The organism is Halopseudomonas pertucinogena (genome assembly GCF_014646575.1).
Classification (GTDB): domain Bacteria; phylum Pseudomonadota; class Gammaproteobacteria; order Pseudomonadales; family Pseudomonadaceae; genus Halopseudomonas; species Halopseudomonas pertucinogena.
The window spans coordinates 113546-169349 of record NZ_BMNN01000001.1 but is presented as its reverse complement, the minus strand read 5'-3'; the positions used below and the strand labels follow the sequence as shown (position 1 = coordinate 169349).

Genomic DNA, 55804 nt, shown 5'->3' with positions numbered 1-55804 from the left:
GTGGCACCTTCATCACGGATCTCACCACCGGAGCCGGTGGAAGCGCCGGAGAACGGCGAAATGGCCGTCGGGTGGTTGTGCGTCTCGACCTTCATCAGGATATGAATCGGCTCCTGATGGGCGCGGTATTCTTCAGTGCCCGGCTCGGGGAAGAAGCGACCGCCGACAAAGCCTTCGATGACTGCGGCGTTGTCCTTGTACGCGGACAGCACGCCTTCGCTGTGCATCTGGTAGGTGTTCTTGATCATGCCGAACAGGCTTTTCTCCTGCGCTTCGCCATCAATGTCCCAGCTGGCGTTGAAGATCTTGTGGCGGCAGTGCTCGGAGTTGGCCTGGGCGAACATCATCAGTTCGACGTCGCTGGGGTTGCGGCCCAGCCCCTTGAAGCTGTCGACCAGGTAGTCGATTTCGTCATCGGCCAGCGCCAGGCCCAGCTCGCTGTTGGCCTGCTCCAGCGCGGCACGGCCACCTTCCAGGATATCCACACGGCTGAACGGCTTGGGCTCGGTGTGGTGGAACAGCTGGGCAGCGGCTTCCAGGTTGTCCAGCGCCTGCTCGGTCATGCGGTCGTGCAGCAATGCGGTGACCAGCTGCAGATCGGCAGCACTCAGCTCCCCGCTCACATAGTAGGCAATCCCGCGCTCCAGCCGCTCGATCATCCGCAGGCCGCAGTTGTGGGCGATGTCGGTGGCCTTGCTCGACCACGGAGAAATGGTGCCGAAACGGGGCACCACCAGCACCAGGCTGCCGCTGGGCTCTTCCACGGCTACCGACGGGCCGTACTGCAGCAGACGATCCAGCACGGCCTGATCCTGTTCGGTCAGCTCGCCGGTGAGGTCTGCGAAATGCATGAACTCTGCGTACACGGCACTGACACTCGGAACCTGCTGCTGCAGGCGGGTCAGCAACTTGTTGCGGCGGAAATCGGAAAGGACAGGGGCTCCACGCAGGATATGCATGTCGGTATCGGCCTCGGAGACGTGGGAATGGGTAAAAGAAGGCGCATAGGATACCCCAGGTTGCGCCCCGGAGCCATCATGCCGGACCGAACGGTCAGGACCGCCGACTTTACAGAGGCTGACAATGGCGCCCTATTGCCGGTGAAGGTATTTACATATACTGCGCCCATGACCCGGACCATTCGTCACTCAATCCCTGCCACCGCCCTGGCGCTGCTTTGCTCGGTACTGCTGGCCGCCTGCGAGCAGCCCAGCCGCCTCGAACAATTGCGCGAGGAGGGCACCCTGCGCGTCATCACCCGCAACACGCCCACCACCTACTATCAGGGCAGGCACGGCGATACCGGTCTGGAGTACGAGCTGAGCAAGCGCTTTGCCAACAGCCTGGATGTGGAACTGGAGATGATCACCAGCCCGACGCTGGATGATCTGTACCGTCAGCTGATCGACGGCAAGGGGCCACACATTGCCGCCGCCGGGCTGACCGCCAACCCCAATCGCGCCGAGCAGGTGCACTTTGCCCAGGCCTACCTGCAGGTGACGCCGCAGGTGGTGTATCGTCGGGGCGATCGTCAGCCGCGGGGTATCGAAGATCTTTACGATCGGCGCATCACCGTGCTGAAGGGCAGCGCACTGGCCGACCAGCTGCGCCAGTTGCAGATCGAACATCCGCAGCTGGTATTCGAAGAATCCGACAGTCTTGAAACGGTCGATCTGCTGCGCATGGTCAATGACGGTGAGATCGATTACACCGTGGTGTATTCCAACGAGCTGGTAGTGAACCAGGGTTTCTACCCTGCCCTGCATGTCGGCTTCGATCTGGGCCCGGCGCAGCCCATGGCATGGGCTTTGACCGGTGGTGAGGACCAGAGCCTGCTGCAGGAAGTGAACAGGTTCTTCGACCGGATCCGCGCTGACGGCACCCTTGATCAGCTGCTGGAGCGGTTCTATGGGCACGCGGACGTGCTCGATTATGTCGGCGCCCGCGCCTTTGCCCGACACATGCAGCAGCGACTGCCGCGCTTCGAGCAACTGTTCCGCCAGTCGGCAGACCAGCACGGCATGGACTGGCGTCTGCTGGCGGCGATGGGCTACCAGGAGTCGCTCTGGGACCCGGACGCCCGCTCCCCCACCGGGGTGCGCGGATTGATGATGCTCACCCTGCCGACCGCCAGATTCGTCGGCGTGACCAACCGGGTCGATCCGGCGCAGAGCATTGCCGGGGGCGCGCGTTATCTGGTGTGGGTGCGCGACCAGCTGTCCACCGATATCCCGGAGCCGGACCGCACCTGGTTTGCGCTGGCGGCCTATAACGTCGGCCTGGGGCATCTGGATGATGCACGCATTCTCACCCGCAACAATGGTCGTGATCCGAACCGCTGGATCGATGTAAAGGACCATCTGCCGCTGCTGTCGAAGAAACAGTGGTACAGCCAGACGCGCTACGGCTATGCACGCGGAGCTGAGCCGGTGCATTACGTGCAGAACATTCGCCGTTATTACGAGATCCTCACCTGGGTGACCCAACCCCAGGCGGAAACGCCGCAGGTGCCGCAGGAGCAGTATCATGCGCCGGGGATTCTGGAGCAGTTGCCGCAGGGGATTTGAGGATTGGGTATTGGAGCAGGCTTCGCTCCCCCCTCGCGGGAAAGGGGTTGGGGGGAGAGGGGGAGGTCCTATCTTCGAGCTCTGAAAAACTCCGTCAATATCTCCCCACACTCCTGCGCCAGCACCCCACCCTCCACCTGCACACGGTGGTTCAGCCAAGGCTGATCCAGCACCTGACTTCGACTGAGCACCGCCCCCGAGCGCGGTTCACTTGCGCCGTACACCAGCCGAGTGATGCGGCTGTGCACCAGCAAGCCGGCGCACATGGTGCAGGGCTCGAGGGTGACATAGAGGGTGGTTCCCGGCAGCCGGTAGTTGGCATCGGCAGCAGCGGCTTCACGCAACGCAACCATTTCGGCATGTGCACTGGGGTCGTGGCTGGTGATGGGGCGGTTGAAGCCGCGGCCGATGATCTTGCCGTCGCGTACCAGTACAGCGCCCACGGGCACTTCGCCAAGCTCGGCGCCCTGGCGGGCAAGGGCGATGGCTTCGCGCATGTAGTCGATATCAGCGGGTTTCATCAGGAGTCTCCGGTGCCGCATCAGAACAGAGGCGGCACAGGATACACAATTTGGTGGAGTGACGCGGCGGGCATGTCTGCCTGGGAGGGCCGGGGTCCACCCCGGCCCGGCGGCGTTTCAGCTTGCCGGGCTGGTCGAGATGGAACTCGACCCAGGGAGAGATCAGATAACTGAACGCTCACGCAGCAGATCCAGCACCTTGTCGACGCAGGCAGCCAGATCCAGCTCGGCCGTATTCAACACCAGGTCAGCGTCGGTCGGTACCTCGTAGGGGTAGGACACACCGGGAATGGTGCCCTCTTCCCCTGCGGCGTACAGGCCGGACGGGTCGCGCTTCTGGCAGACTTCCAGCGGCGCATCCAGATACACCATCAGGCAGCGGTCGCCGAGGATATGCCGAGCGTTGGCGCGGCTCTCCTCGGTGGGGGCAACGAAGGCTGCCAGAGCGATCAGACCGGCGTGATTCATCTGGCGAGCTACGCGGGCGCCCTTGTGCAGGTTCTCCGCACGGCCGGCGGCATCGCGGCCAATGCCCTTGCTGAGATCTTGACGCAGCACCTTGCCGTCCAGCACGTAGCAGGCGCGGCCGCGGTCGAACAGGCGGCGCTCCACGGCGTAGGCCAGCGAGCTCTTGCCGGCGCCGGACAGACCGGTAAACAGCACGGTGACCGGCTCCTGCCCGAAACGCTCGGCGCGCTCGGCCGGCGTCACGTGGGCCAGCTCACCGGCCTGGGTGACGCCGCAGCTCTGTCCTTCAGCCCCTTCGGCCACGATCATGCCGGCGCCGACGGTGGCGTTGCTCAGGCGGTCGATGACGATGAAGGAACCGGTGGTGCGGTTGGCACGGTAGTCGTCGAAGGCGATGGGCTGCTCGATGGACAGCTCCACCCGGGCAATCTCGTTCAGCTCCAGCGCGGAGGCGCCTTCCTTCTCCAGGGTGTTGACGTCCTGGCGATAGACGATGCGGCTGAAGGAGCCGGGCGTATAACTGGTGGCGCGCTTGATGTCGTAGCGGCGTCCCGGCTGCATGGGCTGCTCGGACAACCACACCAGGTTGGCCTGGAACTGGTCGCCCAGACGCGGGCGGTTATCCACGTGGGTCAGCATGTCGCCACGGGAGATATCGATCTCGTCTTCCAGCGTCAGGGTCACGGCCTGGCCCTGACCGGCGACTTCCAGCTCTCCATCAAAGGTGACGATGGACTTCACCCGGCTGGTCTTGCCCGAGGGCAGTACCACCAGTTCGTCACCCTTGTTCACGGTGCCGGAGGCGATGGTGCCGGCAAAGCCGCGGAAGTTGAGGTTCGGCCGGGTGACCAGCTGCACCGGGAAGCGCAGATCCTCCAGATTGCGGTCGGCGGATATCTCGACGGTCTCGAGAATTTCCATCAGCGAGGGTCCCTTGTACCAGGGGCTGCGCTCGCTGCGGTTGACCACGTTGTCGCCCTTGAGGGCGGACATCGGCACGAAATGCACGCTGCTGTTGACCAGCGTATCCAGCCCCTTGGCAAATTCGCTGTAGTCGGCGCAGATGCGGTTGAACACCTCCTGGTCGAAGTCCAGCAGGTCCATCTTGTTCACTGCCACCACGATGTGCTTGATGCCCAGCAGTGAGGCGATGAAGCTGTGCCGGCGGGTCTGGCTCTGCACGCCGTAGCGGGCATCGATGAGGATGATCGCCAGATCACAGGTGGAGGCACCGGTGGCCATGTTGCGGGTGTACTGCTCGTGGCCGGGGGTATCGGCGATGATGAACTTGCGCTTGGCGGTGGAAAAGTAGCGGTAGGCCACATCGATGGTGATGCCCTGCTCGCGCTCGGCCTGCAGGCCGTCGACCAGCAGTGCCAGGTCCACTTCCTCGCCGGTGGTGCCGGACTTCTTCGAGTCGCGGGTGATGGCTTCCATGTGATCTTCGTAGATCATCTTGGAGTCGTGCAGCAGGCGCCCGATCAGGGTGCTCTTGCCGTCGTCGACGTTGCCGCAGGTGAGGAACCGCAGCAGCTCCTTGCGCTCGTGCTGTCCCAGATAGGCCAGAATGTCCTGGCTGATCAGATCAGATTGGTGACTCATTGCAAAAATTCTCCGGGCTGGGCGCTTAGAAGTAGCCTTGGCGTTTCTTTTCTTCCATCGATCCGGCCTGATCGTGATCGATCACGCGGCCCTGGCGCTCGGAAGTACGGGTCAGCAGCATCTCCTGGATGATCTCCGGCAGCGTGGCGGCAGTGGATTCCACCGCGCCGGTCAGCGGGTAGCAGCCCAGGGTGCGGAAGCGCACCATCTTCATTTCCGGGGTTTCGCCGGGGTTCAGCGGCATGCGCTCGTCGTCGACCATGATCAGCGAGCCATCACGGTTGACTACCGGGCGCTCGGTGGCGAAGTACAGCGGCACGATCGGGATGCTTTCCAGGTAGATGTACTGCCAGATGTCCAGCTCGGTCCAGTTGGACAGCGGGAACACACGAATGCTTTCGCCCTTGTGCACCTTGCCGTTGTAGATGTTCCACAGCTCGGGGCGCTGGTTCTTCGGGTCCCAGCGGTGATGCTTGTCACGGAAGGAATAGACGCGCTCCTTGGCGCGGGACTTTTCCTCGTCACGCCGGGCCCCACCGAAGGCCGCATCGAAGCCGTACTTGTCCAGCGCCTGCTTCAGGCCCTGGGTCTTCATCACGTCGGTATGCACGGCGCTCCCGTGGGTGAAGGGGCCGATGCCCTGCTCCACCCCTTCGGGGTTCATGTGCACCAGCAGGTCCAGATCCATCTCCTCGACCATGCGCTCGCGGAAGCTGTACATCTCGCGGAATTTCCAGCCGGTGTCCACGTGCAATACGGGGAATGGCAGGCGGCCGGGGTAGAAGGCCTTGCGAGCGAGGTGCAGCATGACCGCGGAATCCTTGCCGATGGAGTACAGCATCACCGGATTCTGGAACTCCGCGGCGACCTCACGGATGATATGGATGCTTTCAGCTTCCAGCTGTTTGAGATGGGTCAGTTTTTCCAGCATGGGGCACTCACGATGAACGAAGGACGTTTCCAGAGGCCCGCATTGTAGCAAGGCAGACGCCTTATAATAAATGGTCCATCAATACCTTTAGGTTATAAGCATATTCGGTGAGCACCGGAGCCTCCCTTCAGACCGGGTTATCGATATCGATGAACCGGTGTTCAAGGGAGAAATGCTCGGCCAGGTGTTCGCCCAGCGCCTGAACCCCGTAGCGCTCCGTTGCATGGTGGCCTGCGGCGTAGAAATGGATGCCGCATTCACGGGCAATATGGAAGGTCTGCTCGGACACCTCACCGGTGATGAAGGCATCCACCCCCAGCGCCACGGCCTTTTCGATATAACCCTGCGCACCACCGGTGCACCAGGCAAGACGCTTTACTGGCCGGTCATGGCCGGCAATGAACATCGGCTTGCGCCTGAGGCGGGTCTCCAGCTCCCGGGCCAGCTGCTCGCCGCTGAGCTCTTCTTCCAGCTCACCCTGCAGGCCGATGGAACGGGGGTTGTTCACTTCCAGCCCACCGGTCACGCGCCACCCCATCAGCTCGGCAAGCTGCACGTTATTGCCGTAACGGATGTGGGCATCCAGCGGCAGGTGGTAGGCAACCAGGTTGATGTCGTGCTCGAGCAGGGCGCGAATCCGGCGCTGCTTGAGCCCGGTGACGGGCGCAGCCTCGCCCCGCCAGAAATAGCCGTGGTGGACCAGCAGCATGTCCGCCTGGGCCTCGATGGCCGCCTCGATCATGGCCTGGCTGGCAGTGACGCCAGTGATGACGCGCCTGATGTCCCGGCGCCCTTCGACCTGCAGACCGTTGGGACAATAATCCTGAAATGCGGTGCTCTCAAGCAGGTTATTGCAATACGCTACCAGTTCGCCACACTCAATCATGAATTCCCTACCTTTTTGAAATAAAACACTTTTTCCGAAATGGGCGCCGCTTCGCAGTTGATCTTACACATATTCGCCGGAATGTCCTTATAATGACATTGCGCTGCTCCTCCGGCAGCCCGGATAAAGGTAATTCTATTGAAAGGTCTACTGCGCGATCTCGGCTGGCCGGCCGTCTGCGGTGTGCTTTTTGCCCTGCTCATACTGCAACAGTTTCCTCAGCTGGTCGGGCTGCCCGCCCCTGCTTCGAGCTACCCGTCAGCGCAGGCCATAGCCCCTTCCGGCGTCATCGGCGTGGTGTCCTACAGCGATGCGGTCAGCAAGGCTGCCCCTGCGGTTGCCAACATTTTCACCACCAAACAGATTGTCAACCTGGCAAATGGTTCAGGTCTCAACGGCCAGATTCTCGGAGATTACGGCAGCCCCCTGCCCGCCCCCTGCCCGCTCCCGGCCGGCGCCAGTCCAGCCTCGGCTCGGCTGTCATCCTGCGGGAAGATGGCTACCTGCTGACCAACAACCATGTGGTCGCCGGCGCCGATGGCATTCTGGTAGCGCTCCAGGACGGCCGCGAGGCCATGGCCGAGCTGATCGGTACCGACCCGGAGACCGACCTGGCCGTCCTCAAGATCGACCTGCCGGACCTGCCGGTGGCGACCATCAGCGAGGAGGAACAGCTGCGCACCGGTGATGTGGTCATGGCCATCGGCAACCCCTTTGGCCTCGGCCAGACAGTGACCAAGGGCATCATCAGCGCCACCGGACGCAGTCAGCTGGGCCTCAACACCTATGAGGACTTCATCCAGACCGACGCCGCCATCAACCAGGGCAACTCCGGCGGTGCGCTGATCAACGCCTACGGCCGGCTGATCGGCATCAACACGGCGATCTTTTCCCAGTCCGGCGGATCGCAGGGTATCGGCTTCGCCATTCCTGCCCCTCTGGCGCTCAACGTAATGGAGCAGATCATCGAGAAGGGCCGCGTCATTCGTGGCTGGCTGGGGGTCGAAGTCCAGCCGCTGACCGATGAGCTGGCCGAATCCTTCGGTCTGATCCAGGCCAGGGGGATCGTGGTATCCGGGCTCTATCGCAACGGCCCGGCCTGGAATGCCGGGCTGCGGCCGGGCGACGTGATCATGACCATCGACGGTGAGCCCGCCTCCAGCGGCCGCCAGGCCATGAACCTGGTGGCACGTACACGCCCCGGCCAGACGGTGGAGCTCGAAGTGTTGCGCGATGGTCAGCCGATGATCTTCGCCGCCGAGGTCAGCGTCAGGCCGACCTTCGGCTCCTGACCCTTCGCTCAGCCCTTGAGCAGTTCGCCCAGGGCTGTCAGCAACTGCCGGTTCTGCTCCGGCGTGCCGACCGTGATACGCAGATGCTGGTCGATGCGCGGTTGACGGAAGTGCCGCACGATCACGCGGCGCTCGCGCAGCCCGGCCGCCAGCTCCGCCGCATCGCGCTGCGGATGGCGGGCCATCACGAAGTTGGCGGCTGATGGCAGTACCTCGAACCCCAGCCCGGCCAGCGACTCGCTGAGCGCCCTGCGGCTGTCAATTACCCTGTTGCAGCACTCCTCGAACCAGGCCTGGTCCTCGAAGGCCGCCACCGCGCCGGCAATCGCCAGACGGTCCAGCGGATAGGAGTTGAAGCTGTTCTTGATGCGCTCGAGCGCCTCGATCAGGTCCGCATGACCTACCGCCAGCCCGACCCGCAGACCGGCCAGCGAGCGCGACTTGGACAGTGTCTGGGTCACCAGCAGATTGGGGTAGCGGTCCACCAGCGTAATGGCGGTCTCGCCGCCGAAATCGATATAGGCCTCGTCCACCACCACCACCGAATCCGGGTTGGCCTGAAGGATCTGCTCGATGCCATCCAGCGGCAGCAGGATGCCGGTCGGCGCGTTGGGGTTGGGGAAGATGATACCGCCGTTCTCGCCCCGGTAATCCTCGGGGCGGATGCGGAAGTCCTCGTCCAGCGGCAGCGGCTTCGCCTCAATGCCATACAGACCGCAGTACACCGGATAGAAGCTGTAACTGATATCCGGCATCAGCACCGGCTTGCCGTGCTGGAACAGGGCGTTGAACAGATGGGCCAGTACCTCGTCGGAGCCGTTGCCGACAAACACCTGGGCGGTGTTCACGCCGTAGCGGGCGGCAATAGCCTGCTTGAGATCATCGGCGTTGGGCGCGGGGTACAGCCGCAGGCTGTCATCCAGCTGGGCGCGAATGGCCTCGATCACCTTCGGCGAAGGGCCGTAGGGGTTCTCGTTGGTGTTCAGCTTGACCAGGTTGTCCAGCTTCGGCTGCTCGCCCGGCACGTAGGGCACCAGATCCTTTACAAAGGGGCTCCAGAAACGACTCACTGTAATGCTCCAGAAGAAGTAGGGGCTCAACAGCCGTGAGCCCGGTCATCGCGAGCCGCGCGGAGCGCGGCAGTCCAGGGGGCGGATCAGTCCGGCAGGATACGGTACTCGGCGCTGCGCGCATGGGCGGTGAGACTTTCCCCACGTGCCAGCACCGAGGCGACCTTGCCCAGCTCCGAGGCGCCCTGCGGCGAACAGTAGATCACCGAGGAGCGCTTCTGGAAGTCATACACGCCCAGCGGCGAGGAGAAGCGCGCGGTGCCGGAGGTCGGCAGCACGTGGTTCGGGCCGGCGCAGTAATCACCCAGCGCCTCCGGGGTGTGGCGCCCCATGAAGATGGCGCCGGCATGGCGGATCTTCGGCAGCAGCGCATCCGGGTCCGCTACCGACAACTCCAGGTGTTCGGGAGCGATGCGGTTGGATACCTCGCAGGCCTGTTCCAGGCTGTCCACCCTGATCAGGGCGCCGCGATTCTCCAGCGAGATACGCACCATGTCGCTGCGCTCCAGGCTGTCCAGCAGGCGATTCAGGCTGGCCTCAACCGCATCGAGAAAGGCGGCATCCGGTGACAGCAGGATGGACTGGGCATCTTCGTCGTGCTCGGCCTGGGAGAACAGGTCCATGGCGATCCAGTCCGGGTCGGTCTGACCGTCGCAGACCACCAGGATCTCCGACGGACCGGCGATCATGTCGATGCCCACCTTGCCGAATACCGCACGCTTGGCCGTTGCCACATAGATGTTGCCCGGACCGACGATCTTGTCCACCGGCGGCACGGTCTCGGTGCCATAGGCCAGCGCGGCTACCGCCTGGGCACCGCCGATGGTGAATACCCGGTCGACACCCGCCAGGCAGGCGGCAGCCAGCACCAGTTCGTTGATCTCGCCCCGCGGCGTCGGCACTACCATCACCACTTCGGGCACCCCGGCCACCTTGGCAGGGATCGCGTTCATCAGCACGGATGACGGGTAGGAGGCCTTGCCACCCGGCACGTAGAGGCCTACCCGGTCCAGCGGGGTCACCTGCTGGCCCAGCACCGTGCCGTCGGCCTCGGTATAGCGCCAGGATTCCTGCCGCTGGTGTTCGTGGTAGCTGCGCACCCGCTCTGCAGCCACTTCCAGCGCCTGGCGCTGCTCGGCAGTGATCCGCTCCAGCGCCTGTTCCAGCCGGGCGCGATCAAGCGTCAGCGCGGCCATGTCGGCTACGTCCAGCCCGTCGAAGCGGCCGGTGTATTCAACCACCGCGGCGTCGCCGCGCTCGCGCACGGCAGCGATGATTTCATCGACCCGCTCGTTCACCGCCCTGTCGGACACGCCTTCCCACGCCAGCAGGCCATCGAGATGATGGTTGAAATCGGCCTGGTTGGCGTCCAGACGGGTGATTTTCAACGGCGTGCTCATGGTGTGTTCCTCAATGGGGATGGTCGGAGGTGCAATCAGCCGGCCCGGCGCTCGACGGCGGCGGCCAGCAGTTCGATCAGGGACTGGATGCGGGCATGCTTCATCTTCATGGCCGCCTTGTTGACGATCAGCCGCGAACTGATGTCAGCGATCAGCTCCTGGGGTTCCAGGCCGTTGGCCCGCAGGGTATTGCCGGTGTCGACCACGTCGATGATCTTGTCAGCCAGACCCACCAGCGGCGCCAGCTCCATCGAGCCGTACAGCTTGATCACCTCGACCTGACGGCCCTGGGCAGCGTAGTAGCGTTTGGCGACGTTGACGAACTTGGTCGCCACCCGCAGCCGACCCTTCGGCTCGGGGGTGTTTACCGGACCGGCGGTCATCAGCTTGCAGTTGGCGATCTTCAGGTCCAGTGGTTCGTACAGGCCCTGGCTGCCGTACTCCATCAGCACGTCCTTGCCGGCCACGCCCAGATCGGCGGCGCCCTGCTCCACGTAGGTCGGCACGTCGGTGGCGCGGACGATCAGCAGCCGTACGTCCGGATCGGTCGTACCGAAGATCAGCTTGCGGCTCTTGTCCAGGTCCTCGACCGGCTCGATCCCCGCCAGCTTCAGCAGCGGCAGGGTGTCATCCAGGATGCGGCCCTTGGACAGGGCGATGGTCAGACTCTTGCTCATGGGCTCTCTCTCAGGCGGATACGCGACGGATACTGGCACCCAGCATCTGCAGCTTTTCCTCGATGCATTCGTAACCGCGGTCGATATGGTAGATGCGGTCCACCAGGGTATCGCCCTCGGCCCACAGCCCGGCGATCACCAGACTGGCGGAGGCGCGCAGGTCGGTAGCCATTACCGGTGCTCCCTTGAGCACCTCGACCCCGGTGACGATGGCAGTGTTGCCCTCGACCTGGATCTGCGCACCCATGCGGCGCATTTCCTGCACGTGCATGAATCGGTTCTCGAATACGGTCTCGATCACCGTGCCGGTGCCCTCGGCCACCGCGTTCATCGCCATGAACTGTGCCTGCATGTCGGTCGGGAAGGCCGGATAGGGGGCCGTTCTCAGGCTGACCGCCCGCGGACGGTTGCCCTTCATGTCCAGGCTGACCCAGTTCTTGCCGGTGTCGATCTGCGCGCCGGCTTCTTCCAGCTTCAGCAGCACGGCTTCCAGCGTGCCGGGGTCGGTATCCTTGAGCCGGACCCGGCCACGGGTGGCGGCTCCGGCCACCAGGAAGGTACCGGTCTCGATACGGTCGGGCATCACCGAATAACGGGCGCCGTGCAGGCGTTCGACGCCTTCAATGGTGATGGTATCGGTGCCGTGGCCGCGGATCTGCGCACCCATGGCGATCAGGCACTCGGCCAGATCGACCACCTCCGGCTCCCGCGCGGCATTGGAGATGACCGTCTGCCCCCTGGCCAGGGTGGCGGCCATGAGGATGTTCTCGGTGCCGGTCACACTGATGGTGTCGAACGAGTAGTGCGCGCCGCGCAGGCCGCCTTCAGGGGCACGGGCCTTGATATAACCGCCTTCCACGGTGATCGCGGCACCCATCGCTTCCAGACCGCGGATATGCAGATCCACCGGCCGCGAGCCGATGGCGCAGCCGCCGGGCAGCGCCACTTCGGCATAACCGAAGTGCGCGACCATCGGGCCCAGCACCAGGATCGAGGCGCGCATGGTCTTGACCAGCTCGTAGGGCGCCACCAGGGTGGTGATGCTGGTCGGATTGACCTCCACGTTGAGCTTGTCACCGACCACCGGCTGCACGCCCATCCGGCCGAACAGCTCGATCATGGTGGTGATGTCATGCAGGTGCGGCAGGTTGCAGATCGTTACCGCCTCATCGGCCAGCAGGGTGGCAGCGAGGATCGGCAGGGCGGAGTTTTTCGCCCCGGAGATGCGGATTTCACCATCCAGGCGATTACCGCCGGTGATCATCAGTTTGTCCATACGGATTCTCTTGTGCGGGACCGCTTCAGGAGCGGCTGTCCCAGGCTTCGCGGGTAAAGAATTTCATGGTGACCGCATGGATGCGACCATCTGCAATGGGCTCGTTGAGTACGGCGTAGATCTGTTGCTGACGCTTGACCGGCGACATCGCGGCCAGCTCGTCACTGATCAGCAGCAGCTGGAAGTTGCAGCCTTCGCCGTCCACTTCCACCTGCACGTCGGGCAACTGCTGCTCGATCAGATTCTTTACTTCATGGGGTTGCATTGAGTATCTCCCTGTCGCCGGCTTCATCGGCGGAAAGTGTTCCCAGCCAGTCATCGAGGCCACACACCTGGGCCATGCTGAGCAGTCCGGCGGGCAGTCCGGCCAGCTGGAGGGCAACCTGGTATTGCTGCGCGGTACGCGCCGCTGACAGCAGCAGGGACAGGCCCACGCTGTTGCTGCGCACTACCTCGCTGAAGTCCAGGGTCACCGCCTTGCCGCTGCGGGAGGCAATGGCCCGCTGCAGGTCAGTGCGCAGCGCCGCGGCGCCGGTGAAGTCCAGCGCGCCTCGCAGCGAAAGCCTTGACCCGTCAGGATGCAGTGTCGCTGTAGCGCTCACTCCTCGACCTCTTTTTCCACGGCCTCGCGGGACTCGGCCACCACGCTGCCCCAGTTGTCGATGACCGCATCCAGATCATTGCGGTGGGTCTGCATGGCCTGGGCGAACTGGTCGCGGAACAGCAGACCGATGTTGATGCCCTCGACGATCACGTTGCGCACCTTCCACTGGCCGTCGATGTTGGCCATGGTGTAGGTCACCGGATAGACGTTGCCGTTGTTGGCCCGGACTTCCATGTTGACGCTGGCGCGCTCGTCGGTCTGCTGCGAGCCCCTGGCCGGCGGCAGGACGTTGATGCTGCCGCTGTCGAACTCGAGCAGCGCATTGCCGTAGAACTCGACCATGCTGCGCTTGAAGGTTTCGATGAAGCGCTCCATCTGTTCCGGCGTGGCGCTGCGGCTGTAACGTACGGTCATCACGCTGCGGGCAATGCCTTGAAAGTCCACCACCGGCTCCATGATCTCGTTCAGGCCGTTGTAGAAGGCGTCGGTATCCTGCCTGTACAGCTCACGATTGGCATTGAGGTTCTCCATGACCCGCACGGAGGTGTCTTCAACCACCTGATGGGGCGTCCTGGCAGCGGCCTGGGTCAGCAGTGGAACGCTGATCAGCAGCGCCAGAAACCCTGTCATGAGTTTACGCATAATCTTCTCCTGTTAATCGTCTTTGCTGACGGTGTTGAGCAGAAAACGACCGATCAGTTCTTCAAGCACCAGCGCCGACTGGGTGTCATGGATCTCGTCCCCATCGCGCAGCACCATGTCGTCGCCGCCCACGGAAATGCCGATGTACTTCTCACCGAGCAGACCCGCCGTGACGATGGACGCCGTGCTGTCGGACGGCAGGGTGTTCACATCCGAGTTGATCGCCATTTCCACCAGCCCGGTATAGCGGTTCTTGTCAAAGGTGATGCTCTTCACCTGGCCTATGGTCACACCCGCCATGGTGACCTTGGAGCGCGAGGTCAGACCGGACACGTTGTCGAAGTGGGCATAGACCGTATAGGTGCTGCCGTTGGGGCTGAGCGTCAGGCCGCTGACCCGCAGCGCCAGTATCAGCAGGGCAAGCAAACCAGCCAGGATGAACAGGCCGACAGTCAGTTCCAGGTTACGGGTGCGCATGGCTAATTCCTTGGCGATCAAAACATCAGAGCAGTGAGGATGAAGTCCAGGCCGAGCACGGCCAGGGACGCATAGACAACAGTGCGGGTGGTGGCCCGGCTGATACCTTCGGAGGTCGGATCGCAATCATACCCCTGGAATACGGCGATCCAGGTGACCACCACGGCGAATACGACGGCCTTGATCAGGCCATTGAGCACGTCGGCGCCGAACTGTACCGAGTTCTCCATATTGCCCCAGTAGGAACCGCCGTAGACACCCAGCCAGTCGACCGCGACCATCGCGCCGCCCCAGATGCCTACCACGCAGAAGATCATCGCCAGCAACGGCATGGCGATGAAGCCGGCCCACAACCGCGGCGCAATGATGTACTTGAGCGGGTCCACGCCGATCATTTCCAGGCTGGACAGCTGCTCGGTGGCCTTCATCAGGCCGATCTCGGCAGTCAGCGCCGATCCGGCCCGGCCGGCGAACAGCAGCGCCGTCACCACCGGCCCCAGTTCACGCAGCAGGGTCAGGGCAACCATCTGCCCGACCGCCTGCTCGGAACCGTAGTCCTTGAGAATGTTATAGCCCTGCAACGCCAGCACCATGCCGATAAAGATGCCGGAGACGATGATGATCGCCAGCGACAGCACACCCACCGAATACAGCTGCTTGAGCAGCAGGCTGAAGCCGTTGCCATAGCGCGAGCGCCCGGCCAGCGCCTGGAACAGGAAAATGCCTGAGCGCCCAATGGCCTCGACCACGCCGAGCCCGCTCCGGCCCAGCCCTGCCACACGATCGAGAATACTGCTCACGGCTGGCGCTCCTTCTGCAACAGGTCATCCACATAATTGCCGGCCGGGAAATGGAACGGCACCGGACCATCCGGCTCGCCCTGCATGAACTGGCGGATGCGCGGGTTCTCCGAATTCATCAGCTCGTCCGGCCTGCCATGGCCCAGCACCTGGCCGTCGCCCAGCACATACAGGTAGTCGGCGATGCTGGCGGTTTCACTCAGGTCATGGGAGACCACGATGCTGGTCACGCCCAGGGCGTCGTTGAGCAGCCGTATCAGCCTGACCAGCACCCCCATGGAGATCGGATCCTGCCCCACGAACGGCTCGTCATACATCATCAGCTCGGGGTCCAGCGCGATGGCCCTGGCCAGCGCCACGCGACGCTTCATGCCGCCGGACAGCTCGTCGGGCATCAGATCGATGGCGCCGCGCAGACCCACCGCCTGCAGCTTCAGCAGCACGATGTCGCGGATCATGTCCTCCGGCAGGTGGGTATGCACCCGCAGTGGAAAGGCGACGTTCTCGAACACGTTCAGGTCGGTGAACAGTGCACCACTCTGGAACAGCATGCCCATGTGCTGGCGGGCATCGAACAGCTCCTCGCGGCCGAGTCGGGGGATGTCCTGGCCGTTGACCAGAATCCTGCCGCTGTCCGGCTTCAGCTGCGCGCCGATCAGCCGCAGCAGCGTCGTCTTGCCACAGCCGGACGGACCCATGATGCCGGTAATCTTGCCCCGGGGAATACGGATGTCTACATTGTTGAGGATGGTCCGCTCACCGCGGGTAAAGGTTACCTGCTGCAAGTCGACAATCAAATCCGCTGTTTCGAGCATGGTTATGGGTGGCCCTACCTGGTGACCGGCATCACGACGGAAAAAATGAACGGGCTAATATAACAGTTCTGCCAGGGCAGCCCAAGCAGCGCGGATTTCATTCAATGCCGGCATCTTGCTGATGAGTTGGCACGCGCATGGCGTTATACTTGCTCGCTTGACCGCTACAGAACCCAGGAACATGCCAGATTTCGATTACACCGCTTCTGCCCGGCGCACCATCGCCCTTGAACGTGACGCCGTCGACAGCCTGCTCACCCGGCTCGAAGGCCATTTCGATACCGCCTGCGCAACCCTGATCCAGTGCCCCGGCCGCATCGTGGTGACCGGCATGGGCAAGTCCGGGCATATCGGCAGAAAGATCGCGGCAACCCTGGCCAGCACCGGATCACCGGCCTTCTTCGTGCACCCCGGCGAAGCCAGCCACGGCGACATGGGCATGATCACCGCCCAGGACGTGGTGATCGCCCTGTCCAACTCCGGCAATACCGCGGAGGTGGTGACCCTGCTGCCGCTGATCAAGCGGCTCGGCATCCCGTTGATCAGCATTACCGGCAACCCGGACTCCACCCTTGCCCGGGCGGCGGTGGCCAATCTGCATACCGGCGTGGAGCAGGAGGCCTGCCCGCTGAACCTGGCGCCCACCTCCAGTACTACTACCGCCCTGGTAATGGGCGACGCCCTGGCCATTGCCCTACTGGAAGCCCGCGGCTTCAGCGCCGAGGACTTCGCCTTCTCCCATCCCGGCGGCAGCCTGGGCCGTCGCCTGCTCCTGCTGGTGGACGACATCATGCACAGCGGTGAACAGATGCCACTGGTATCACCGGAAACCCCGCTGCGCGACGCGCTGCTGGAGATGACCCGCAAGGGTCTGGGTCTGACCGGGGTGACCGACGGGCGCGGCGCGCTGGCCGGCATCTTCACCGACGGCGACCTGCGCCGTACCCTGGACCAGGAAATCGACATCCGCGAGGCCCGCATCGAACAGGTGATGACACCCCGCTGCAAGACCGTTCGCCGGGGCGTGCTGGCAGCCGAAGCCCTGAAGGTCATGGAAGACAGCAAGATCAGCGGGCTGTTCGTGGTCGACGAGTCGGGACTGCCGGTAGGCGCCCTGAACATGCATGACCTGCTGCGGGCGGGGGTGGTATGAACAACGATCAGACACTACTCGAGCGGGCCCGCCACATTCGCCTGGCAATCTTCGATGTGGATGGCGTGCTCACCGACGGCCGCCTCTATTTCATGCCCGATGGCACCGAGTTCAAGTCCTTCAACACCCTGGACGGCCACGGCATCAAGATGCTCATCGCCTCGGGCGTGGAGACTGCCATCATCAGCGGGCGCAGCTCGCCGCTGGTGGAACGTCGCGCCGCCAACCTCGGCATCCAGCACCTGATTCAGGGCCGCGAAGACAAGCTCACCGCACTGGCCGAACTGCGCGAGAAGGTGCCGGTGGAGCTGGCGCAGATCGCCTTCCTCGGTGACGATCTGCCGGACCTGCCGGTCATGCGCCGGGTCGGTCTGGGCATTGCCGTGGCAACCGCCGATGGCTTTGTCCGCCAGCACGCCCACGGCGTCACCCGCAACGCCGGTGGTGCCGGCGCCGCGCGGGAATTCTGTGAACTGATCATGCGCGCCCAGGGCACCCTGGACGCCGCCCAGGCGGCCTACCTGTGAGGATTCCACGCTACCTGATCACCGGGCTGGTACTGCTGCTGGCAGTGGTACTGGCGCTGGCGGTCGGTTACTGGAACATCCACCCCAGCGCCTTCGCGCCGCAGACCGTGCAGCCGCCGCTGCAACCGGACTTCTTCATGGACAACCCGCGGATACGCCAGCTCAACGAGCAAGGCCAGCCGGTGTATGACATGACCAGCGACCGCGCCACCCACCAGGTTGGCCGGGACGTCACCGAACTCGACGAGCCGCGCCTGCGGTACTACCGTGAGGGGGAACAGCAACCCTGGGATCTGCGTGCCCGTTACGGTGAGGTGAGCGCCGACGGCGAACTGGTCGAGCTGCGCCAGAACGTGATCATCGAGCAGCAGCTCGGCCAGACCACCCGCCGCCTCTCGACCCCCGAACTGAACGTGTATCCCAAACGCGACTATGCCGAAACCGAGAGCAGCGTCCGAATCGAAGCCGGCGGCGTCACCACCGCCACCGGCATGAAGGCTTATTTCAACGACGGCCGCGTCGAGCTGCTGTCCAATGTACGAGGCGAACATGAGGCGCATTAGAATTCTATGTCTTGCCCTGCTGACCAGCGTGGCCACACCGCTGGCTGCCCAGTCGGACGACGCCAGTCAGCCGATCCGCATCCAGGCCAACGCCGCCACGCTGGATGACAACAAGAACCTCGCGGTCTACACCGGCAACGTCATCATCACCCAGGGCAGCATGCGCCTGACCGGCTCCCGGGTGACCCTGACCCTGGACAACAACGGTGAAGCGCAGAAACTGGTGTCCACCGGCTCCCCGGCCACCTTCCGGCAGACGCCGCCGGACGGCAAGCGGGTGGACGCGCGGGCACTGACCATCGAATACCACGCCGATACCGAACGGGTCATCCTGATCCAGGACGCCTTTCTCGAGCAGGCCGGCAACACCTTTCAGGGGCAACGAGTGAACTACGACATCCAGCGCCAGATCGTCGATGCCGGTCGCGCCACCAGTGATGACGGCGATGCCGCCGAGCGCATCGAGATCGTGATCCAGCCCCGCAAGCGCACCGAGCCGGCGAACAATGACGACGAAACTTGAAGCACGCCACCTGGCAAAATCCTACAAGGCCCGCCGCGTCGTCGAGGACGTGTCGCTGTCGATCAACAGCGGCGAGGTGGTTGGCCTGCTGGGCCCCAACGGCGCCGGCAAGACCACCTGCTTCTACATGATCGTCGGCCTGGTGAAGGCGGATCGCGGCAGCATCCTGATCAATGACCGGGACGTGACGCGCCTGCCGATGCATGGCCGCGCCCGGGGCGGCATCGGCTATCTGCCACAGGAGGCATCGATCTTCCGCAAGCTCAGCGTGGCCGACAACATCATGGCCATCCTGCAGACCCGCAAGGACCTCAACCGCCAAGGCCGCGAGGGCAAGCTGGACTCGCTGCTGCGCGAGTTTCACATTCACCATCTGCGTGACAGTCTGGGCATGAGCCTGTCCGGCGGCGAGCGTCGCCGCGCCGAGATTGCCCGTGCGCTGGCCACCGACCCCAAGTTCATCCTGCTGGACGAACCCTTTGCCGGCGTCGACCCGATTTCGGTCAATGACATCAAGCAGATCATCCAGCATCTCAAGGACAAGGGCATCGGCGTGCTGATCACCGATCACAACGTGCGCGAGACGCTGGATATCTGCGACAAGGCCTACATTGTCAACGATGGACACATCATTGCCGAAGGCGATGCCGAGGAGGTGCTCGCCAACCAGACGGTGCGTGATGTATATCTGGGCCATGCCTTCCGCCTGTGAAAGCCCGCCGATTTAGGGCATGCTAAGGGGGAATTCTGTTTGTTCATCAATGGTTTGAGCAGCATATAAGGTAACCCGCACGCCAATGAAACCGACGCTCGTCCTCAAGATGGGGCAGCAGCTGACGATGACCCCGCAGCTGCAGCAGGCCATCCGGTTGCTCCAGCTTTCCAGCCTCGACCTCCAGCAGGAGGTGCAGGAAGCGCTGGAGGCCAATCCCATGCTGGAGATGGCAGACGACGGCGATGACGACTACACCCCCGATACGGCCGACAGCAACGGCGGCGATGATGATATCCAGGCCACCAGCCTGCCCGAGCCGGCCACGCTCGATGCCATCGACCAGTCTTCCTTGGCGGAAGAGGAAGGCAGCTGGAAGGAACAGATTCCCAGCGAGCTGTCGGTCGACACCAACTGGGAAGATATCTACCAGACCTCCGCCAGCTCGCTGCCCAGCAGCAACGATGACGAATGGGACTTCACCTCCCGTACCAGCACCGACGAAACCCTGCAGAGCCATCTGGAATGGCAGGTGAACCTGCTGCCGCTGTCGGAAGTGGACCACCAGATCGCCGTGGCGCTGATCGATGGCATCAATGCCGATGGTTACCTAGAGGAATCACTTGAGGATATCCAGAGCTCGCTTGATCCCGAACTGGGCGTGGAGCTGGACGAGATCGAGATGGTGCTGCACCGCATCCAGCAGCTCGAGCCGCTGGGCGTAGGTGCCCGCAACCTCAGCGAGTGCCTGCATCTGCAGCTGTGCCAGCTGCCGGAGGACACCCCCCTGCTCGAGGCAGCCAAGCGTGTGGTGCGAGACTATCTCGAACTGCTCGGCAGCCGGGACTTCACTCAGCTCATGCGCCGCACACGGCTCAAGGAAGACCAGCTGCGCCAGGTCATCGAGCTGATCCAGACACTGAATCCGCGTCCGGGTGGCGAGATCGCCTCGGGCGAGGCGGAATACGTGATTCCCGACGTCATCGTGCGCCGCGACCAGAACCGCTGGATTGTCGAGCTCAACCAGGAAGCGGCGCCGCGGGTGCGGGTCAACAGCCATTACGCCTCCATGGTCCGGCGCGCCGATACCAGTGATGACAACACCTACCTGCGCAACCATCTGCAGGAGGCACGCTGGTTCATCAAGAGCCTGCAGAGCCGCAACGAAACCCTGCTCAAGGTGGCAACACAAATCGTCGAGCACCAGCGCGGCTTTCTCGAGCATGGCGAGGAAGCGATGAAGCCCCTGGTGCTGGCCGAGATTGCCGAAGCGGTCGGCATGCACGAGTCGACCATCTCCCGGGTGACCACGCAGAAGTTCATGCATACGCCGCGGGGCATCTACGAACTCAAGTATTTCTTTTCCAGTCATGTCAGCGGTGACGGCGGCGAGGTCTCATCCACCGCGATCCGCGCGCTGATCAGGAAACTGGTCGCCGCGGAAAACCCCAGGAAACCATTGAGTGACAGCAAGATCGCTGGTTTACTTGAGGAGCAAGGCATACAGGTGGCACGACGTACCATAGCGAAGTACCGCGAGTCGCTGAACATCGCCTCCTCCAGCGAGCGGAAAAGGCTGGTCTGAAGCGACAGGGATCAAGGAAAGCGGATAAGGGAAGTGGCACCATTGGGGCCAGCGGGACAGAAGGCCCCGGTTTACAAAGCCAATCAGGAGAAGTGTTATGCAACTGAAGATTACTGGTCTCCAACTTGATGTAACCGATGCTCTGCGCGACTACGTAACCGAAAAGATGAGCCGCCTGGAGCGCCACTTCGACAAGATCATCAGCGCCCAGGTAACCCTTGAGGTGGACAAACTCCAGCAAAAGGCCGAAGGTACGCTGCACGTCGCCGGCACCGACCTGGTTGCCGAAGCGCAACACACCGATATGTATGCCGCCATCGACCAGCTGGTCGATCGCCTCGATCGCCAGTTGATCAAACACAAGGAAAAGACCATTGGCCGCCAACAGGGCGTCAATGACCGATAACTCAAGCAGCGAACCATGCAGATAAGTCAGATACTCTCCCCCGAACTCACCTTTGCGGCAGTAGAGGGAGGCTCGAAGAAACGTGTGCTGGAGCTGATCGGCAAGCTGATCGCCCAGCACACCCAGCTGGATGCCGATGCCATTTACGAAAGCCTGATCGCCCGGGAAAAACTCGGTTCGACAGGCTTCGGCAATGGCATCGCCATTCCCCATTGCCGTCTCGAGCAGTGCACCGAGCCCGTGGGTGCACTTCTGCAACTGGAAAGCCGTATCGACTTCGATTCACTGGATGGGGAGCCGGTCGACCTCATCTTCGTGCTGCTGGTGCCCCACGAGGCGACCGAGCAGCACCTGCTGATTCTCAAGACGCTGGCTGAAAGGCTCGATCGCGAGGAAGTGCGTGCCGAGCTGCGCCAGGCGTCCGATGCACAGACCCTGTACCGGGTCATGGTCGACGACAGCGGAGCCTGACGGATGCGTCTGGTCGTCGTCAGTGGCCGCTCCGGATCAGGCAAGAGTACCGCGCTGCATCTTCTGGAAGACAGCGGGTTCTTCTGCATCGACAACCTGCCGGCCGGCCTGTTGCCCGAGCTGGCCCGCCAGGCCAACAACACCGATCTGAGCCTGCCCAAGGTGGCCATCAGCATCGACGCGCGCAACCTGCCCAGTGATCTGGCGCGTTTTCCCGAGCTGCTTGCGCAGGTTCGCGACGCGGGTATTCACTGCGACGTGCTGTTTCTTGCCGCCACCGACGAGGTGCTGATCAAGCGCTTCTCGGAAACCCGGCGCAAGCACCCGCTCACCGACGGCAACATGTCGCTGGCCGAAGCCATTGCCGCCGAGCTGAAGCTGCTGGAGCCGATCATCGATCTGGCCAGTCTGAAGATCGATACCAGCCACCTGACCCTGTACCAGCTGCGCGACCAGCTCAAGCTGCGTCTGCTGAGCAACCAGGGCAGCGGTCCTTCGATCCTCATCCAGTCCTTCGGTTTCAAGCGCGGCGTGCCGGTGGATGCCGACCTGGTGTTTGACGTGCGCTGCCTGCCCAACCCCTACTGGAAGCCTGATCTGCGGCCGTTCTCCGGCAAGGACCGGCAGATCTGCGATTATCTGGACGCCCAGCCTGATGTACAGGAAATGTATCAGGACATCTACCAGTTCCTGCACAAGTGGCTGCCGCGTTACGCCGCAGGCGAGCGCAGTTACATGAGCATCGCCATCGGCTGTACCGGAGGCCATCACCGCTCGGTCTACATGACCGAGCGTCTGGTCCGGGAGCTGAGCAGCAGCTTCTCCAACCTCCTGATCCGCCACCGCGACCTGCCATGAGCCAGGTCACCAGACGCGTGCGCATCATCAACAAGCTCGGCCTGCACGCCCGGGCCGCGGCCAAGTTCGTCAATGTTGCCAAGCAGCACAACTGCAGTGTCAGGGTCGGTGGCAGCGAACAGAAGATGGTGGATGGCACCAACATCATGCAGGTGATGATGCTCGCCGCCAGCAAGGGCACCGAGCTGTCCATCACCTGTGAAGGAGAGCAGGCCGAACAGGCGATGGAGGAGCTGGTCAGCCTGATCGACAACTACTTCGAGGAAGGCGAGTAGCGGCCCCCTCAGGCGCCGCCCACTGTCATGCCATCCACCAGCCAGCTGCCAGTCAGGTAGTTGCCGCGACGCTCGACATCCGCCCCCACGTACCGCAGGTTGCGGAACATGTCACGCAGGTTGCCGGCAATGGTCACCTCACGGACCGGATGGGCAATCACGCCGTTTTCCACCCAGAACCCGCCCGCACCCCGGGAATAGTCACCGGTCACCCCGTTGACGCCCTGCCCCATCAGTTCGGTCACCAGCAGGCCGGTACCCATCTCCGCCAGCAGTGCGTTCAGATCACCGGCGTTGGAGTTGATGTGCAGATTGTGCACTCCGCCGGCATTGGCGGTACTCGGCAGGTTCAGCCGTCGCCCGGAATAGGTGCTCAGCACCCAGCTGCGCAGCATGCCGTTCTCGACAAAGGCCTGAGCCCGGGTGGCCAGACCATCCCCGTCGAAGGCAGCACTGCCCAGGGCCCCGGGAATGTGGGGGCGCTCGTCGATGCTTACCCATTCCGGGAACACCTGCTTGCCCATGGAATCCAGCAGGAAGGTCGACTGGCGATAGACCGCGCCGCCGGAAATGGAACCGATCAGCTGCGCCAGCAGGCCAGCGGCCTGGTCGGCGGCGAACAGCACCGGCACCCTGGCCGTCTTCACCGGCCGGGCTCCGAGCCGGGCCAGGGTGCGCTCGGCCGCCCTGCGGCCAAGCGCCTCGGCGCCCATCAGCCGATCGGCGCGACGATCAATGGTATACCAGTAATCCCGCTGCATGCCGTCCTCGACACTGGCGATCATGACCGCCGAGGCACTGTGCCGCGAGCCCAGCGAGCTGCCGATGAAGCCATGGCTGTTACCGTAGACGCGGCAGCCCTGCTGGCTGCTGATGCTGGCGCTGTCGCTGCTCAGCCTCTGATCAAGCTCCAGGGCCGCTGCTTCGCAGGCCAGCGCCTGCTCTATGGCCTCATCCGCGGTAAGGGCCCAGGGGTGATACAGGTCGAGATCCGGCAGGTCGCGGGCCATCAACGCGGCGTCCGCCAGGCCGGAGCAGGGATCGGCGGAGGTATTGCGGGCAATGGCCAGTGCCGCCTCGACGGTAGAGCGTATGGCCTGGTCCGACGTGTCCGAGGTGCTTGCCGAGCCCTTGCGCTGGCCGAGATACAGGGTGATGCCAAACCCCTGATCGCGGTTGAGCTCGACCGTTTCCACCTCGCCCTGACGCACTCCTACAGACAGCCCGGTGTTCTGGCTGACGGCTACTTCACAGGCGTCCGCGCCCTGGCGCCGGGCCTCGTCGAGTATGAATGCCACCCGCTGTTCGAGCATGGCGCAGAGGGCCTGGGGGTCGTCGTGCTGCTGTTCGGATAACGTTTGGGTCATGTGATCTCCTCGTAGCGGGCCATTGTACCGCGGACATGTTACCTGTGAACGGGTATCATGGCGCATCCACAGAACCGGCGCGCGGGCAGCAACCATGACAGAATTTCCCGAAGAACACGAAGACCAGCAGGATGACGAGAAGAGCAAGAGTCAGGTCAAGCGCGAGATGCATGCCTATCAGGAGCTTGGCCGCCGCCTCATCGGACTCAAGCCTGCACAGCTGGACAAGCTGGAGCTGACCGACAAGTTGCGTGCCGCGCTGGAAGAGGCCCACCGTCACACCGCCCGTGGTGCGCTCAAACGCCATCTGAGCTATGTCGGCAAGCTGGTCCGCGAGCAGCCGGATATCGAGTCCATCCAGAATCTGGTCGACCGCCTGGACAGCAACAGCCAGGCCCATGCCCAGTACTTCCATCAGCTCGAACGCTGGCGCGACCGGCTGCTGACCGGCAAGCCCGGCGAGCAGGAGGCCTTCCTCGAGGCCTACCCCAGCGCCGACCGCCAGACCGTCCGTCAGCTGGTGCGCCAGGCCACCAGGGAGGCTGCCGAGGAGAAACCGCCGGCCGCGGCCCGCAAGCTGTTCAAGCTGATCCGCGAAGCGGCGGAGAACAGCTGAGCCGACGGTCCCCGTCGACAATGGACATGGCGTTCGCGGCTGGCTGTGCCAGACTCAGATGGAGTCTCAAGCGCCGGAGTCGCAGTGAATACCGCCACACCCATTCCCCGTCTGGAAAATCTCCTGTCGCCGGACCCGACCGGCGACCGGCAGAACCTCCTCGAAGGCCTGCTGCAGCCTCAGGCCAGTATCAATCCGAAATTCTTCTACGATGACCGCGGCTGCGAACTGTTCACCCGCATCTGCGAGCTGGACGAGTACTACCCCACCCGAACCGAGGCCGGCATCTTCGACCGGCACGCCGAGGATATAAGTCGTGCCCTGAGAGCGGACCCGCAGTGGGTCGACCTGGGCTGCGGCGACTGCAGCAAGACCCGGCAATGGCTGGAATATGTGTCCCCGGCCAGGGTCATCGGCGTCGACATCGCCGGGGACTTTCTGCATGCCTGCCTGGCCAACATCGCCGATGGCTACCCCGAACTGGAATGTGTCGGCGTCATCAGCGACTTCACCCGCCAGCTGGATCTGCAGGCTCTGCTGGCAGAACAACCGGACAACCCGCCGGTATTCTTCTATCCGGGATCGTCCATCGGCAATTTTGCCCGCCCCGAGGCCGTGCGGCTCCTGCGCCGCATTCGCCAGCATTGCGGCACCCGCGGGCAGCTGCTGATCGGGGTTGACCTGGTCAAGCCGCTGGCGATCGTGGAAGCCGCCTACAACGACGCCGAGGGCGTCACCGCAGCGTTCAATCTGAATGTGCTGGCGGTGGCCAACCGGCTGCTCGATGCCAATTTCGACGCCTCCGCGTTCAGCCACAGCGCTGTCTACGACCCGCGCAACAGCCGCATCGAGATGCGCCTGACTGCCAGGCGGACCCATACGGTCAGGTTCGGTACCTCGGCGGTACGCCAGTTCCAGCGCGGCGAGCACATCATCACCGAGCACTCGCACAAGTACACGCCGGCCGGCTTCAGCCTGCTGCTGGAGGAGGCCGGCTTTACCCAGCGACAGATGTGGACCGACCCGGAGTACTGGTTCGGTGTCTTCCTCGCGGAGCCCAGAGCATGACCGCCCGGCCGCCCATCCCCACCACTGACGACCTGCTCACACGCTATCAGCAGATACGGGATCACAGCCTGAAGCTGGCCGACGGGCTCACCGCCGAAGACTGCCAGCTGCAGTCCATGCCCGAAGCCAGTCCGATCAAATGGCACCTGGCGCATACCAGCTGGTTCTTCGAGACCTTCATCCTGGCCGGGTTGCCCAGCCCGCCTGCGCCCTTCGATCCGGCCTTCGCGGTGCTGTTCAACTCCTACTACGTCGGCATCGGTCCGCGCCATGCCCGGCCGGAACGCGGAATGCTGTCACGCCCGTCGCTGGACCAGGTGTTCGCCTACCGGGAACACGTGGACAGACTCATGGCCGATGCCCTGTCCAACGATGCCCTGTCCGCTTCACTGCGGCAGCTTGTCGAGCTGGGCCTGAATCATGAACAGCAGCACCAGGAGCTGATGCTCACCGACCTCAAGCATCATTTTTCCTGCAACCCGCTGAAACCTGCCTGGCGCCCCGCCGGGGCTGATCAGGCCGAGCCCCCACACAACCATGGACCGCTGCAACGGATTGCCGTTGAAGGTGGCCTGACCAGTATCGGCTTCCCGGGCAATGGTTTCTGCTACGACAATGAGCAGCCCCGGCATAAGGTATGGCTTGCGCCCTACCGGCTGGCCTCGCGCAATGTCACCAATGGCGAGTTTCTCGCCTTCATTCGCGACGGGGGTTATCAGCGCCCGGAGCTGTGGCTGTCCGATGGCTGGGACTGGGTGGTCGCCCGCCAGCAGCGCGCACCGCTGTACTGGCAGGTTCCGGAGGACAACGGCTGGCAGGTGTTCACGCTGCATGGCCTGCAACCACTGAAGGACCATGCCACCCTCAGTCACGTCAGCTTCTACGAAGCGGATGCCTACGCCCGCTGGGCCGGCGCTAGGCTCCCCACCGAAGCGGAATGGGAACATGCTGCCACTACGCAGCTGCATCTGCACGGGCTGGCGGATGAGGTCTGGCAATGGTGCAACAGCGCCTATCTGGCTTATCCCGGGTTCAGGCCCGCCAGCGGCGCGGTGGGTGAGTACAACGGAAAATTCATGATCAACCAGATGGTGCTGCGCGGCGGCTCGCTCGCCACCCCGGCCGGGCACAGCCGGCCGAGCTACCGCAACTTCTTCCCGCCGTCGGCGCAGTGGCAGTTCAGCGGAGTGCGGCTGGCCTGGGATGATTGAAAGCGGACGGTGCGGGGGCCATCAGTCCTGCAGCGCGATATAACCGTCCTGGTCCCGCACCAGCGCCTGAAACTCAGCCGTTGACACCGCCTGCAAGCAACCGGCAACGGCATTGGCGCCGCCCTGCTTCATGATCGCCGGCTCAGCGGTGACCGCCTGCAGGATATATTCCTTCACCGTGGCATAGGGGTCATGCACCACGTCGAGGGTGTCCTCGTCCTGCACAATGCGGTGGGCGCCCCGTCCCATGAAGTGATAGGCGCCGGCGGCGCGCCTCGCATCATCGGTGAAGCGGGGCTCTTCCGGGTAGGCCTCGGCCAGGCAGGTTGCCAGGGCGTAATGGCTCAGCTTCTGCCGGGCCTGAAGTACCTCCTCGGATGCCGCGGCGCAGGCGCTCGTGGCAGAGGCCAGCGCGAGAAGAAAGAGCAGGTGTCTCATTTCAGCTCCCAGTAGAGAATGCGCGTCAGCGACACCCTGCCACCATAGTTGTTGCTGTTCGGATCATGATAGGTGCTGCCATCACCGCTCTGCGTTCCGTCCCAGAGCGTGACATGCCCGGTGGCATCGGTCCAGCCGGCCACTTCCATCACGATCAGTCCCCTGCGCCCCGCGAGCCTGCCCGCTTCTGACGGTGACAGGGTCAGATCGGCATTGCCCCAGTTGTGCTTCACGTACTGGATCAGGTCGTTCACCCGCAGGATGTAGGCCTTCTCGTCACCGCCCCGGACCCGGTAGATGTTCCGATCGGGGATGATGGTGCCACTGGGTATCGCATAGCCGCCGTAGTTGAACCCGCGGCTCATTCGCAGGGCGCAGGCGTTGGCGTAGTCGGTGGGGTTTTCCCGGTAGAGGTCGGCCACCCGGCCGCCGACACGTTCGTAGACATCGGCGGCTCCCAGCCTGCCCACTTCGGCGTAGGCATCCCACAGATCACCGAAGGCAGGTCGCCGGACGGTCAGCCGGACGGAGGTAGTGCCTGCTGTTGCAACAAGGGTCGTCATCAGAGCACTCCCTCCAGTTCCAGCCGGCGGTTCTTGAATACCTCGGGTATGAACACGGTGCCGTCCTCCTCCACCGTACCGGTGACCACCCGATTGATCGGGCCTTCAAGCTGGATTTCCACCTCTTCACCTGGCTCGTAGCCGGTGGTCTCGGCGTGCAGATTGAGGTCCACATAGAAGCGCGAGGTGTCGTTCACCGGGGCGCGGGATTCGCTGTACGACCAGTAGATGCGGTCTATGGTCTTTTTCGGTTCGGCCACCTTCAAGCCGCCGGTCAGCATCACCGCACCGGCTGCCCTGCCCTGACTGCCGATATGTATGGTGCCGTCCGCCAGCAGGGTATTGGAGCCGCTCGGACAGCCGCAGGCCACATAGTCACCGGCGCGGGCGGCGGGCCCTGCGGGCAGCATCACCGTGCGTGGTCCGACCGCCACGATCGGCCCTTCACCCTTCTTGCACTTCGGACAGGTCGCCCTGTGACCAACCGAGCTGGCCACCAGACCGTCGAACTGAATACCCGGATTGCCTTCGATCACCGCGCCGCCGGTAGACGTCCTTGAACCGATACCTATCTTGATCATTGCCGTTTTCACATCCTGAAAAACCGGTGAGTCCCGGGTGACAATGATCCCGGTGAATCGGCAGCGGAGCAAAACCTTTGTCCCGCCATTGGGATGTGGTTCACAGCGCATGAAAAAAGCCGCCCCGGTCTCCCGGGGCGGCTTTCAATGGATCACCTGACGCTGGCTGTCAGTAGCCCAGCGAGAAGTTCTCTTCGTCCATGGCCATCAGGTTGTCGGAACCGGACAGCATGGCTTCCACGTGGGCGCGGGTGCGCGGCAGGATGCGCTGGTAGTAGAACTGCGCAGTCTGCAGCTTGGCCTTGTAGAAGCCTTCCTCACTGGTGCCGGCCGCGAGCTTCTCGGCCGCGACGCGAGCCATGTCGGCCCAGAAATACGCCAGGCAGACGTAACCGGAGTACATCAGATAGTCCACCGATGCGGCACCGACCATCTCGCGGTCCTTCATAGCGGACATGCCGATCTTCATGGTCAGGTCGGCCCATTCCTTGTTCAGGGTGGCCAGCGGACCGACGAACTCCTGAATGGCTTCGTTGCCTTCCTGGGCCTTGATGAACTTGTGCACGATCTTGGTGAAATTCTGCAGGGTGGCGCCCTGGGTCATCAGTACCTTGCGGCCCAGCAGGTCCAGCGCCTGGATGCCGGTGGTGCCTTCGTACAGCATCGAGATGCGCGCATCCCGCACGTTCTGCTCCATGCCCCACTCGGAGATGAAGCCGTGGCCGCCATAGATCTGCACGCCGTGGTTGGCCGCCTCGAAGCCGACCTCGGTCATGAACGCCTTGGCGATCGGGGTCAGGAAGGCCAGCAGCGAATCGGCCAGCTTCTTCTGCTCTTCATCCTGGCTGCGCTTGATGATGTCGACCTGCTTGGCAGCGAAGTACACCATGGCACGGTTGCCTTCGGCGAACGCCTTCATGGTCAGCAGCATGCGACGCACGTCGGGGTGCACGATGATCGGATCGGCCGGCTTGTCCGGCGCCTTGGGGCCGCTCAGGGCACGCATCTGCAGGCGGTCACGGGCATACTGGATGCCGCCCTGGAAGGCGACTTCCGCGTGGGCCAGACCCTGCAGCGCAGTACCCAGACGGGCAGTGTTCATGAAGGTGAACATGCAGTTCAGACCCTTGTTCGGGGGCCCGATCAGGAAACCGGTGGCGTTGTCGAAGTTCATCACGCAAGTGGCATTACCGTGGATGCCCATCTTGTGCTCCAGGGAGCCACAGTTCACGCCGTTACGCTCGCCCAGCTCGCCTTCGGCGTTGGGCAGGAACTTGGGCACGATGAACAGCGAGATACCCTTGGTGCCGGCCGGCGCATCGGGCAGGCGGGCCAGAACGATATGGACGATGTTCTCGGCCATGTCGTGCTCACCGGAGGAGATGAAGATCTTGGTGCCGGAAATCCTGTAGCTGCCATCCTCGGCCGGCTCGGCCTTGGTGCGCAGCATGCCCAGATCGGTGCCGCAGTGGGCTTCGGTCAGGCACATGGTGCCGGTCCACTGGCCGGATACCAGCTTGGTCAGGTAGACCTGCTTCTGCTCGTCTGTGCCGTGGGCTTCAATGGTGTTCATGGCACCATGGGACAGGCCGGGATACATGCCCCAGGACCAGTTGGCCTGGCCAACCATCTCGCTGATGGCCAGCCCCAGGGAGTCGGGCAGGCCCTGGCCGCCGTACTCGGGATCCAGCGACAGGCTCGGCCAGCCACCTTCCACAAACTGTTCGTAGGCTTCCTTGAAGCCGGTCGGGGTCTTCACGCCTTCCGGGGACCAGGTGCAGCCTTCGGTATCGCCGACACGGTTCAGCGGAGCGATGACCTGCTCACAGAACTTGGCGCCCTCTTCAAGGATGGCGTTGACCATATCGGGGGTCGCGTCTTCGCAACCCGGCACGCTTTGATAGTGCTCTTCGTAACCCAGTACTTCGTCGCGTACGAAACGAATGTCGCGCAAGGGAGCCTTGTAATCGGGCATGTGTACTGACCTCAATATTTAATCTGGAATAGGGACGGCAACGAGCCGGAGGGCCCATTCAAACACGCGTTTGAAACTTACGTTTTAGCCTGCTCCATGTCAAGCCCCCCGGTGATGGGCGGCAACAACGCGCAGACGCTTTCATCTTAAGACACCCTGGACGATCGCGCGTGCGATGCCCCAGCGCGGGAGCATGAATCCGATGCGGGAGCGTCAGGGAATGGGGAGGAAAAGCCCCCGCCGGCGCGGGAGCGCAATGGGACTAGGCGCGGGTGTCGATCAACGTGCCGAGCATTTCGTCAGCAGAGTCGATCACCGCGGCTCCCGCTTCGACTTCGCGCTGGGCCTGTTGCAGCGCGACCATGCTGTCGACCAGATTCACGGGGCGGTTGGTATCGACTCGGGTGGTGGCTGCCGGCTGGCCGGTGGCGGGCTGCAGCGGAACGGCGCCAGGCGCAGCGGGATTGGCAGGCGCACCGGCGCGTGCGATTTCCCCTGCGGCGGTATTCGCGCGGTACTGGCCCTGACGTATGGTATCGAAACCGGAGGACAACAGATCCATGGAAGCCATATATGCCCCTCTCAGGAGTAGTGGCGATGTGCCAATTCAAGCACAGAACCACTCGGAAGGACAGCCCGCCGTCACCCCAACAACCCGTCCAGCCTCAGATGCTCTGCCACGCCGCCGACGGTGAGCGGCGCAAGGCGCGGGACCACGCCAAGCAGCGGGGCCGGCATCAAGGCTCTGAGGGTATCCAGATTGTGTTGCTGGCGATCCATATGCGGGTCGACCTGGTTGGCCACCCAGCCGGCCAGGCAGAGGCCGTCGGCGGCTATGGCCTCAGCCGTGAGCAAGGCATGATTGATACAACCGAGACGCAATCCGACCACCATGATCACCGGCATGTCCAGCTCCCTGGCCAGATCCGCCAGGGTCTCACTGCCATTCAGCGGCACGCGCCAGCCGCCCGCCCCCTCCACCAGCGTCAGGTCGGCGCCCCGCGTCAGCACCTTCCGACAGTCGACGGCCAGCGAAGCGGCGTTCAGCGCCAGCCCTGCTTCGGTAGCGGCGATATGAGGTGCGATCGCCGGCTCCAGTGCCACCGGGTTGAGCAGCGCGTAGTCCAGTGGCGGGAAGCATTCGGCCTGCAGGGTCAGCGCATCCTCATTGCGCAGGCCGGCGGCGGTGCGCTCACAGCCGGCTGCCACCGGCTTCACCGCCGCCGTAGTCAGCCCGCGCAGCCGTGCGGCGTGCAGCAGGCCGGCGGCAATGGTGGTCTTGCCGATCTCGGTATCGGTGCCGGTGATGAAGTAGCAGTGCTTCACGAGCGCTCCCCCGCTGCAGTCTTGACCATGACGACCTGTGCGACCTGCCAGGTGGCCGGCAGCCCCTGAGCGGTACGAAATTGCTCGTAGCCGGCGGTAAGCCTGCGCAGGCGGGCGGCGCCACCGAGTCCGGCAGGCCGTCCGGGGTTATGGTTGGTAGCACCGAGGGCCCTGAGTTCGCGGGTCAGCTCGCCGAGTTGAGGGTAATGCAGCACATGCGTCTCCGGCTCGCAGCGCCAGTGGCCGAAACCGGTCCCGGCCAGCATGGACTCCAGCTCCGCGGCAGGGGTGAAGCGGTTCACGTGTACGTGGTCATCCACTGCCCGCCAGGCATCGCGCAGCTCGTGGAGACTGCCCTCCAGCAAGGTGTTGAAGGCCAGCAGGCCGCTCGGGCGCAGCACCCGGAACGCCTCCTTCAGCGCCAGCGGCAGCTGGGGACACCACTGCAGCGCCAGGCTGGAGAAGATCAGGTCCCGGGACTCGCTGCGCAGCGGCAGCAGTTCCGCATCCGCCACTACCCAGCCGCCCTGCCCCGGGCTGTGCCGGCGGGCGTGCCGCAGCATCCCCTCTGCCAGATCCAGGCCGAGCACCGGTTGCCGGTAAAGCGTGGACAACGCCCGGGTGAAATGACCGGTGCCGCAACCCAGATCGACGATCCCCGACGGTGCAAACCCGGCGGGCAGACGGGCCAGCAGGTTGGAACCCACCGTGCGCTGGAACGCCGCCGCCTGGTCATAGGTGCTCGCCGCGCGGCTGAAGGAGTCGGCAATCAGCCGCTTGTCCGGAACGGACTCAATCATGCTGCTGCTCCAGCCAGCTGTCGATCTCGTCAGCCAGCCAATCAGGCTGCTCGAGCGGCAGGGCATGGCTGGCCTGTGCGTGCACTCGCACCCTTGAGGCCCCATGCAAAGCGTTCAGAGCCTGCGCGGCGGCGGCTGGCACCAGTGCATCCTGCCCGCCCAGGCAGTGCAGCATCGGCTGTACCGGGCTGCGCAGTGCCACCCGGTTGTCGAGCATGCCGAGGACCGCCAGGCCGTGCTGGCGCTGCTCCGGCGTCAGTGCGTCCCATACCAGCGACCGGGACAGCAGTCTGGCCTGCGGACTGCCCTGACAGACCAGCAGGGCGAAGCGCTTCAGGGTCTTTTCCGGATGCTCCCGGTAATCCTGATAGAAGCGCTTGAAGGTGTCAGTGGCCATGGCACTGGTCCAGTCCCTGCGCTCGACGAAGCAGGCATTGCTGGCCAGGGTCACCACCCGGGGAAAATGTTCGGGAAAGCGGCGGTGCAACTGCACCGCCAGCATGCCGCCCAGCGACCAGCCGACCAGAACGCCCGGCCTGAGCTGCTGGGCCAGACTGCTCAGGTCGGTCTCCAGGCTGGAAAGCTGGATAGCCGGCAGCGGCTGGGTGGCCACCGCTACCCCGGGCAGGCGCTGCTGCAGGGCATCGCCCAGCGGCTGCAGGCTCTCTGGGGCCAGGGCCCAGCCGGGCAGCAGGGTAATATTCTTCATCCATCGTTCTCCGGCAGTTCGGCAAGGGCTTGTTGCAAGGCCTCCAGCAGGCGGTCCACGTCCGCCTCGCTGTGTGAGGCAGACAGGGTAACACGCAGCCGCGCCGTGCCCTGGGGCACCGTAGGCGGGCGGATCGCCGTGATCATGATGCCGCGTCGGCGCAGACCGGCGGACAGCTGCAGCGCCCGCTCGCTGTCGCCGATCATCAGCGGCTGGATGGGCGTGGGACTGTCCATCAGCTGCAGGCCCAGAGCGCCGACCCCGGCACGGAACCGGCGGATCAGCGCCGCCAGGTGCTCCCGACGCCAACCCTCGTCACGCAGCAGCTGCAGACTCCTCAGGGTGGCCCAAGCTACCGCCGGCGGCTGGCTGGTGGTATAGATGTAGGGCCGTGCGAACTGGATCAGCGTTTCGATCAGCTCCTCGCTGCCGGCAATGAAGGCGCCGGCGGTACCGAAGGCCTTGCCGAGGGTGCCGACCAGCACCGGCACATCCTCCAGACCCAGCCCGTGATGTTCGACCAGCCCGGCGCCCCTGGGGCCGAGACAGCCGAAGCCATGGGCATCGTCCACCATGACCCAGGCGCCATGCCGGCGCGCCGTAGCACAGAGTTCCGGCAGCCGTGCCAGATCCCCATCCATGCTGAACACCCCATCGGTCACCACCAGGGTGTTGCCGGACGCCTTGTCCAGACGCTGTTCGAGACTGTGCGGGTCGTTATGCAGATAGCGGGAAAAACGCGCCCCGCTGAGCAACCCGGCATCCAGCAGCGAAGCGTGGTTGAGGCGGTCCTGCAGCACGGTATCGCCCTGCCCGACCAGCGCGGTGATCGCGCCCATGTTGGCCATGTAGCCGCTGGACATCAGCAACGCCCGGGGCCGGCCGGTGAGCTCGGCCAGCGCCTCTTCCAGCTGGTGATGCGCACCGCTGTGGCCGACCACCAGATGCGAAGCGCCCCCGCCGCAGCCCCAGCGGCGCACCCCCTCGATCATGGCCTCGGCCACCTGCGGATGGTTGGCCAGTCCGAGATAGTCGTTGCTGCAGAACGCCAGCAGTGGCTGTCCGTCGACAGTCAGCTGCACATCCTGCGGCGATTCAAGCAGCGGGCGCTGGCGATAGAGATGGGCGGCGCGGCGCGCGGCCAGACGGCTGGAAAGGTCGAAGCCCACCCGCGATCAGACCGCTGCGGCGTTGGTGAACATCGCGCTGTCGCGCTGCTCGATCAGCGCCTGCTCGATGGCCGCCTGGTGCACCTCGTCGTCGTGCTCTTCGCGCTCTTCGGGCTTGATGCCCAGGCGCTCGAACAGACGCATGTCCTTTTCCGCCTGGGGGTTGCCGGTGGTCAGCAGACGGTCGCCGTAGAAAATCGAGTTGGCGCCCGCGAGAAACGCCAGGGCCTGGGTTTGCTCGTTCATCTGCTCACGGCCGGCGGACAGCCGCACGTGGGATGTCGGCATCATGATCCGCGCTACCGCCAGCATGCGAATGAAATCGAAGGGGTCGATATCCTCGGCGTTCTCCAGCGGCGTGCCGGCCACCTTCACCAGCATGTTGATCGGCACACTCTCGGGATGCTCCGGCAGATTAGCCAGCTGAATCAGCAGACCGGCGCGATCCTCCAGCGATTCACCCATGCCGAGAATGCCACCGGAACAGATCTTCATGCCCGCATCACGCACATAGGAGAGTGTCTGCAGACGGTCGCTGTAGGTACGGGTGGTGATGATGTTGCCGTAGAACTCGGGGGAGGTATCCAGGTTGTGGTTGTAGTAGTCCAGTCCGGCCTCGGCCAGCGCAGCGGTCTGCTCCTTCGTCAGCTTGCCCAGGGTCATGCAGGTTTCGAGACCCAGTTCACGCACACCGCGCACCATCTGCAGCACATAGGGCATATCCTTCTCGGAAGGATGCTTCCACGCCGCTCCCATGCAGAAACGGGTCGCGCCGATGGCCTTGGCGGCGGCCGCTTCGTCCAGCACCTTCTGCACCTCAAGCAGCTTCTCCTTGTCCAGGCCGGTGTTGTAGTGGCCGGATTGGGGGCAGTATTTGCAATCCTCGGGGCAGGCGCCGGTCTTGATCGACAGCAGGGTGGATACCTGCACGCGGTTGGCGTCGAAGTGCTGGCGGTGCACTGTCTGCGCCTGGAACAGCAGGTCATTGAAGGGCTGGCGCAGCAGGGCCAGGACTTCTGCCTGGGTCCAGTCGTGGCGGGTAACAGGCGCGGTCATCGTGAAATTATCCTTGGTATCTGCAGGGGTGATGCAAGGCATGATAATCCGGACAGGGAGACTGTCAACCAATGATTCAGAACCGGGTTTACAACTGGCTATCTTTTAACCAGATCAACCGTTGCCTGCTGTGTCTGGGCAATGCTGCCGGGATCGCGGAATGCATCTGCACTCCCTGCCTGAATGATCTGCCGTGGCTGGGCAGCGCCTGCCGGCAGTGCGCTCTGCCGCTGCCGGAGGAGAACATGCTCTGCGGCCAGTGCCAGCAGAATCCACCCGCCTTCAGCCAGGTGATCGCCCCCTTTCGCTATGGCTTCCCGCTGGACAGTCTGATCCCTGCATTCAAGTATCAGCACAAGCTCACCTATGGCCGGCTCATGGCCAGGCTGATGCTGCAGGCCATCGTCCATCATTACGAGGAGCGCAATCAGGCGCTGCCGGACCGGGTGATTCCGCTGCCACTGCACCGCGCCCGTCAGGCCCAGCGCGGTTACAATCAGGCCCTTGAACTGGCCCGCCCCATCGCCCGGCAGCTGGCGGTGCCGCTGGATCGACGCAACCTGATACGCCAGCGCGCCACCACCGCCCAGCAAGGGCTGGATGCACAGCAGCGCAGGGTCAATCTTCAGGGAGCCTTTATCTGCCGTGACCCGGCAGCGCTGGAAGGTCGGCATATAGCTCTGGTTGACGACGTGGTCACTACCGGCACCACGGTCAATGAAGCCAGCCGCACGCTGATGGCAGCCGGCGCGGCCAGCGTGAGCATCTGGTGCATAGCACGCACGCCCTGAGCACGCAGCCCGGGCGGCCTGCGGCCGCCAATCGCCGCGGGGTCGCGGCCCCTACCGTCTGGTGCGGAGGATCATCATCTGGGCGCCGACCTTTGCTCGGCGCAATCGCTGGCTGGGTGGTACGGACCGTCATGCGAAGACAACCAATATTGGATGCGGAGACCCGAAGTGGGTCATCAATAGGCGCGGACCAACCCGGGTACGCCTCACCATCGGATACAACTGCCATCCGGCATGGATCATGTTGGACGCGGCACCTCTTCGGGATATGGATCATCGCCCGGCGCCACCTCCACCCGTAGGAGCCGCGACCCCGCGGCGATGGCGTGCAAAGCACGCCCGCCCTTTACGCCACCTTGCAATCCCGATACCACGCGCAATCTGCGCACTATTCCAGGGGCTTTTCCCCTGCTTCCGCCGATTCCCTGTAAGCTCTCACCAATTACCTTGCATGGAGCCAGCAATGAGCCACCCTTATGCCCTGCTGACCCCTGATACCGTTCTGGATGCGGTCGAGTCGCTCGGTTTTGTCAGCGACGCCCGCACCCTGACGCTGAACAGTTACGAGAACCGCGTCTACCAGATCGGCATCGAGGGCGGTCAGCCGCTGATCGCGAAGTTCTACCGTCCCGAGCGCTGGTCCGACGAGGCCATCCTGGAAGAGCACCAGTTCTCCCTTGAGCTGGCCGAAAGAGACATCCCCGTCATCCCGCCCATGCAGATCGACGGCCGCACGCTGTTCGAATTCGGCGGGTTCCGCTTCAGCCTGTTCAAACGCTTCGGCGGCCGCGCCCCGGAGTTCGACAACCCCGACCACCTGCTGATGCTCGGCCGGCTGCTGGGTCGTCTGCATGCCGTCGGCGCCATGCAGCCCTTCGCTCACCGACCGGCCCTGACCCCGCAGAATTTCGGCCACGACAGCATCGCCTGGCTGCGTGAGCACGACAGCGTTCCGCAGAGCCTGCGCGCGGCCTACTTCTCGGTCGCCGATGACCTGCTGGCCCGGATCGACGAGATCTATCGCGAACATCCGCCCCAGACCATCCGCCTGCACGGTGACCTGCACGTGGGCAACCTGCTGTGGCGCGACGAGAGCCTGTACATGGTCGATATGGACGACTGCCGGCAGGGCCCGGCGATTCAGGACCTGTGGATGATGCTCTCCGGCGAGCGCGACCAGCGCCAGGCCCAGCTGGCCGAGCTGGCCGAAGGCTACAACGAATTCCATGACTTCGACCCGCGCCAGCTGCCGCTGATCGAGTCCCTGCGCAGTCTGCGACTGATGCACTACAGCGCCTGGCTGGCCCGGCGCTGGGATGACCCGGCGTTCCCCAGGCATTTCCCCTGGTTCGCCAGCGAGCGTTACTGGGCCGAACAGATCCTGACCCTGCGCGAGCAGCGCGCCGCACTGGATGAACCACCGCTGCGGCTGTTCTGAGACATACTCCGCATCTGATTCGCCCCCATCAATCCCATCAATGGCTGTTCCCCGACACCGCATGGGCCGCATACACTGCGGCCCATCGTTTTATCTACCCGGGATGCAAACATGACCGATACCCTGCTCGACTCACGCAACCTGGCCTTCGAGCTGTATGAAGTGCTCAACGCCGAAGAACTGACCCAGCGCGAGCGTTTCGCCGACCACAACCGCGAGACCTTCGATGCCGCCCTGGACACTGCCCGCCAGCTGGCGGAGAAATACTTCGCCCCGCACAACCGCAAGAGCGACGAGAACGAACCGGAATACGTCAATGGCAGCGCGGTGCTGATTCCCGACGTCAAGCCGGCTGTCGACGCCTTTATCGAGGCCGGCTTCCAGAACGCCGGGCGCAGCTTCGAGCAGGGCGGCATGCAGCTGCCGAACCTGCTGGCCCGCGCCTGCTTTGCGCACTTCCAGTCGGCCAACATCGCCACCTCGTCCTACCCGATGCTCACCATGGGCGCCAGCAACCTGATCGGCACCTTCGGCACCGAGGATCAGAAGAAGCGCTTCTTCGAACCGATGATCGAAGGCCGCTTCTTCGGCACCATGGCGCTGACCGAGCCCCATGCCGGCTCCTCCCTGTCCGACCTGCGCACCCGCGCCGAGCCGGCCGGTGACGGCACCTACCGCATCAAGGGCAACAAGATCTTCATCTCCGGCGGCGATCACGACCTGTCGGAAAACATCGTGCACATGGTCCTGGCCAAGCTGCCCGATGCGCCGCCCGGGGTGAAGGGCATTTCCCTGTTCATCGTGCCCAAGTTCCTGGTCAACGATGACGGCAGCCTGGGCGAGCGCAACGACGTGGTCCTGGCCGGCCTGTTCCACAAGATGGGCTGGCGCGGCACCACCTCCACTGCACTGAACTTCGGCGACAACGGCAACTGCGTCGGCTACCTGGTGGGCGAGCCGCACAAGGGGCTGAGCTACATGTTCCAGATGATGAACGAGGCGCGCATCGGTGTCGGCATGGGCGCGATCATGCTCGGCTACGCCGGTTACCTGTACTCGCTGAACTATGCCCGCGAGCGCCCGCAGGGCCGTCACCCGGATGGCAAGGACCCGACCAGCCCGCAGGTCCCGATCATTGAACACTCCGACGTGCGCCGCATGTTGCTGACTCAGAAAGCCTATGTGGAAGGTGCCTTCGACCTCGGTCTGTTCTGCGCCCGCCTGGTCGATGACGGCAAGACCGGCACCAGCGATGAGCAACGCCAGCTGGCCCATGAACTGCTCGATCTGCTGACCCCCATCGTCAAGTCCTGGCCGTCGGAGTTCTGTCTGAAGGCCAACGAACTGGCGATCCAGATTCTCGGCGGCCACGGCTACACCCGGGAATATCCGGTCGAGCAGTACTATCGCGACAACCGGCTGAACCCGATCCACGAAGGCACCCACGGCATCCAGTCGCTGGATCTGCTGGCCCGCAAGCTGACCCAGAACAAGGGCGCAGGCCTGCGCCAGCTGACCGGCCTGATGCGCAGCTGCATCGAGCGCGCCGCAGCCCACCCGTCGCTGGAAGAGCTGCGCCTGCCGCTGGAACAGCTGCTGAACCGCCTGCAGACCACCACCCAGGCCCTGCTGGGCGATCTGGGCGCCGGCAAGGTCAACGAGACCCTGGCCAACTCCGCGCTGTACATGCGCGTGTTCGGTCATGCGGTGATCGGCTGGCGCTGGCTGGAGCAGGCCATCCGCGCCGAGGAAGGCCTGGCCCGTGGTAACAGCGCCGACGGGGACTTCTACCGCGGCAAGCTGCAGGCCGCGCGCTACTTCCTGACCTGGGAAGTGCCGGCATGTCACCACGAGCTGAACCTGCTGGATGCCAAGGACCAGACCTGCATGGAGATGCAGGACAGCTGGTTCTGAGGAGCCAGCCTTCCCCCTCTCCCCCGGCCCTCTCCGGCAAGGGGCGAGGGGTGTCTCGCGCCGGGTACTCCGAGTTCAGTAGACAACGCGGCGCAGTTGAGACATTGATCAAGCAAACGTGCTCGCATTACTCCCCTCCCCTCGTGGGAGAGGGTTGGGGAGAGGGGGCGCCCACCCGCCTCCCATCTTCCTTTCCCCCGCCCTCAGGACTAACCTAGCAATCCGCTCCTTACGGATTGTTGTCTCATGTCACGCCTGCCCTTTTTCCTGTACCTGCTGATCACCTGCCAGGTGCTGTTCATCCCGGCCGCCCACGCCCAGGACGAGGCCGAAGCGCTCAGCCCGATCGAGCAGCTGCAGGCCGACATTGCCGCCCTGCCCGACAGCGGCCGTTCCGCCGCCGAACAGCAGCAGTTCCAGGAAGCCTGGCAGAAAACCCTCACCGCCTTGCAGCAGACCGAATCCCTGCGTGAGCAACAGGCCGACCTCCAGGCGCGGCTGGACCAGGCACCCGAGGAGGTGCGCCGCCTGAATCAGCAGCTGGACTCGCTGCAGCCGGTCAGCGAAGAACGCCTGCGCCAGCGCTATGCCGCAGGCACCATGCAGACCCTGGATGCCACACTCGGCGAACAGGTCGCCCGCATGTACGACTGGCAGAACGAGCTGACTGCGGTCAACAGCGAGCTGATAGCCGCCGAGACGCGGCCGGAGAAGACCCAGAGCCGTATCTCAGCCAACCAGTCCCGGGCCAACGAGCTGAACGAACAGCTCCGCCAGCTGCAGCGCCAGCCCGGCAGCGAGCTGAACCGGGCCCGGGAGCGGGCCATTCAGGCTGAACTGTCGCAACTGGAACTGGCCAACTCGCTGCTGCGCCAGCAGCTCTCGGCCAACAATACCCTGCTGGAGCTGGCCCAGGCCAGGCGGCGCCTGCTGCTGGCGGAACTGGCCAGGATCGAGGAGGAAATCAACATCCTCCAGGACGTCATCGACGAGAAACGCCGCAGCCTGTCCGAGCAGGTGATCAGCGACACCACTGCCGAATCCACCGAAATCAGCAATCACCAGCTGCTGCACAGGCAGAGCCTGATTAACCAGCGCATCAGTGAGGAGCTGCTGTCCTCTTCCAATCAGATCAGCACTCTGTCCCGGCGCAACATCCAGACAACACAGCAGCTGGACCACCTTACCCAGCTGGAAAGCGCCCTCGACCAGCAGATAAGCGTGCTGGAGGGCAGCCTGCTGCTGTCGCGCATCCTGCATCAGGAGCGGCTGGCCCTGCCTTCGGTGCGGATTGACCGATCGTTGACCGAGTCGGTGGCCGACATGCGCCTGCGCCAGTTCGAGATCAATCAGTTGCGCGAACAGCTGCGCAACCAGGAGGCCTACCTCAACCGCCTGCTCAACCAGTTGCCGGAGGAGCAACGCGAGCCGCTGCGCGACGACCTGCAGCAACTGATCCGCAGCCGGGCGATTCTGGTGGACCAGCTCAGCAGCCATATCAATACGCTGCTGGGCGAAGCGGTCGCCCTGCAGATCAATCAGGATCAGCTGCAGCAGCTGAGCACCAAGCTGCGCCAGACCATCGACGACCAGCTTTTCTGGGTCGCCAGCAACCCGCCGATAAACCGCAGCTGGATCACCAGCCTGCCTGCCCAGCTGGTGTCTCAGATTCACGACCTGCAACCCCTGGAACAGACTCGGCGACTGCTGTCGACGCTGGCCTCCAATGCCGGCTGGCTGGTCCTGCTCCTGGCGCTGGCAGCCATCCCCCTGCTGCTGCGCAAGCGCCTGGCCGCGCGGCTGCACCAGCTGCACGACGAGGTCGGCCATTACCGTCTCGATAACCAGCGCACCACGCCCCGTGCACTGTTGCTGACCGCCGTCTGGGTGTTGCCGATCCCGGTTCTGCTGGGCGGCGCGGGAGTTGGCCTGAGCTACGGCGAAACGCCGGCCATGCCGACCCTCGGCCGGGCACTCTCGCACCTGTCGGTCGGCTGGTTCGTGCTGCATCTGCTGTATCGGCTGTTCGACCCGCAGGGCATCACCCGCCGGCATTTCCGCTGGCCGGAGGCCAAGGTCGCCCGCCTGCGCCGACTGATCCGCCAGCTGGCCTGGGTGCTGCTGCCGATGGTGCTGATCATCAGCCTGGGCACCACCAACCCGGAACATCTGGACAAGGACGTGATCGGCCGGCTGGTGATGATCACCACGCTGTGCCTGTTCAGCCTGCTGGTGGGCCGCTTCATGCAGCGCAGCGAGCCGCTGAACAATTCCCGGGTGTTTCATGTCGGCGCCATGCTGGCGCTGTGTCTGACGCCGCTGGTACTGGCCGGGATGACCATCCTCGGCTACCACTACACCTCGATCCGCCTGGCAGACCGGATGATAGATACGCTGTACCTGATCACCGCCTGGATGCTGTTGCAGGGCATAGTGGTACGCAACCTCCGGGTGGCCGGCCGGCACCTGGCCTATCAGCGTGCGATCAACAAGCGTCAGACCGAAGAGGCCAACGGCACGCAGAGCGACGCTCCGCTGGAAATACCCGAGCTCAGGCTTGAGCAGATCAACCAGCAGTCCCTGCGTCTGGGCCGGCTGGCACTGCTGATCCTGTTCAGCGTGCTGGTGTACCTGGTGTGGTCGGACCTGATCAGCGCGGCCTCCTATCTTGAGTCCATTACGCTGTGGGAATACAACAGCGGCACCGCCGATAACCCGCTGATGAAACCGCTCAGCGCCGGTGATCTGGTCAGCGCCCTGATCATCGTGGTGTTGACCGTCACCCTGGCGCGCAACCTGCCTGGGCTGCTGGAAATACTGGTGCTGTCGCGCATGAGTCTGCGCCAGGGCAGCAGCTATGCCATCACTACCCTGCTCAGCTATGTCATTGTCAGCATCGGCATCATCGGCTTTCTGGCCAGCCTGGGAGTCAGCTGGAACAAGCTGCAGTGGCTGGTGGCAGCGCTGGGTGTGGGGCTGGGCTTCGGTCTGCAGGAAATCTTCGCCAACTTCGTGTCCGGTCTGATCATCCTGTTCGAGCGGCCGGTACGCATCGGCGACGTGGTGACCATCGGCAACCTCTCGGGGACGGTCAACCGCATCCGCATCCGCGCCACCACCATCACCGACTTCGACCGCAAGGAAATCATTGTCCCCAACAAGACCTTCGTCACCGAGCACCTGATCAACTGGTCACTGTCCGATACCGTGACCCGGGTCACGGTCAAGGTGGCGGTGGCCAACGGCTCGGATGTGGAGCTGGTGCGCAAGCTGCTGCTGCAGATCGCCGAGAACAATCCCCGGGTGCTGGACGATCCCGAGCCGCTTGTCTTCTTCCTCGCCTACAACGATCACCGCCTGGAGCACGAGCTGCGCATGCACGTGCGCCAGCTTGCCGACCGCAACCCGGCGATCGATGAAACCAACCGCGAGATCGACCGGCTGTTCGCCGAACACGGCATCGAGATTGCCGCCCGCCAGATGGACGTCAACCTGATCAACAGCAACGGGCAGCAACAGCTCATTAGCAGCCATTCAGAGAGCAACGCGCCACTTGCGCCGCCAGAGGGTGAAAAAGCACAATAACGCCCCTTTCAGCCCTTACCGAGCCAGCGCCATGCCCAAAGCCGCCGAACTGAAAAAAGGCCAGATCGTCCAGATCAACAACCAGCCCTACATCGTGTCGCAGATCGATGTGAAGAGTCCGTCCTCGCGCAGCGGCACCACGCTGTACAAGGTGCGCTTCAACCACGTGCAGAGCGGCCAGAAGCTGGAGCAGAGCCTGACCGGTGACGACATGCTGGCCACCATCGACTTCCAGAAGCGCGCCATCCAGTTCCTGTATCAGGACGCCGACGGCTACACCTTCATGGATAACGAGGACTACTCCCAGTTCACCCTGACAGCCAGCGCGCTGGAAGAACAGATCCCCTACCTGTACGACGGCATCCAGGGCCTGTATGGTCTGGTAGTGGAAGGCAACCTGATTGGCGTGGAGCTGCCTCCCGTGGTGGAAATGCCGATTGCCGAAACGCCCCCGGCGATCAAGGGCTCTTCCGCCAGCGCCCGCACCAAGACCGCCCGTTTTGCCACCGGTCTGGAAGTCCAGATCCCCGAATACCTGGAAACCGGTGAGGTGCTGCGCATCAACACCGAAACCGGAAAATACATGTCCCGAGCATGAGGCCTGATAATGTCCACCGAACCCCTGATCATCGAATCCCCCGGCACCGCTGACGCCTGCGTCATCTGGCTGCACGGCCTGGGTGCCGACCGTTACGACTTCGTCCCGGTGGTCAGAGCACTGGAGCTGAGCGCGGACCACGGTGTCCGCTTCATTTTCCCCCAGGCGCCCACCCGGCCGGTCACCATCAACGGCGGCTTTCCGATGCCGAGCTGGTTCGACATCCTGGCAATCAGCCCCCAGCGGGTGATGAACGAGGAGCAGCTGGACGAGTCGGTGGCCATGGTCCGCGGCCTGGTCGAGCAGCAGATGGCCGAGGGCATCCAGCCCGAACGCATCGTGCTCGCAGGCTTCTCCCAGGGTGGCGCCATCGTCATGCGCGCCGCCATCGACAGCGAGCTGCCGCTGGCCGGTGTGATGTCGCTTTCCACCTACGGTCCGACCCTGGAGCGGGCGCTGGCCGCTCATCAGGGGCCGAAGCTTGACGTGTTCTTCGCCCATGGCGACTACGACGACATTCTTCAGCCGGCCCTGGGCCGCCATGCCCAGGACCTGCTGCAGGCGGCGGGGCACCACACCCGCTGGCATGCCTACCCGATGGCCCATGAGGTCTGCCCGCAGGAGATTGCCGATATCCGCAGCTGGCTGGCCGACAGGCTGGGTCTTCGCTAACCGGTTGGGTTGCTTTACACTGCTCGGTGGATCCCATATCACATCGAGAGACTATTGTGCTCAAGGCACTGAAAAAATTGTTCAAACCGGGCAAGACGCCGGCTCCTCATCACGAGACCCATATCGAGCCGGCAGCCGCCCCGGTTGCCCCCGCTGCCGTCGCCGCTCCGGCGCCCGCCGAGGCGCCCCGTCAGCTCCGTGAAGAGCAGACCTCGCACGGCCCGCAGAACCGCAAGGAACCCCGCCCACGACGCGAGCGCAAACCCCGCGCGCCCAAGCCGCCGGCCAAGCCCTGGAGCATTGACGATTTCGTCGTCGAGCCCGCCGAGGGCAAGACCCGGTTCCACGACTTCCCGCTGCCGGACAGTCTGATGCGCGGTATTCAGGACGCCGGCTTCAGTTACTGCACGCCGATCCAGGCGCAGGTACTGGGCAGCACCCTGCTGGGTCACGACGCCATCGGGCGAGCCCAGACCGGAACGGGCAAGACCGCTGCTTTCCTGATCTCGACCATCACCCAGCTGCTGGAAACCCCGCCGCCGGACGAGCGTTTCATGGGCGAGCCCCGCGCATTGATCATCGCGCCGACCCGGGAATTGGTGATGCAGATCGCCAGCGACGCCGAAGGCCTGACCCGCCATACCGGCCTGAACGTCATGGGTTTTGTTGGCGGCATGGATTACGACAAGCAGCTCAAACAGCTGGAGCGCAAGTACTGCGACATCCTGGTGGCCACGCCGGGCCGGCTGCTGGATTTCTGCAACCGCGGCGAGGTGCACCTGGATCTGGTCGAGGTGCTGATCCTCGACGAGGCGGACCGCATGCTGGACATGGGCTTCATCCCCCAGGTCCGCCAGATCATCCGCCAGACCCCGCGCAAGGGCGACCGCCAGACCCTGCTGTTCTCCGCCACCTTCAGTGATGATGTGATGAACCTGGCCCGGCAGTGGACCGTCGAGCCCGCCATCGTCGAGATCGAGCCAGAGCGCCCGGCCTCGGAAAATATCACCCAGAAGGTCTATGCGGTCAGCAGCAGCGACAAGTACAAGCTGCTGTACAACCTGGTCACCCAGCTGGAGCTGGACCGGGTCATGGTGTTTGCCAACCGCAAGGACGAGGTGCGCCGCATCCAGGAACGCCTGATGCGCGACGGCATCGACGCCGCCCAGCTGTCCGGTGACGTGCCGCAGAACAAGCGGGTACGCACCCTGGAGAACTTCCGCGAAGGCAAGCTGCGGGTGCTGGTCGCCACCGATGTGGCCGGACGCGGCATCCATATCGATGGCATCAGCCACGTGATCAACTATACGCTGCCGGATGACCCGGAGGATTACGTGCACCGCATCGGCCGTACCGGCCGTGCCGGTGCCAAGGGCACCTCGATCAGCTTTGCCGGCGAGGACGATGCCTTCCAGCTGCCGCCGATCGAGGAGCTGCTGGGCGCCAAGCTCGAGTGCATTCCGCCGGAGGAGGAGTACCTGCGCGCGGTGCCCAAGCGTCAGCGCAGTGCCGAGGAGAAGGCCGCCGGCGACGCCATGGAAGCCGAGCAGGCAGCAGCCGCGGCAGCCAAGCGCAAGCGCTCCGGTGATCGCCGGGACGGCCGCCGCCCGCGCCGCTGAGTGCCCGGCAACTCCGTTCTCATGGGAGTGTCGAGTTCCATCTCGACACAGGTGCAGTCGGAAACACCGCTGGCCGAGGTGGAACTCGGCCCTCCATGGCTGGGAGTGTCGAGTTCCATCTCGACACAGGTGTAGTCCGAGACACCGCTGGCCGAGGTGGAACTCGGCCTCCCAGGGCTTGGAGTCTCGAGTTCCAGCTCGACACAGGTGCAGTCCGAGACACCGCTGGCCGAGATGGAACTCGGCCTTCCAGGGGTGGGAGTGTCGAGTTCCATCTCGACACAAGGGCAGTCGGAGACCTCGTCGGCCGAGGTGGAACTCGGCCCTCCATGGCGCGCGGGCGGAAAATGTCTGAGAAATCGCACAGCGCGCTTGAAGCTGTCACATTCTTTGCGCTATACATCAAGCAACCGACCGATGCCTGTCAGTGATCCTTTGATACCGTCAGGCAATGTGAGTCGGCCCCGCAGACTGCCAGGCGCAGGTCCGCGCCAGCTGCAGTCGTGCATATGGCCATTGCGAGGTACAGCCCATGGAAGCGTGCGGAGCGACCCGACACACCTTCTACGTTCTTGATACCAACGTCCTGATTCACGATCCCAACGCCCTGCTCAATTTTGAAGAACACCACGTCATCATCCCGATGACCGTCCTCGAAGAACTCGACAAGCTCAAATCCGGCAAGACCAGTACCGCCGCCGACTGCCGTCAGGCCATCCGCCTGATCGACCACACCCTCGCCGACGCCCCACCGGAACTGGTCGAATCCGGCGTACCCATCCTGCGCGGCAAGCTCGGCCCCAATGGCACCCTCGCCATCCTCATGGACAAGGCCCCGCTACCCGCCCACTGTCTGCCCAACGACCTGAACGACAACCGGATCATCAACCAGCTGTGTCAGCTGCAGATGCGCCATCCGGATGACCGCATCGTGCTGGTGTCCAAGGACATCAACATGCGTCTCAAGGCACGGGCGTGCGGCATCGATGCGGAGGACTACCATACCGATCAGCTGCTGGACGACATCAGCCTGCTCGCCCGCGGTTACCACGAAATCGAAGGGTCGTTCTGGGACCGTGCCGAGAAGGTGGAGACCAGCCAGCTGACCGGCAAGACCGTCCATGACGTGCAGTTGAGCGACAACCTTCCATCGCTGCATATCAACGATTTCATCCTCGACGAACAGGGTTTCGTCGGACAGATCAAGGCAGTGGACGGCCGCCATATCAAGGTGCTGGACATGCACCGGGAGCCGCTGCTGCATCAGGAGGCCTGGGGACTGCGCCCGCGTGACATCTTCCAGGCGCTGGCCATGCACGCGCTGCTGGATCCGGACATCCACCTGGTCAATCTCACCGGCGCGGCCGGCTCGGGCAAGACCATTCTCGCGCTGGCCGCGGCCATCGAGCAGACCATGGTCAGCAAGACCTACCGGCGCATCATCGCCACCCGCAGCACCCAGGGGCTGGACGAAGATATCGGCTTCCTGCCCGGTACCGAAAAGGAGAAGATGGAGCCCTGGCTCGGGGCGATCACCGACAACCTGGAGGCGCTGCACATGGACGACGAGTGCACCCATGGCAGTGTGGAATACATCCTCGACCGGGTGCCGCTGCAGTTCAAGTCGCTGAACTACATCCGAGGGCGCAGCTTCCAGCAGAGCTTCATCCTGATCGACGAGAGCCAGAACCTCACCCCGCATCAGATCAAGACCATCATCACCCGCGCCGGCAGCGGGTCGAAGGTGGTCTGTCTGGGCAACCTGGCGCAGATCGATACGCCCTACCTCAATGCCACCAGTTCAGGGCTGACCTATCTGACCGAGTGTTTCAAGGACTTCCCCCATGGGGTGCATATCCATCTGCAGGGGGTGCCGCGGTCGATTCTGGCGGAGTATGCGGAGATGCATTTGTAGGGAGCGTTTGCCGGCAAAGCAGCAAGCGGCCTGGGCGCGCTGCGCACGCCAATCGCCCCGAGGTCGGGGCTCCTACAGAAACCATGCATCCACCTGTAGGAGCCCCGACCTCGGGCGATGCCCCACCACCAACCCCTGCACACCCCCACCCGTAGGAGCCCCGACCCCGGGGCGATACCCCCACCTCCAAACCCTGCACACCCCACCCGTAGGGCCCCGACCCCGGGGCGATCGGGGCCGGCACGGCGCCCATTGACCCGCTCAATCACCCCCATCACAAGCCATCCCGCGCCACATGCGGCATAATATCGGGCATCGAATCAAAGGAGCCTGTGCCATGCTGATGGTGATATCCCCCGCCAAGACCCTGGACTATGAAACCGCACCGGTAACCGAGCGCCACACCCTGCCGCGCCATGTGGAACACAGCCGGGAGCTGATCGAGATTCTGCGGGACAAGTCACCCCAGGAAATCGGCAAGCTGATGTCCATCTCCGACAAGCTGGCAGCACTCAACGTGGCCCGCTTCGGCAGCTGGAGCGAGACGTTCACCACCGACAACAGCAAGCAGGCGCTGCTGGCGTTCAAGGGTGATGTCTACACCGGCCTCAACGCCGAAGACTTCAGCGAGGAGGACTTCGACTTCGCCCAGCAGCACCTGCGCATGCTGTCCGGCCTGTACGGCATCCTCCGTCCGCTGGATCTGATGCAGCCCTACCGGCTGGAAATGGGCACCAAGCTGGCCAACCCGAGGGGCAAGGACCTCTATACTTTCTGGGGCGACCACATTACCAACTGGCTCAACGAGGAGCTGGCCGAACAGGGCAACGGCATTCTGCTGAACCTGGCCTCCCAGGAATACTTCGGTGCGGTCAAGCCCAGGCAACTCAAGGGTCGGCTGATCGAAACGGTGTTCAAGGACCAGAAGAACGGTCAGTACAAGATCATCAGCTTCCATGCCAAGAAGGCCCGCGGCCTGATGGCACGCTATGTCATCAAGGAGCGGCTGACCGATCCCGACGCGCTGAAGGACTTCAACCTGGAGGGTTACTACTTCGACAAGAACAGCTCCAGCGCCGACAAGCTGGTCTTTCTGCGCGACGAGCAGGCCTGATCAGCCCACCCGATTACGGAACGCCAGATAATGCTCAAGCACCAGCTCCGGTGCCTCGACCTGCGGATAATGGCCGATACCCCGTAGCAGGACGGTATCGGCCTCGGGTATGAGTTCACGATAGCGTTCGACCATGTGCATACCCGATATGGGATCTTCCGCACCATCGATCACCCGCAGCGGCACCACCGTCTGCTGCATCGCCGCCACCCAGCGGTCACGGTGCACCGGCCGTTCGGCCATGTAGCGGATCAGCCGGTGCATTACCGCCGGGCCGTTGTTGGTGATCATCATGGCCCAGAAGGCGTCCAGCTCCTGCTCGGTGGGCTGGGTATTGATCCCGAAGATGCGGCCGAAGGTGCGCCCCATACGCTCGCGACTGAAGCGCCGCCCGATCAGCGGGCCGATCGGGCTCATCAGCAGCCGCTGCAGCAATACCGGACGGTGGGTCTCGGGGAACAGGCCGCCATTGAGAAAGCACAGGCTGCGCAGGGACTCGCCCTGCGGGTCCCGCGCCAGCATCTCCTGCGCTACGCTGTCGCCGTAGTCGTGGGCCAGCAGGTGGTACTGCACCACTCCGAGGTGATCGAGCAGCGCCTGCTGTATATCCGCCTGTTCCAGCAGGCTGTAGGCATGGCCGCGCGGCTTGTCGGAAAAGCCGAAGCCCAGCATGTCACAGGCAATGACCCGGTAGCGCTGCGTCAGCGCCGGCCAGAGGTAGTTCCAGTCCCAGGCCCCGGAGGGAAAGCCGTGAATCAGCAGCAATGGCTCGCCCTCGCCGGCCTCCCAGTAGCGCAGGCGATGGCGGCCGAACAGAAACTCCCGGCTGCTGGCGGCCCAGTCTTCCAGTGCTATACCTTCGAACATCTGCATCATCCCTATCCCGACAGGTCCGGTGTCAGCAGCGGCCGGATGCGGCATACTGTTTCACCCCGTTTTGCGATGAGAGTCTAGAGCGTGACCGATCCCAGCACTGTCAATCAGCTTACAGTGTCCGCCGGCATGGCCAGCCAGCACATGGCCCTGCTGCAGAAGAATCGCTGGTTCAGCGGGCTGCCGGCCGACGCGATCAGCGAGATGGTCGGCATGGCCCGGCTCAGGCGGCTGGATGATGGGCAACTGCTGCATGCCCAGGGCGATCTGCCGGATGGGCTCTATGGCGTGAGCAAGGGGGCCATACGCATCAGCAATACCGGCGCCGATGGCCGCGAAGCGCTGCTCACGGTGCTGGCGCCGGGACAGTGGTTCGGCGAGATCTCCCTGTTCGACGGCCTGCCGCGCACCCACGACGCCCACGCCATGGGCAGCACCGAGTTGCTGATCATCCCGCGCAGGGACTTCCACCAGCTGCTGGAACGTCGGCCGGAACTCTACCCGCACTTCATGCAGCTGCTCTGCAAGCGCCTGCGCCAGTCCTTCAACATGCTCGAAGACAGCGCGCTGCTGCCGCTGCCGGCGCGCCTGGCCAAGCGCCTGCTGATGCACGCGCAGTACTACGGCGAACTCGGGCCGGCCGGCGAGCGGATGTCGATCCAGCTTTCCCAGGAGACCCTGGGTCTGATGCTGAACAGCTCAAGGCAGAGCATCAACCGGCTGCTCAAGCAGTTCGAGCAGGCCGGCTGGGTCAGCACCCACTACAGTCAGATCGTGATTCTCGATGAAGAGGCCCTGACCCGGGTGGCTACAGGGACTTCAACCGCGCAATGAAGTCGTCGATCCAGGGCTCGGCGTCCTGCTCGGGGGTCACGGTTTCGGCCGCATCCAGCCGCAGCATGGGCACCAGCTCCCGGCCCTGCAGCTCCAGCAGCAGCTCGCGCAGCTGTTCGCCGCCCTGACAGAAGGTGTCGCCATAACCGGCATCACCCAGCGCGATCACGCCAAAGGGCTTGTCGGTCAGCAGCGGGAAGCGGGACTCCAGTTCGTAAAAGAAGTCCTGAACGTTCGCCGGTAGCTCGCCCATGCCGGTGGTCGAGCAGCACGCCAGAAGGGCATCGGCATTTGCCTCCAGCAGCGCGTCCACGCTGGCCGGCTTGAGATAGGTCACCTGCAGCCCGGCCGCACGGCATCTTTCGGCTGCCACGTCCGCCACTTCATCAGCCGTGCCGAACACGGACCCACTGAATATCACCAGATGCATTTCCACTCCCGTTCAGTCGATGAAATCGGCCCATTATGCCTGCCCCCGCCGCCGCTGTCCGGCGGGCGAGCGCCAGCAGCGAGCCAGCATGGTAAGATAGGCCGCTCCATGAACCTGTTCACTGCATCGTCATCATGTCCGACAGACCGACCATTCTGATCACCGGGGCTGCCCAGCGCATCGGCCTGCACTGCGCCCGCCGCTTCGTTGCCGACGGTTACCGGGTGCTTATCACCTGCCGCCAGCCGCGCCCCGAATGGCAGCAACAACCGCTGGAAGGTATCGAGGTCCTGGTGGCCGATTTCGCCACTATCGAAGGCATCGAGCGACTGATCGATACTCTGGTGGAACGGGACATCCGCTTGCGCGCGCTGATTCACAACGCCTCCGTCTGGCTGAATGACGAAGGGGAAGCCGACGCGCTGCAGGCCATGTTCATGGTGCACATGCAGGCACCCTACCTGATGAACCTGGCCAGTGATCGGCTGTTCGATCCGCAGGTGACCGGCGACATCATCCATATCAGCGACCATGTTGCACAGCGCGGCAGCGCCAGGCACATTGCCTACAGCGCCAGCAAGGCCGGGCTGGAAGCGATCAGCCTGGGCTTCGCCGCACGCCTGGCACCGCGCATCAAGGTCAACAGCATTGCCCCGGCACTGATCATGTTCAACGACGGCGACAGTGAAGAGTACCGCGAAAGGGCGCTGGCCAAGTCCGCTCTGGGCTTCGAGCCCGGCCCGGAAGTGGTCTACCAGTCCATCCGCTATCTGATGGACAACCCTTACGTCACGGGTACCTGCCTTGATCTGAACGGCGGCAGGAACCTCAAATGAACCTACACGAGAAACCCCATGAGCCTTGAAAACCTGACCAGCAATTACCACGACATCCTTGCCAATCTGGGCGAGGACCCCAACCGCGAGGGGCTCAAGGGCACTCCCCTGCGTGCCGCCAAGGCCATGCAGTTTCTCTGTCGCGGCTATGAACAGTCGCTGGAGGAGATCGTCAATGGCGCGCTGTTCCAGTCATCCAGCGACGAGATGGTCATCGTCAAGAACATCGAGTTGTACTCGCTGTGCGAACACCACATGCTGCCCTTCATCGGCAAGGCCCACGTTGCCTACATGCCCAACGGCAAGGTAATCGGCCTGTCGAAGATTGCCCGCATCGTCGACATGTTCGCCCGTCGCCTGCAGATCCAGGAAAGCCTGACCCGGCAGATCGCCGAGGCGGTGCAGTCGGTCACCGACGCCATGGGTGTGGCGGTAGTGATCGAGGCGCGGCACATGTGCATGATGATGCGCGGCGTGGAGAAGCAGAACTCGTCGATGATGACCTCGGTGATGCTCGGCAGCTTCCGCGAGTCGTTCAATACGCGGCAGGAATTCCTGCAGCTGATCGGGAGGGACAGCTGACATGGAGCGCATGGAACCGGGCATGGCGCGGATCAGAATCAAGGATCTGCGGCTGCGCACCTTCATCGGCATCAAGGAAGAGGAAATCAACAACCGCCAGGATGTGCTGATCAATGCCTCCATCCTCTACCCGGCGGAAATGGCGGTGGCGATCAACGAGATCGAACACGCGCTGAATTACCGCACCATCACCAAGGCGATCATCAGCCACGTGGAGAGCAACCGCTTCGCCCTGCTCGAGCGCCTGACCCAGGAAGTGCTGGATATCGTCATGCAGCATGAGCAGGTGCGCTATGCCGAGGTCGAGGTGGACAAGCCCCATGCGCTGCGGTTTTCCGAGTCGGTGTCCATCACCCTGAGTGCGCAGCGCTGATGGGGGTTGCGGACTTCATCGCACGGCTCGGCGCCGCCGACCACCGGTTTGCCGATACCCTTGGCTTCATCGAACGGCATTACCATTATCGGCCCAGCGGCTTTCATAACGGGCCACTGTACAACAGCGCCACGGAGAATCAGGGTTCCTGCCGCATTCTGGCAATGGCGCTGGACCTGGGGCTGAGTGATGACCAGGCGCTGGCCTGCTTTGGCGAGCACTACCAGTCGGTGCTGGCCGACCCCAACGGCAGCGGCCACGCCAACATCCGCGCGCTGATGCAGCACGGGCTGGCAGCCGTGCGGTTTGATCAACCACCCCTGAAACGGCGCTGAGCGCCCAGCCAACGGAGCCTACATGGCGGTCAAGCAACTCTACCCCCGCGGTGACTTCCCCGCGCCCGGCCTGTTCCGCCGCGTGGCCGGCGCCTTCTACGACCTGATGCTTTGTGTGGCACTGGTCATGGTGCTCACCCTGGCCTATCACCAGGGCGTGCTGCGATTCATATATGGCCCCGAGGCCCTGCAGGCCATGGCCGATGCAGGCCAGCTTGATCAGGACCCGCTGCTCAGCGTGCTGGTCATCCTAGCCATATATGGCTTCTTCGGCCTGTTCTGGACCCTGCGCGGTCAGACCCTGGGCATGCAGGCCTGGCGTATGCGCGTGCAGCAGCCGGACGGCACCTCCATCACCTGGCGCCAGTCGGTCATTCGGGTCAGCATTGCGCTGGTCAGCTGGCTGCTCGGCGGTCTGGGCATCTGGTGGTCACTGTGGGACAGGCAGTCGCGCACCTGGCCCGATATCGTCTCCGGCACGCGCACGGTGGTATTGCCCAAGGAATAGTCCGCCAATGAACCTGGCTCTGGTGCTGTCCTATATCGCAGTGGTGGTCATGCTGATTGCCACCCCGGGCCCGGTCGTTGCGCTGGTGATGAGCACGGCTGCCGCCAGCGGGCCGCGGCGGGCGGTCATGACCGCATTCGGCGCAACCTGCGCATCGCTGGTGCTGATCACCGCGGCTGCACTGGTCATTTCCGGCGCGGCCGTGCTGGAAGCGGAAACACTCCGCTGGATCAGCATCGCCGGCTGCCTCTACATTGCCTGGCTGTCGATCGGCACGATACGACGCCATGCCACCGAGCGCGCCGATGACGATACGCCACGGCTGCGTCCGGGCGGCTGGCTGCGGGGTCTTCTGGTGGGCATCTCCAACCCGAAGGACATCCTTTTCTTCGTCGCGCTGTTCCCGCAGTTCATTCAGGTAACCAGCTCCTTCGCTGCCAGCATCGCAGTACTCACCCTCATCTGGGTCGCACTGGACATGCTGATTCTGGGCGGTTACATCCTGCTACTGGGCCGGTTCCTGTCGCCCCGCTTCAAGCGCCTGATCACATTGGTCTCGGCGATATTGCTTCTGGCCCTTGCGGTCGTGGGGCTGGTCTACAACGTTGCCGGATGAGTGCCGAGTTCCCTCTCGGCACTTGCCTTCACCCTTACCAGTTCTTGTACTGCGTCTCGTAACCACGGCCGCAGAAATCGCAGCTCGGGTCGATGAACATGGTACGGCGCTCGGTCTCGCCCGCCAGTTGCCAGCGCAACCAGCCGACAATCACCGCCAGGCCGTCTCGGGCAGTGCTGGTGTGGCTGGCATCATCGATCACGGTGAACCACACCGGCGTACGGGTGTTGGTGTAGTCGCGCCGACAGTTGGGCGTAGCGGTACGGTCGTCCTCACCGCAGATGAACGCCGCCGGCTTGCGCAGGTTGTTCGGACCACGTCCGTCAAAGGAGCCGCCCGCCACATGGATGGTGGTGGTCAGCCGTGGGTCGCTGGCGTTGGCAAAGGTGGCCACCGAACCGCGTGAGTGGCCGCCGGCACCGATCCGGCTGGTATCCAGCTTCTGGTAGTAATCACTGCGCGAGTTGTTGTTCTGCTCGATCAGCCAGTCCAGCGCGGCACCCATCTCGCTGCCCGAGTTGCTCGACACTTCCGAATACACCACGAAGCCGTGGGAAGCGATACGCCGCAGGTGGTCCTCGTAATCACTGGGCCGGCTGGCTGCGCCGGGCCCCCAGATAAATACCGGGTGCACGACCCCATTCGCGCCGAGATTGCTCGGCCGCACTACCCAGCCGGAGCGGGACGGGCCGGCACGGGTGTCGATGGTGGTCGCGTAGGGTCCGTCCACATCCACGCGGGACACCGGCGGCAGCGGGTTGCCTACCGGCGGATCCGGATCCGGGACGGTG

59 protein-coding genes and 1 pseudogene (2 of these 60 cut by a window edge) are annotated in these 55804 nt (G+C 63.8%); 31 read left to right on the top strand and 29 right to left on the bottom strand.

Features of this window, described 5'->3' with window-relative positions; genetic code table 11:
• Nucleotides 1-959 carry the beginning of a phosphoribosylformylglycinamidine synthase gene (gene purL, locus IEW63_RS00840; protein WP_188634718.1) on the bottom strand. 2938 nt of this gene lie to the left of the window's left edge, so 959 of the gene's 3897 nt are visible here — the first part of the coding sequence; the start codon lies at nt 957-959; its stop codon lies beyond the left edge, outside the window.
• Nucleotides 960-1127: 168 nt separating this feature from the next.
• Here purL and mltF point away from each other — a divergent pair, with 168 nt between their 5' ends.
• Nucleotides 1128-2567 carry a membrane-bound lytic murein transglycosylase MltF gene (gene mltF / locus IEW63_RS00835; protein WP_188634717.1) on the top strand — a complete coding sequence of 480 codons (1440 nt, stop codon included), beginning with the start codon at nt 1128-1130 and terminating at the stop codon, nt 2565-2567.
• Between the two features lie 68 nt (nt 2568-2635).
• On the opposite strand, the gene tadA is transcribed toward mltF, so the two are convergent.
• The 4 genes from tadA to IEW63_RS00815 form a co-directional block, all read right to left on the bottom strand.
• Nucleotides 2636-3088: a tRNA adenosine(34) deaminase TadA gene (gene tadA / locus IEW63_RS00830; RefSeq protein ID WP_229710241.1), complete on the bottom strand. Its 453-nt coding sequence runs from the start codon at nt 3086-3088 to the stop codon at nt 2636-2638.
• Between the two features lie 162 nt (nt 3089-3250).
• A complete protein-coding gene (gene cysN, locus IEW63_RS00825) occupies nt 3251-5158 on the bottom strand; it encodes a sulfate adenylyltransferase subunit CysN (protein ID WP_188634715.1) in 1908 nt (635 codons plus the stop codon).
• Nucleotides 5159-5183: 25 nt separating this feature from the next.
• A complete protein-coding gene (gene cysD, locus IEW63_RS00820) occupies nt 5184-6089 on the bottom strand; it encodes a sulfate adenylyltransferase subunit CysD (RefSeq protein ID WP_188634714.1) in 906 nt (301 codons plus the stop codon).
• 127 nt (nt 6090-6216) lie between these two features.
• Nucleotides 6217-6975, bottom strand: coding sequence for a Nif3-like dinuclear metal center hexameric protein (locus IEW63_RS00815; protein WP_188634713.1), 759 nt, complete (start codon nt 6973-6975; stop codon nt 6217-6219).
• Nucleotides 6976-7113: 138 nt separating this feature from the next.
• On the opposite strand from IEW63_RS00815, the pseudogene IEW63_RS00810 reads away from it, so the two are divergent.
• A pseudogene (locus IEW63_RS00810) lies at nt 7114-8267 on the top strand (S1C family serine protease).
• Nucleotides 8268-8275: 8 nt separating this feature from the next.
• Here IEW63_RS00810 and hisC read toward each other — a convergent pair.
• From hisC to IEW63_RS00760, 10 genes are all read right to left on the bottom strand, one after another.
• Entirely contained in the window at nt 8276-9337 is a 1062-nt protein-coding gene (hisC, locus tag IEW63_RS00805) for a histidinol-phosphate transaminase (RefSeq protein ID WP_188634712.1), read from the bottom strand.
• Between the two features lie 86 nt (nt 9338-9423).
• The gene (gene hisD, locus IEW63_RS00800; protein WP_188634711.1) at nt 9424-10737 is read right to left on the bottom strand and encodes a histidinol dehydrogenase; all 1314 of its coding nucleotides are present in this window, start codon (nt 10735-10737) and stop codon (nt 9424-9426) included.
• A 35-nt stretch (nt 10738-10772) separates the two neighbouring features.
• A complete protein-coding gene (gene hisG, locus IEW63_RS00795; RefSeq protein WP_188634710.1) occupies nt 10773-11414 on the bottom strand; it encodes an ATP phosphoribosyltransferase in 642 nt (213 codons plus the stop codon).
• Between the two features lie 10 nt (nt 11415-11424).
• Nucleotides 11425-12690: a UDP-N-acetylglucosamine 1-carboxyvinyltransferase gene (murA, locus tag IEW63_RS00790; protein WP_188634709.1), complete on the bottom strand. Its 1266-nt coding sequence runs from the start codon at nt 12688-12690 to the stop codon at nt 11425-11427.
• Nucleotides 12691-12715: 25 nt separating this feature from the next.
• Entirely contained in the window at nt 12716-12955 is a 240-nt protein-coding gene (locus IEW63_RS00785; RefSeq protein ID WP_188634708.1) for a BolA family protein, read from the bottom strand.
• Nucleotides 12942-13292 (bottom strand): STAS domain-containing protein, encoded by a 351-nt coding sequence (locus IEW63_RS00780; protein WP_188634707.1) that lies wholly within the window; start codon nt 13290-13292, stop codon nt 12942-12944. The genes IEW63_RS00785 and IEW63_RS00780 overlap by 14 nt, the downstream gene beginning before the upstream one ends.
• Complete coding sequence (locus IEW63_RS00775; RefSeq protein ID WP_373288209.1) at nt 13289-13939, bottom strand: MlaC/ttg2D family ABC transporter substrate-binding protein; 651 nt, start codon at nt 13937-13939, stop codon at nt 13289-13291. The genes IEW63_RS00780 and IEW63_RS00775 overlap by 4 nt, the downstream gene beginning before the upstream one ends.
• A 9-nt stretch (nt 13940-13948) precedes the next feature.
• The gene (gene mlaD, locus IEW63_RS00770; RefSeq protein WP_188634705.1) at nt 13949-14413 is read right to left on the bottom strand and encodes an outer membrane lipid asymmetry maintenance protein MlaD; all 465 of its coding nucleotides are present in this window, start codon (nt 14411-14413) and stop codon (nt 13949-13951) included.
• A gap of 17 nt (nt 14414-14430) precedes the next feature.
• Nucleotides 14431-15213: a lipid asymmetry maintenance ABC transporter permease subunit MlaE gene (gene mlaE, locus IEW63_RS00765; RefSeq protein WP_188634704.1), complete on the bottom strand. Its 783-nt coding sequence runs from the start codon at nt 15211-15213 to the stop codon at nt 14431-14433.
• Nucleotides 15210-16010 (bottom strand): ABC transporter ATP-binding protein, encoded by an 801-nt coding sequence (locus IEW63_RS00760; RefSeq protein WP_373288196.1) that lies wholly within the window; start codon nt 16008-16010, stop codon nt 15210-15212. The genes mlaE and IEW63_RS00760 overlap by 4 nt, the downstream gene beginning before the upstream one ends.
• 199 nt (nt 16011-16209) lie before the next feature.
• Here IEW63_RS00760 and IEW63_RS00755 point away from each other — a divergent pair, with 199 nt between their 5' ends.
• From IEW63_RS00755 to IEW63_RS00710, 10 genes are all read left to right on the top strand, one after another.
• Nucleotides 16210-17181, top strand: coding sequence for a KpsF/GutQ family sugar-phosphate isomerase (locus IEW63_RS00755; RefSeq protein WP_188634702.1), 972 nt, complete (start codon nt 16210-16212; stop codon nt 17179-17181).
• Nucleotides 17178-17708: a KdsC family phosphatase gene (locus tag IEW63_RS00750; RefSeq protein WP_188634701.1), complete on the top strand. Its 531-nt coding sequence runs from the start codon at nt 17178-17180 to the stop codon at nt 17706-17708. Before IEW63_RS00755 ends, IEW63_RS00750 begins: the two co-directional genes overlap by 4 nt.
• Complete coding sequence (gene lptC, locus IEW63_RS00745) at nt 17705-18271, top strand: LPS export ABC transporter periplasmic protein LptC (RefSeq protein ID WP_188634700.1); 567 nt, start codon at nt 17705-17707, stop codon at nt 18269-18271. Before IEW63_RS00750 ends, lptC begins: the two co-directional genes overlap by 4 nt.
• Nucleotides 18258-18794, top strand: a complete 537-nt coding sequence (gene lptA, locus IEW63_RS00740) for a lipopolysaccharide transport periplasmic protein LptA (protein WP_188634699.1) — start codon at nt 18258-18260, stop codon at nt 18792-18794. Before lptC ends, lptA begins: the two co-directional genes overlap by 14 nt.
• Nucleotides 18778-19506 (top strand): LPS export ABC transporter ATP-binding protein, encoded by a 729-nt coding sequence (lptB, locus tag IEW63_RS00735; RefSeq protein WP_188634698.1) that lies wholly within the window; start codon nt 18778-18780, stop codon nt 19504-19506. The genes lptA and lptB overlap by 17 nt, the downstream gene beginning before the upstream one ends.
• A gap of 85 nt (nt 19507-19591) precedes the next feature.
• Nucleotides 19592-21091, top strand: a complete 1500-nt coding sequence (locus IEW63_RS00730) for an RNA polymerase factor sigma-54 (RefSeq protein ID WP_188634697.1) — start codon at nt 19592-19594, stop codon at nt 21089-21091.
• A 97-nt stretch (nt 21092-21188) separates the two neighbouring features.
• Nucleotides 21189-21497, top strand: a complete 309-nt coding sequence (gene hpf / locus IEW63_RS00725) for a ribosome hibernation-promoting factor, HPF/YfiA family (RefSeq protein ID WP_188634696.1) — start codon at nt 21189-21191, stop codon at nt 21495-21497.
• A 15-nt stretch (nt 21498-21512) separates the two neighbouring features.
• Nucleotides 21513-21968, top strand: coding sequence for a PTS IIA-like nitrogen regulatory protein PtsN (gene ptsN, locus IEW63_RS00720; protein WP_188634695.1), 456 nt, complete (start codon nt 21513-21515; stop codon nt 21966-21968).
• A gap of 3 nt (nt 21969-21971) precedes the next feature.
• Nucleotides 21972-22826, top strand: coding sequence for an RNase adapter RapZ (gene rapZ / locus IEW63_RS00715; protein WP_188634694.1), 855 nt, complete (start codon nt 21972-21974; stop codon nt 22824-22826).
• Nucleotides 22823-23101 carry an HPr family phosphocarrier protein gene (locus IEW63_RS00710; protein WP_188634693.1) on the top strand — a complete coding sequence of 93 codons (279 nt, stop codon included), beginning with the start codon at nt 22823-22825 and terminating at the stop codon, nt 23099-23101. The genes rapZ and IEW63_RS00710 overlap by 4 nt, the downstream gene beginning before the upstream one ends.
• Nucleotides 23102-23109: 8 nt before the next feature.
• Here the strand turns inward: IEW63_RS00710 and pmbA are convergent, their stop codons facing one another.
• Entirely contained in the window at nt 23110-24468 is a 1359-nt protein-coding gene (gene pmbA / locus IEW63_RS00705; protein WP_188634692.1) for a metalloprotease PmbA, read from the bottom strand.
• A 94-nt stretch (nt 24469-24562) separates the two neighbouring features.
• Here pmbA and yjgA point away from each other — a divergent pair, with 94 nt between their 5' ends.
• The 3 genes from yjgA (at nt 24563) to egtB (ending at nt 27363) form a co-directional block, all read left to right on the top strand.
• On the top strand, nt 24563-25084 hold the full coding sequence (yjgA, locus tag IEW63_RS00700; RefSeq protein ID WP_188634691.1) for a ribosome biogenesis factor YjgA: 522 nt from the start codon (nt 24563-24565) through the stop codon (nt 25082-25084).
• Between the two features lie 84 nt (nt 25085-25168).
• Nucleotides 25169-26152 (top strand): L-histidine N(alpha)-methyltransferase, encoded by a 984-nt coding sequence (egtD, locus tag IEW63_RS00695; protein WP_188634690.1) that lies wholly within the window; start codon nt 25169-25171, stop codon nt 26150-26152.
• Nucleotides 26149-27363: an ergothioneine biosynthesis protein EgtB gene (gene egtB, locus IEW63_RS00690; RefSeq protein ID WP_188634689.1), complete on the top strand. Its 1215-nt coding sequence runs from the start codon at nt 26149-26151 to the stop codon at nt 27361-27363. Before egtD ends, egtB begins: the two co-directional genes overlap by 4 nt.
• Before the next feature lie 21 nt (nt 27364-27384).
• Here the strand turns inward: egtB and IEW63_RS00685 are convergent, their stop codons facing one another.
• The 10 genes from IEW63_RS00685 to bioB form a co-directional block, all read right to left on the bottom strand.
• Nucleotides 27385-27801 carry a T6SS amidase immunity protein Tai4 family protein gene (locus tag IEW63_RS00685; protein WP_188634688.1) on the bottom strand — a complete coding sequence of 139 codons (417 nt, stop codon included), beginning with the start codon at nt 27799-27801 and terminating at the stop codon, nt 27385-27387.
• The gene (locus IEW63_RS00680; RefSeq protein ID WP_188634687.1) at nt 27798-28364 is read right to left on the bottom strand and encodes a T6SS effector amidase Tae4 family protein; all 567 of its coding nucleotides are present in this window, start codon (nt 28362-28364) and stop codon (nt 27798-27800) included. The genes IEW63_RS00685 and IEW63_RS00680 overlap by 4 nt, the downstream gene beginning before the upstream one ends.
• Nucleotides 28364-28945 carry a PAAR domain-containing protein gene (locus IEW63_RS00675; protein ID WP_188634686.1) on the bottom strand — a complete coding sequence of 194 codons (582 nt, stop codon included), beginning with the start codon at nt 28943-28945 and terminating at the stop codon, nt 28364-28366. The genes IEW63_RS00680 and IEW63_RS00675 overlap by 1 nt, the downstream gene beginning before the upstream one ends.
• A 169-nt stretch (nt 28946-29114) precedes the next feature.
• A complete protein-coding gene (locus tag IEW63_RS00670; protein WP_188634685.1) occupies nt 29115-30920 on the bottom strand; it encodes a phenylacyl-CoA dehydrogenase in 1806 nt (601 codons plus the stop codon).
• Between the two features lie 262 nt (nt 30921-31182).
• Nucleotides 31183-31491, bottom strand: a complete 309-nt coding sequence (locus IEW63_RS00665; RefSeq protein ID WP_188634684.1) for a flagellar basal body rod C-terminal domain-containing protein — start codon at nt 31489-31491, stop codon at nt 31183-31185.
• Between the two features lie 71 nt (nt 31492-31562).
• Nucleotides 31563-32246, bottom strand: coding sequence for a dethiobiotin synthase (gene bioD / locus IEW63_RS00660; protein ID WP_188634683.1), 684 nt, complete (start codon nt 32244-32246; stop codon nt 31563-31565).
• Entirely contained in the window at nt 32243-33046 is an 804-nt protein-coding gene (gene bioC / locus IEW63_RS00655; protein ID WP_229710239.1) for a malonyl-ACP O-methyltransferase BioC, read from the bottom strand. The genes bioD and bioC overlap by 4 nt, the downstream gene beginning before the upstream one ends.
• The gene (locus tag IEW63_RS00650) at nt 33039-33755 is read right to left on the bottom strand and encodes an alpha/beta fold hydrolase (protein WP_188634681.1); all 717 of its coding nucleotides are present in this window, start codon (nt 33753-33755) and stop codon (nt 33039-33041) included. Before IEW63_RS00650 ends, bioC begins: the two co-directional genes overlap by 8 nt.
• Nucleotides 33752-34924, bottom strand: a complete 1173-nt coding sequence (gene bioF / locus IEW63_RS00645) for an 8-amino-7-oxononanoate synthase (RefSeq protein ID WP_188634680.1) — start codon at nt 34922-34924, stop codon at nt 33752-33754. Before bioF ends, IEW63_RS00650 begins: the two co-directional genes overlap by 4 nt.
• A gap of 6 nt (nt 34925-34930) precedes the next feature.
• Entirely contained in the window at nt 34931-35980 is a 1050-nt protein-coding gene (bioB, locus tag IEW63_RS00640; RefSeq protein ID WP_188634679.1) for a biotin synthase BioB, read from the bottom strand.
• A 71-nt stretch (nt 35981-36051) separates the two neighbouring features.
• On the opposite strand from bioB, the gene IEW63_RS00635 reads away from it, so the two are divergent.
• The 9 genes from IEW63_RS00635 (at nt 36052) to yaaA (ending at nt 49626) form a co-directional block, all read left to right on the top strand.
• On the top strand, nt 36052-36771 hold the full coding sequence (locus tag IEW63_RS00635; RefSeq protein ID WP_188634678.1) for a ComF family protein: 720 nt from the start codon (nt 36052-36054) through the stop codon (nt 36769-36771).
• Between the two features lie 463 nt (nt 36772-37234).
• Nucleotides 37235-38209, top strand: a complete 975-nt coding sequence (locus tag IEW63_RS00630; protein ID WP_188634677.1) for a serine/threonine protein kinase — start codon at nt 37235-37237, stop codon at nt 38207-38209.
• Nucleotides 38210-38320: 111 nt separating this feature from the next.
• On the top strand, nt 38321-40123 hold the full coding sequence (locus IEW63_RS00625) for an acyl-CoA dehydrogenase (protein ID WP_188634676.1): 1803 nt from the start codon (nt 38321-38323) through the stop codon (nt 40121-40123).
• Nucleotides 40124-40369: 246 nt separating this feature from the next.
• Nucleotides 40370-43708: a mechanosensitive channel MscK gene (gene mscK, locus IEW63_RS00620; RefSeq protein WP_188634675.1), complete on the top strand. Its 3339-nt coding sequence runs from the start codon at nt 40370-40372 to the stop codon at nt 43706-43708.
• A 31-nt stretch (nt 43709-43739) separates the two neighbouring features.
• Nucleotides 43740-44306 (top strand): elongation factor P-like protein EfpL, encoded by a 567-nt coding sequence (gene efpL, locus IEW63_RS00615; protein ID WP_188634674.1) that lies wholly within the window; start codon nt 43740-43742, stop codon nt 44304-44306.
• A 9-nt stretch (nt 44307-44315) separates the two neighbouring features.
• On the top strand, nt 44316-44978 hold the full coding sequence (locus IEW63_RS00610) for an alpha/beta hydrolase (RefSeq protein WP_188634673.1): 663 nt from the start codon (nt 44316-44318) through the stop codon (nt 44976-44978).
• Between the two features lie 56 nt (nt 44979-45034).
• Nucleotides 45035-46597 carry an ATP-dependent RNA helicase RhlB gene (rhlB, locus tag IEW63_RS00605; RefSeq protein ID WP_188634672.1) on the top strand — a complete coding sequence of 521 codons (1563 nt, stop codon included), beginning with the start codon at nt 45035-45037 and terminating at the stop codon, nt 46595-46597.
• Nucleotides 46598-47129: 532 nt separating this feature from the next.
• Nucleotides 47130-48512, top strand: coding sequence for a PhoH family protein (locus IEW63_RS00600; protein WP_188634671.1), 1383 nt, complete (start codon nt 47130-47132; stop codon nt 48510-48512).
• A gap of 337 nt (nt 48513-48849) precedes the next feature.
• Nucleotides 48850-49626, top strand: coding sequence for a peroxide stress protein YaaA (gene yaaA, locus IEW63_RS00595; protein ID WP_188634670.1), 777 nt, complete (start codon nt 48850-48852; stop codon nt 49624-49626).
• Here the strand turns inward: yaaA and IEW63_RS00590 are convergent, their stop codons facing one another.
• On the bottom strand, nt 49627-50499 hold the full coding sequence (locus IEW63_RS00590; protein ID WP_188634669.1) for an alpha/beta fold hydrolase: 873 nt from the start codon (nt 50497-50499) through the stop codon (nt 49627-49629).
• Between the two features lie 84 nt (nt 50500-50583).
• Here IEW63_RS00590 and IEW63_RS00585 point away from each other — a divergent pair, with 84 nt between their 5' ends.
• A complete protein-coding gene (locus IEW63_RS00585) occupies nt 50584-51333 on the top strand; it encodes a Crp/Fnr family transcriptional regulator (protein ID WP_188634668.1) in 750 nt (249 codons plus the stop codon).
• Here IEW63_RS00585 and IEW63_RS00580 read toward each other — a convergent pair.
• A complete protein-coding gene (locus IEW63_RS00580) occupies nt 51308-51763 on the bottom strand; it encodes a flavodoxin domain-containing protein (protein ID WP_188634667.1) in 456 nt (151 codons plus the stop codon). The genes IEW63_RS00585 and IEW63_RS00580 overlap by 26 nt on opposite strands.
• Before the next feature lie 134 nt (nt 51764-51897).
• Here IEW63_RS00580 and folM point away from each other — a divergent pair, with 134 nt between their 5' ends.
• From folM to IEW63_RS00550, 6 genes are read left to right on the top strand one after another with little or no spacing between them, the layout of a single operon-like run.
• Nucleotides 51898-52599 carry a dihydromonapterin reductase gene (gene folM, locus IEW63_RS00575; protein WP_188634666.1) on the top strand — a complete coding sequence of 234 codons (702 nt, stop codon included), beginning with the start codon at nt 51898-51900 and terminating at the stop codon, nt 52597-52599.
• Between the two features lie 18 nt (nt 52600-52617).
• Complete coding sequence (folE, locus tag IEW63_RS00570) at nt 52618-53181, top strand: GTP cyclohydrolase I FolE (protein WP_188634665.1); 564 nt, start codon at nt 52618-52620, stop codon at nt 53179-53181.
• Nucleotide 53182: 1 nt separating this feature from the next.
• Complete coding sequence (gene folX / locus IEW63_RS00565) at nt 53183-53554, top strand: dihydroneopterin triphosphate 2'-epimerase (RefSeq protein WP_188634664.1); 372 nt, start codon at nt 53183-53185, stop codon at nt 53552-53554.
• Complete coding sequence (locus IEW63_RS00560) at nt 53554-53889, top strand: HopJ type III effector protein (protein ID WP_188634663.1); 336 nt, start codon at nt 53554-53556, stop codon at nt 53887-53889. The genes folX and IEW63_RS00560 overlap by 1 nt, the downstream gene beginning before the upstream one ends.
• Before the next feature lie 22 nt (nt 53890-53911).
• Nucleotides 53912-54397, top strand: coding sequence for an RDD family protein (locus IEW63_RS00555; RefSeq protein ID WP_188634662.1), 486 nt, complete (start codon nt 53912-53914; stop codon nt 54395-54397).
• Nucleotides 54398-54404: 7 nt separating this feature from the next.
• On the top strand, nt 54405-55013 hold the full coding sequence (locus IEW63_RS00550; RefSeq protein ID WP_188634661.1) for a LysE family translocator: 609 nt from the start codon (nt 54405-54407) through the stop codon (nt 55011-55013).
• Between the two features lie 34 nt (nt 55014-55047).
• Here IEW63_RS00550 and IEW63_RS00545 read toward each other — a convergent pair whose 3' ends face one another.
• On the bottom strand, nt 55048-55804 hold the 3' portion of the coding sequence (locus tag IEW63_RS00545) for a poly(ethylene terephthalate) hydrolase family protein (RefSeq protein ID WP_188634660.1). The gene runs 83 nt beyond the window's last position; the window shows 757 of its 840 coding nt (coding positions 84-840); the start codon falls outside the window, past its right edge; its stop codon occupies nt 55048-55050.

What these genes read in the sequence shown, in the direction of transcription:
- egtB (WP_188634689.1), top strand. Translation starts at nt 26,149, where the DNA reads ATGACCGCCCGGCCGCCCATCCCCACCACTGACGACCTGCTCACACGC.
- IEW63_RS00680 (WP_188634687.1), bottom strand. Translation starts at nt 28,364, where the DNA reads ATGACGACCCTTGTTGCAACAGCAGGCACTACCTCCGTCCGGCTGACC.
- IEW63_RS00555 (WP_188634662.1), top strand. Translation starts at nt 53,912, where the DNA reads ATGGCGGTCAAGCAACTCTACCCCCGCGGTGACTTCCCCGCGCCCGGC.
- IEW63_RS00730 (WP_188634697.1), top strand. Translation starts at nt 19,592, where the DNA reads ATGAAACCGACGCTCGTCCTCAAGATGGGGCAGCAGCTGACGATGACC.
- IEW63_RS00815 (WP_188634713.1), bottom strand. Translation starts at nt 6,975, where the DNA reads ATGATTGAGTGTGGCGAACTGGTAGCGTATTGCAATAACCTGCTTGAG.
- efpL (WP_188634674.1), top strand. Translation starts at nt 43,740, where the DNA reads ATGCCCAAAGCCGCCGAACTGAAAAAAGGCCAGATCGTCCAGATCAAC.
- IEW63_RS00590 (WP_188634669.1), bottom strand. Translation starts at nt 50,499, where the DNA reads ATGCAGATGTTCGAAGGTATAGCACTGGAAGACTGGGCCGCCAGCAGC.
- pmbA (WP_188634692.1), bottom strand. Translation starts at nt 24,468, where the DNA reads ATGACCCAAACGTTATCCGAACAGCAGCACGACGACCCCCAGGCCCTC.
- cysN (WP_188634715.1), bottom strand. Translation starts at nt 5,158, where the DNA reads ATGAGTCACCAATCTGATCTGATCAGCCAGGACATTCTGGCCTATCTG.
- lptA (WP_188634699.1), top strand. Translation starts at nt 18,258, where the DNA reads ATGAGGCGCATTAGAATTCTATGTCTTGCCCTGCTGACCAGCGTGGCC.
- IEW63_RS00665 (WP_188634684.1), bottom strand. Translation starts at nt 31,491, where the DNA reads ATGGCTTCCATGGATCTGTTGTCCTCCGGTTTCGATACCATACGTCAG.
- IEW63_RS00785 (WP_188634708.1), bottom strand. Translation starts at nt 12,955, where the DNA reads ATGCAACCCCATGAAGTAAAGAATCTGATCGAGCAGCAGTTGCCCGAC.
- IEW63_RS00685 (WP_188634688.1), bottom strand. Translation starts at nt 27,801, where the DNA reads ATGAGACACCTGCTCTTTCTTCTCGCGCTGGCCTCTGCCACGAGCGCC.
- folM (WP_188634666.1), top strand. Translation starts at nt 51,898, where the DNA reads ATGTCCGACAGACCGACCATTCTGATCACCGGGGCTGCCCAGCGCATC.
- IEW63_RS00710 (WP_188634693.1), top strand. Translation starts at nt 22,823, where the DNA reads ATGAGCCAGGTCACCAGACGCGTGCGCATCATCAACAAGCTCGGCCTG.
- mscK (WP_188634675.1), top strand. Translation starts at nt 40,370, where the DNA reads ATGTCACGCCTGCCCTTTTTCCTGTACCTGCTGATCACCTGCCAGGTG.
- IEW63_RS00625 (WP_188634676.1), top strand. Translation starts at nt 38,321, where the DNA reads ATGACCGATACCCTGCTCGACTCACGCAACCTGGCCTTCGAGCTGTAT.
- IEW63_RS00610 (WP_188634673.1), top strand. Translation starts at nt 44,316, where the DNA reads ATGTCCACCGAACCCCTGATCATCGAATCCCCCGGCACCGCTGACGCC.
- folX (WP_188634664.1), top strand. Translation starts at nt 53,183, where the DNA reads ATGGAGCGCATGGAACCGGGCATGGCGCGGATCAGAATCAAGGATCTG.
- IEW63_RS00635 (WP_188634678.1), top strand. Translation starts at nt 36,052, where the DNA reads ATGATTCAGAACCGGGTTTACAACTGGCTATCTTTTAACCAGATCAAC.
- mltF (WP_188634717.1), top strand. Translation starts at nt 1,128, where the DNA reads ATGACCCGGACCATTCGTCACTCAATCCCTGCCACCGCCCTGGCGCTG.
- bioC (WP_229710239.1), bottom strand. Translation starts at nt 33,046, where the DNA reads ATGATTGAGTCCGTTCCGGACAAGCGGCTGATTGCCGACTCCTTCAGC.
- ptsN (WP_188634695.1), top strand. Translation starts at nt 21,513, where the DNA reads ATGCAGATAAGTCAGATACTCTCCCCCGAACTCACCTTTGCGGCAGTA.
- yaaA (WP_188634670.1), top strand. Translation starts at nt 48,850, where the DNA reads ATGCTGATGGTGATATCCCCCGCCAAGACCCTGGACTATGAAACCGCA.
- bioB (WP_188634679.1), bottom strand. Translation starts at nt 35,980, where the DNA reads ATGACCGCGCCTGTTACCCGCCACGACTGGACCCAGGCAGAAGTCCTG.
- cysD (WP_188634714.1), bottom strand. Translation starts at nt 6,089, where the DNA reads ATGCTGGAAAAACTGACCCATCTCAAACAGCTGGAAGCTGAAAGCATC.
- hisG (WP_188634710.1), bottom strand. Translation starts at nt 11,414, where the DNA reads ATGAGCAAGAGTCTGACCATCGCCCTGTCCAAGGGCCGCATCCTGGAT.
- IEW63_RS00650 (WP_188634681.1), bottom strand. Translation starts at nt 33,755, where the DNA reads ATGAAGAATATTACCCTGCTGCCCGGCTGGGCCCTGGCCCCAGAGAGC.
- IEW63_RS00755 (WP_188634702.1), top strand. Translation starts at nt 16,210, where the DNA reads ATGCCAGATTTCGATTACACCGCTTCTGCCCGGCGCACCATCGCCCTT.
- lptB (WP_188634698.1), top strand. Translation starts at nt 18,778, where the DNA reads ATGACGACGAAACTTGAAGCACGCCACCTGGCAAAATCCTACAAGGCC.
- IEW63_RS00750 (WP_188634701.1), top strand. Translation starts at nt 17,178, where the DNA reads ATGAACAACGATCAGACACTACTCGAGCGGGCCCGCCACATTCGCCTG.
- folE (WP_188634665.1), top strand. Translation starts at nt 52,618, where the DNA reads ATGAGCCTTGAAAACCTGACCAGCAATTACCACGACATCCTTGCCAAT.
- IEW63_RS00580 (WP_188634667.1), bottom strand. Translation starts at nt 51,763, where the DNA reads ATGCATCTGGTGATATTCAGTGGGTCCGTGTTCGGCACGGCTGATGAA.
- IEW63_RS00670 (WP_188634685.1), bottom strand. Translation starts at nt 30,920, where the DNA reads ATGCCCGATTACAAGGCTCCCTTGCGCGACATTCGTTTCGTACGCGAC.
- IEW63_RS00675 (WP_188634686.1), bottom strand. Translation starts at nt 28,945, where the DNA reads ATGATCAAGATAGGTATCGGTTCAAGGACGTCTACCGGCGGCGCGGTG.
- murA (WP_188634709.1), bottom strand. Translation starts at nt 12,690, where the DNA reads ATGGACAAACTGATGATCACCGGCGGTAATCGCCTGGATGGTGAAATC.
- hpf (WP_188634696.1), top strand. Translation starts at nt 21,189, where the DNA reads ATGCAACTGAAGATTACTGGTCTCCAACTTGATGTAACCGATGCTCTG.
- IEW63_RS00550 (WP_188634661.1), top strand. Translation starts at nt 54,405, where the DNA reads ATGAACCTGGCTCTGGTGCTGTCCTATATCGCAGTGGTGGTCATGCTG.
- IEW63_RS00560 (WP_188634663.1), top strand. Translation starts at nt 53,554, where the DNA reads ATGGGGGTTGCGGACTTCATCGCACGGCTCGGCGCCGCCGACCACCGG.
- mlaD (WP_188634705.1), bottom strand. Translation starts at nt 14,413, where the DNA reads ATGCGCACCCGTAACCTGGAACTGACTGTCGGCCTGTTCATCCTGGCT.
- rapZ (WP_188634694.1), top strand. Translation starts at nt 21,972, where the DNA reads ATGCGTCTGGTCGTCGTCAGTGGCCGCTCCGGATCAGGCAAGAGTACC.
- IEW63_RS00630 (WP_188634677.1), top strand. Translation starts at nt 37,235, where the DNA reads ATGAGCCACCCTTATGCCCTGCTGACCCCTGATACCGTTCTGGATGCG.
- hisD (WP_188634711.1), bottom strand. Translation starts at nt 10,737, where the DNA reads ATGAGCACGCCGTTGAAAATCACCCGTCTGGACGCCAACCAGGCCGAT.
- tadA (WP_229710241.1), bottom strand. Translation starts at nt 3,088, where the DNA reads ATGAAACCCGCTGATATCGACTACATGCGCGAAGCCATCGCCCTTGCC.
- IEW63_RS00600 (WP_188634671.1), top strand. Translation starts at nt 47,130, where the DNA reads ATGGAAGCGTGCGGAGCGACCCGACACACCTTCTACGTTCTTGATACC.
- yjgA (WP_188634691.1), top strand. Translation starts at nt 24,563, where the DNA reads ATGACAGAATTTCCCGAAGAACACGAAGACCAGCAGGATGACGAGAAG.